Annotated in this window: 52 protein-coding genes (1 of these 52 running past the window's edge); 41 read left to right on the forward strand and 11 right to left on the reverse strand. The window is 59.9% G+C overall.

Features of this window, described 5'->3' with window-relative positions:
- Window positions 1-83 precede the first annotated feature (83 nt).
- Complete coding sequence (locus tag AC1U7K_RS00790; RefSeq protein ID WP_480248912.1) at window positions 84-590, forward strand: bifunctional nuclease family protein; 507 nt, start codon at window positions 84-86, stop codon at window positions 588-590.
- Between the two features lie 46 nt (window positions 591-636).
- Here the strand turns inward: AC1U7K_RS00790 and AC1U7K_RS00795 are convergent, their stop codons facing one another.
- The gene (locus AC1U7K_RS00795) at window positions 637-933 is read right to left on the reverse strand and encodes a hypothetical protein (RefSeq protein ID WP_480248913.1); all 297 of its coding nucleotides are present in this window, start codon (window positions 931-933) and stop codon (window positions 637-639) included.
- Window positions 934-951: 18 nt separating this feature from the next.
- On the opposite strand from AC1U7K_RS00795, the gene AC1U7K_RS00800 reads away from it, so the two are divergent.
- Window positions 952-2,487 (forward strand): aKG-HExxH-type peptide beta-hydroxylase, encoded by a 1,536-nt coding sequence (locus tag AC1U7K_RS00800; RefSeq protein WP_480248914.1) that lies wholly within the window; start codon window positions 952-954, stop codon window positions 2,485-2,487.
- Between the two features lie 27 nt (window positions 2,488-2,514).
- On the opposite strand, the gene AC1U7K_RS00805 is transcribed toward AC1U7K_RS00800, so the two are convergent.
- From AC1U7K_RS00805 to AC1U7K_RS00835, 7 genes are all read right to left on the reverse strand, one after another.
- Window positions 2,515-3,096 (reverse strand): mechanosensitive ion channel family protein, encoded by a 582-nt coding sequence (locus AC1U7K_RS00805; RefSeq protein WP_480248915.1) that lies wholly within the window; start codon window positions 3,094-3,096, stop codon window positions 2,515-2,517.
- 27 nt (window positions 3,097-3,123) lie between these two features.
- Window positions 3,124-3,729 carry an ElaB/YgaM/YqjD family protein gene (locus AC1U7K_RS00810; protein WP_480248916.1) on the reverse strand — a complete coding sequence of 202 codons (606 nt, stop codon included), beginning with the start codon at window positions 3,727-3,729 and terminating at the stop codon, window positions 3,124-3,126.
- Window positions 3,693-4,112, reverse strand: coding sequence for a phage holin family protein (locus AC1U7K_RS00815; RefSeq protein ID WP_480248917.1), 420 nt, complete (start codon window positions 4,110-4,112; stop codon window positions 3,693-3,695). The genes AC1U7K_RS00810 and AC1U7K_RS00815 overlap by 37 nt, the downstream gene beginning before the upstream one ends.
- 3 nt (window positions 4,113-4,115) lie before the next feature.
- Window positions 4,116-4,430, reverse strand: coding sequence for a hypothetical protein (locus AC1U7K_RS00820; RefSeq protein WP_480248918.1), 315 nt, complete (start codon window positions 4,428-4,430; stop codon window positions 4,116-4,118).
- 30 nt (window positions 4,431-4,460) lie between these two features.
- Window positions 4,461-4,745 carry a hypothetical protein gene (locus tag AC1U7K_RS00825; protein WP_480248919.1) on the reverse strand — a complete coding sequence of 95 codons (285 nt, stop codon included), beginning with the start codon at window positions 4,743-4,745 and terminating at the stop codon, window positions 4,461-4,463.
- Window positions 4,746-4,833: 88 nt separating this feature from the next.
- On the reverse strand, window positions 4,834-5,526 hold the full coding sequence (locus tag AC1U7K_RS00830) for a hemerythrin domain-containing protein (RefSeq protein ID WP_480248920.1): 693 nt from the start codon (window positions 5,524-5,526) through the stop codon (window positions 4,834-4,836).
- Between the two features lie 289 nt (window positions 5,527-5,815).
- A complete protein-coding gene (locus AC1U7K_RS00835) occupies window positions 5,816-6,133 on the reverse strand; it encodes a hypothetical protein (protein WP_480248921.1) in 318 nt (105 codons plus the stop codon).
- Window positions 6,134-6,525: 392 nt separating this feature from the next.
- On the opposite strand from AC1U7K_RS00835, the gene AC1U7K_RS00840 reads away from it, so the two are divergent.
- The 6 genes from AC1U7K_RS00840 (at window position 6,526) to AC1U7K_RS00865 (ending at window position 10,978) form a co-directional block, all read left to right on the forward strand.
- A complete protein-coding gene (locus tag AC1U7K_RS00840) occupies window positions 6,526-6,792 on the forward strand; it encodes a hypothetical protein (RefSeq protein WP_480248922.1) in 267 nt (88 codons plus the stop codon).
- 208 nt (window positions 6,793-7,000) lie between these two features.
- The gene (locus tag AC1U7K_RS00845) at window positions 7,001-7,954 is read left to right on the forward strand and encodes a DUF748 domain-containing protein (protein ID WP_480248923.1); all 954 of its coding nucleotides are present in this window, start codon (window positions 7,001-7,003) and stop codon (window positions 7,952-7,954) included.
- Window positions 7,951-8,574, forward strand: a complete 624-nt coding sequence (locus AC1U7K_RS00850; protein WP_480248924.1) for a hypothetical protein — start codon at window positions 7,951-7,953, stop codon at window positions 8,572-8,574. Before AC1U7K_RS00845 ends, AC1U7K_RS00850 begins: the two co-directional genes overlap by 4 nt.
- Window positions 8,575-8,602: 28 nt before the next feature.
- Entirely contained in the window at window positions 8,603-9,520 is a 918-nt protein-coding gene (locus AC1U7K_RS00855) for a YihY/virulence factor BrkB family protein (protein ID WP_480248925.1), read from the forward strand.
- Window positions 9,521-9,637: 117 nt separating this feature from the next.
- Window positions 9,638-9,907 carry a hypothetical protein gene (locus AC1U7K_RS00860; protein ID WP_480248926.1) on the forward strand — a complete coding sequence of 90 codons (270 nt, stop codon included), beginning with the start codon at window positions 9,638-9,640 and terminating at the stop codon, window positions 9,905-9,907.
- 141 nt (window positions 9,908-10,048) lie between these two features.
- Window positions 10,049-10,978, forward strand: a complete 930-nt coding sequence (locus tag AC1U7K_RS00865) for a hypothetical protein (protein ID WP_480248927.1) — start codon at window positions 10,049-10,051, stop codon at window positions 10,976-10,978.
- Between the two features lie 251 nt (window positions 10,979-11,229).
- On the opposite strand, the gene AC1U7K_RS00870 is transcribed toward AC1U7K_RS00865, so the two are convergent.
- Together AC1U7K_RS00870 and AC1U7K_RS00875 are read right to left on the reverse strand one after the other, a co-directional pair.
- Window positions 11,230-12,288 (reverse strand): PKD domain-containing protein, encoded by a 1,059-nt coding sequence (locus tag AC1U7K_RS00870; protein ID WP_480248928.1) that lies wholly within the window; start codon window positions 12,286-12,288, stop codon window positions 11,230-11,232.
- A gap of 1 nt (window position 12,289) precedes the next feature.
- The gene (locus tag AC1U7K_RS00875) at window positions 12,290-14,107 is read right to left on the reverse strand and encodes an APC family permease (protein ID WP_480248929.1); all 1,818 of its coding nucleotides are present in this window, start codon (window positions 14,105-14,107) and stop codon (window positions 12,290-12,292) included.
- Window positions 14,108-14,463: 356 nt separating this feature from the next.
- On the opposite strand from AC1U7K_RS00875, the gene AC1U7K_RS00880 reads away from it, so the two are divergent.
- The 28 genes from AC1U7K_RS00880 (at window position 14,464) to AC1U7K_RS01015 (ending at window position 52,241) form a co-directional block, all read left to right on the forward strand.
- A complete protein-coding gene (locus AC1U7K_RS00880; RefSeq protein ID WP_480248930.1) occupies window positions 14,464-19,308 on the forward strand; it encodes a multicopper oxidase domain-containing protein in 4,845 nt (1,614 codons plus the stop codon).
- Between the two features lie 105 nt (window positions 19,309-19,413).
- On the forward strand, window positions 19,414-20,322 hold the full coding sequence (locus AC1U7K_RS00885; RefSeq protein ID WP_480248931.1) for a peptidase associated/transthyretin-like domain-containing protein: 909 nt from the start codon (window positions 19,414-19,416) through the stop codon (window positions 20,320-20,322).
- Between the two features lie 20 nt (window positions 20,323-20,342).
- Window positions 20,343-21,281, forward strand: a complete 939-nt coding sequence (locus tag AC1U7K_RS00890) for a carboxypeptidase-like regulatory domain-containing protein (protein WP_480248932.1) — start codon at window positions 20,343-20,345, stop codon at window positions 21,279-21,281.
- Window positions 21,281-22,687 (forward strand): HEAT repeat domain-containing protein, encoded by a 1,407-nt coding sequence (locus AC1U7K_RS00895; RefSeq protein ID WP_480248933.1) that lies wholly within the window; start codon window positions 21,281-21,283, stop codon window positions 22,685-22,687. The genes AC1U7K_RS00890 and AC1U7K_RS00895 overlap by 1 nt, the downstream gene beginning before the upstream one ends.
- Before the next feature lie 235 nt (window positions 22,688-22,922).
- A complete protein-coding gene (locus AC1U7K_RS00900; protein ID WP_480248934.1) occupies window positions 22,923-23,708 on the forward strand; it encodes a carboxypeptidase-like regulatory domain-containing protein in 786 nt (261 codons plus the stop codon).
- Between the two features lie 209 nt (window positions 23,709-23,917).
- Window positions 23,918-24,925: a methyltransferase gene (locus AC1U7K_RS00905; RefSeq protein WP_480248935.1), complete on the forward strand. Its 1,008-nt coding sequence runs from the start codon at window positions 23,918-23,920 to the stop codon at window positions 24,923-24,925.
- Entirely contained in the window at window positions 24,918-25,634 is a 717-nt protein-coding gene (locus tag AC1U7K_RS00910) for a DUF420 domain-containing protein (protein ID WP_480248936.1), read from the forward strand. Before AC1U7K_RS00905 ends, AC1U7K_RS00910 begins: the two co-directional genes overlap by 8 nt.
- 16 nt (window positions 25,635-25,650) lie before the next feature.
- Window positions 25,651-26,151 (forward strand): PCP reductase family protein, encoded by a 501-nt coding sequence (locus tag AC1U7K_RS00915; RefSeq protein WP_480248937.1) that lies wholly within the window; start codon window positions 25,651-25,653, stop codon window positions 26,149-26,151.
- A 96-nt stretch (window positions 26,152-26,247) separates the two neighbouring features.
- Entirely contained in the window at window positions 26,248-27,342 is a 1,095-nt protein-coding gene (locus tag AC1U7K_RS00920; protein ID WP_480248938.1) for a hypothetical protein, read from the forward strand.
- Window positions 27,339-29,219, forward strand: a complete 1,881-nt coding sequence (locus AC1U7K_RS00925; protein ID WP_480248939.1) for a cytochrome ubiquinol oxidase subunit I — start codon at window positions 27,339-27,341, stop codon at window positions 29,217-29,219. The genes AC1U7K_RS00920 and AC1U7K_RS00925 overlap by 4 nt, the downstream gene beginning before the upstream one ends.
- Window positions 29,216-29,884 carry a DUF3047 domain-containing protein gene (locus AC1U7K_RS00930; protein WP_480248940.1) on the forward strand — a complete coding sequence of 223 codons (669 nt, stop codon included), beginning with the start codon at window positions 29,216-29,218 and terminating at the stop codon, window positions 29,882-29,884. The genes AC1U7K_RS00925 and AC1U7K_RS00930 overlap by 4 nt, the downstream gene beginning before the upstream one ends.
- 14 nt (window positions 29,885-29,898) lie before the next feature.
- A complete protein-coding gene (locus tag AC1U7K_RS00935) occupies window positions 29,899-30,276 on the forward strand; it encodes a hypothetical protein (RefSeq protein WP_480248941.1) in 378 nt (125 codons plus the stop codon).
- A 15-nt stretch (window positions 30,277-30,291) separates the two neighbouring features.
- Window positions 30,292-31,212 carry a formylglycine-generating enzyme family protein gene (locus AC1U7K_RS00940; protein ID WP_480248942.1) on the forward strand — a complete coding sequence of 307 codons (921 nt, stop codon included), beginning with the start codon at window positions 30,292-30,294 and terminating at the stop codon, window positions 31,210-31,212.
- Between the two features lie 30 nt (window positions 31,213-31,242).
- Window positions 31,243-32,148, forward strand: coding sequence for a formylglycine-generating enzyme family protein (locus AC1U7K_RS00945; protein WP_480248943.1), 906 nt, complete (start codon window positions 31,243-31,245; stop codon window positions 32,146-32,148).
- 385 nt (window positions 32,149-32,533) lie between these two features.
- Window positions 32,534-32,656: a hypothetical protein gene (locus tag AC1U7K_RS00950; protein WP_480248944.1), complete on the forward strand. Its 123-nt coding sequence runs from the start codon at window positions 32,534-32,536 to the stop codon at window positions 32,654-32,656.
- Between the two features lie 57 nt (window positions 32,657-32,713).
- Window positions 32,714-34,651 (forward strand): cytochrome ubiquinol oxidase subunit I, encoded by a 1,938-nt coding sequence (locus tag AC1U7K_RS00955; RefSeq protein WP_480248945.1) that lies wholly within the window; start codon window positions 32,714-32,716, stop codon window positions 34,649-34,651.
- A 69-nt stretch (window positions 34,652-34,720) separates the two neighbouring features.
- Window positions 34,721-36,031, forward strand: coding sequence for a c-type cytochrome (locus AC1U7K_RS00960; protein ID WP_480248946.1), 1,311 nt, complete (start codon window positions 34,721-34,723; stop codon window positions 36,029-36,031).
- 40 nt (window positions 36,032-36,071) lie between these two features.
- Complete coding sequence (locus tag AC1U7K_RS00965; protein ID WP_480248947.1) at window positions 36,072-37,025, forward strand: c-type cytochrome; 954 nt, start codon at window positions 36,072-36,074, stop codon at window positions 37,023-37,025.
- Window positions 37,026-37,211: 186 nt separating this feature from the next.
- Window positions 37,212-38,825: a c-type cytochrome gene (locus AC1U7K_RS00970; protein ID WP_480248948.1), complete on the forward strand. Its 1,614-nt coding sequence runs from the start codon at window positions 37,212-37,214 to the stop codon at window positions 38,823-38,825.
- A gap of 67 nt (window positions 38,826-38,892) precedes the next feature.
- The gene (gene mobA, locus AC1U7K_RS00975) at window positions 38,893-39,534 is read left to right on the forward strand and encodes a molybdenum cofactor guanylyltransferase (protein WP_480248949.1); all 642 of its coding nucleotides are present in this window, start codon (window positions 38,893-38,895) and stop codon (window positions 39,532-39,534) included.
- Window positions 39,534-40,553, forward strand: coding sequence for a glycosyltransferase family 9 protein (locus tag AC1U7K_RS00980; RefSeq protein ID WP_480248950.1), 1,020 nt, complete (start codon window positions 39,534-39,536; stop codon window positions 40,551-40,553). The genes mobA and AC1U7K_RS00980 overlap by 1 nt, the downstream gene beginning before the upstream one ends.
- A gap of 78 nt (window positions 40,554-40,631) precedes the next feature.
- Window positions 40,632-42,392 carry an arginine--tRNA ligase gene (gene argS / locus AC1U7K_RS00985; RefSeq protein ID WP_480248951.1) on the forward strand — a complete coding sequence of 587 codons (1,761 nt, stop codon included), beginning with the start codon at window positions 40,632-40,634 and terminating at the stop codon, window positions 42,390-42,392.
- Between the two features lie 47 nt (window positions 42,393-42,439).
- Window positions 42,440-43,621 carry a tRNA guanosine(34) transglycosylase Tgt gene (gene tgt / locus AC1U7K_RS00990; RefSeq protein WP_480248952.1) on the forward strand — a complete coding sequence of 394 codons (1,182 nt, stop codon included), beginning with the start codon at window positions 42,440-42,442 and terminating at the stop codon, window positions 43,619-43,621.
- Complete coding sequence (gene yajC, locus AC1U7K_RS00995) at window positions 43,618-43,947, forward strand: preprotein translocase subunit YajC (protein ID WP_480248953.1); 330 nt, start codon at window positions 43,618-43,620, stop codon at window positions 43,945-43,947. The genes tgt and yajC overlap by 4 nt, the downstream gene beginning before the upstream one ends.
- 361 nt (window positions 43,948-44,308) lie before the next feature.
- Entirely contained in the window at window positions 44,309-45,949 is a 1,641-nt protein-coding gene (gene secD / locus AC1U7K_RS01000) for a protein translocase subunit SecD (protein WP_480248954.1), read from the forward strand.
- Window positions 45,950-45,961: 12 nt separating this feature from the next.
- Window positions 45,962-46,879, forward strand: coding sequence for a protein translocase subunit SecF (secF, locus tag AC1U7K_RS01005; RefSeq protein WP_480248955.1), 918 nt, complete (start codon window positions 45,962-45,964; stop codon window positions 46,877-46,879).
- Window positions 46,880-47,619: 740 nt separating this feature from the next.
- Window positions 47,620-50,799, forward strand: a complete 3,180-nt coding sequence (locus tag AC1U7K_RS01010; RefSeq protein WP_480248956.1) for a PAS domain S-box protein — start codon at window positions 47,620-47,622, stop codon at window positions 50,797-50,799.
- Window positions 50,796-52,241: a sigma-54-dependent transcriptional regulator gene (locus AC1U7K_RS01015; RefSeq protein WP_480248957.1), complete on the forward strand. Its 1,446-nt coding sequence runs from the start codon at window positions 50,796-50,798 to the stop codon at window positions 52,239-52,241. The genes AC1U7K_RS01010 and AC1U7K_RS01015 overlap by 4 nt, the downstream gene beginning before the upstream one ends.
- Here the strand turns inward: AC1U7K_RS01015 and AC1U7K_RS01020 are convergent, their stop codons facing one another.
- Entirely contained in the window at window positions 52,242-53,324 is a 1,083-nt protein-coding gene (locus AC1U7K_RS01020) for a WD40 repeat domain-containing protein (RefSeq protein WP_480248958.1), read from the reverse strand.
- 155 nt (window positions 53,325-53,479) lie between these two features.
- Here AC1U7K_RS01020 and AC1U7K_RS01025 point away from each other — a divergent pair, with 155 nt between their 5' ends.
- The 5 genes from AC1U7K_RS01025 to AC1U7K_RS01045 form a co-directional block, all read left to right on the forward strand.
- Window positions 53,480-54,499 carry a hypothetical protein gene (locus AC1U7K_RS01025; protein ID WP_480248959.1) on the forward strand — a complete coding sequence of 340 codons (1,020 nt, stop codon included), beginning with the start codon at window positions 53,480-53,482 and terminating at the stop codon, window positions 54,497-54,499.
- Between the two features lie 5 nt (window positions 54,500-54,504).
- Complete coding sequence (locus AC1U7K_RS01030) at window positions 54,505-55,104, forward strand: 4Fe-4S dicluster domain-containing protein (RefSeq protein WP_480248960.1); 600 nt, start codon at window positions 54,505-54,507, stop codon at window positions 55,102-55,104.
- A 195-nt stretch (window positions 55,105-55,299) separates the two neighbouring features.
- A complete protein-coding gene (locus AC1U7K_RS01035) occupies window positions 55,300-56,259 on the forward strand; it encodes a TorD/DmsD family molecular chaperone (RefSeq protein WP_480248961.1) in 960 nt (319 codons plus the stop codon).
- Window positions 56,260-56,344: 85 nt separating this feature from the next.
- Window positions 56,345-57,289: an ethylbenzene dehydrogenase-related protein gene (locus tag AC1U7K_RS01040; protein WP_480248962.1), complete on the forward strand. Its 945-nt coding sequence runs from the start codon at window positions 56,345-56,347 to the stop codon at window positions 57,287-57,289.
- Window positions 57,290-57,502: 213 nt separating this feature from the next.
- Window positions 57,503-57,671, forward strand: partial view of a B12-binding domain-containing radical SAM protein gene (locus AC1U7K_RS01045; RefSeq protein ID WP_480248963.1) — the start only. Its footprint extends 1,613 nt past the window's final position; 169 of the gene's 1,782 nt are visible here — the first part of the coding sequence; it begins with the start codon at window positions 57,503-57,505; the stop codon falls past the right edge of the window.

Genomic DNA, 57,671 nt, shown 5'->3' on the forward strand with positions numbered 1-57,671 from the left:
ACACCACCAATGCACAACTTATTCCACGTACTTCAGAGACAGGACACTAGTGTCCGAGAGAGTGGCGGCTAAAGGAGGGAACCATGGATGCAGTGCGGTCCTTGAGTGTCCTGAGCGTGGTGGCGAGCCTCTGCCTGCTGCTGTCCGGCTCGCCGGTTCAAAGCGAGAGCCAGCCCAGCGGGCAGATCGAAATCAAGCACCTCGAGGTCAGACTGTCGGATCATGGTCCGGTCGTCTTGCTTCGGCATGAGAACAAAGTCATCCCCATTTTCGTGGACGCCACGGTCGCGGGGTCGATTCAAGCCGCGCTGACGGGTCAAAAGCTGAGCCGGCCCCTCTCGCACGATCTCATGCGCACGATCTTGGATTCATTTGGCGGCAAGGTGACCCAGACGGTGATCACGCTCAAGGACGGTATCTACCGCGGGGCTCTGACCGTCGTGATGAACGACACGACCAAGGTCTTCGACAGCCGATCATCGGATGCCATTGCGCTGGCCATTCACTTCAAGGCGCCTATCGTGGTCGCCCGCGATCTCTTCGATTCGGCCGGGAAGGTGATGGAAGAATCGAAGACGCTGACGCTGTGAGGACGTAAGACGGAATTCCTGTTCTGACGGCGGTCGACCATGACGATTAACGGCCGCTCATCCGCTCCTGAAGTAGGCGCAGCCGTTTCTCGCCGGATGCTTTGATAAACGCGAAATTCTCGCTCAGGTGTTGTTCCGCTGTGATGGTGCCGTTCTGCCGGCGCTCCAGTTGCCGAAGTCCGAACGCCGCCATTTCGGCTTCCGCATCCTTGTTGATTTGCTTCCAATGCTGCTCGCACCGATGGCGCTGATCGGCCGGATAATCGTCACAGGGTTTGTCGGCACGCGCCGTTGACGGCCATGCGAGGAATGCGAGCCACGCGATGAAGAAGACCGCCGCCATGTCTGACCCTCCTGCCGCATGCTAGCACAGTTTCCTCTCTTCGATCGGGTCTTCTTGGATTCGCTGCTGGCTGAATTTCGCGCCACGATGCGCGCGCTCCTGCTCGATCTGTGCCGGGACTTGGCGGCTCTGGCGCGAACGGCTTTGCTCGCCCGTCGATTTCCAATCAGCTATTTCCGGTCGCTCGCCCGGGCGCTGAAGCCCGAGGAGTTTTCCCACTGGAGAGTCGTCGGCTTGATCGAAGGATTGAACGATCTCGTGTACTTCCTCGATGCGGCCGAACAGTTGCGAGCCGATCGCGATGCGCAGGGCTTCGCGGAGTCGTTTTTTGCCGCGTGCGTCGAGCAGTTTTACGAAAACAGCTATCTCGACGAGCTGTTTCCGGCAGGAGCGCCCGACCATCGAGGCCTGAAGCGTAGACTCGGAGCGCTCTGCGAGCGCTTGAACGATCAGGTGATCGGCGAAGCGTTGTTCCTCGTGCCGGGCTTGGCCTCTCAGTCGAGCGAGGAGGGAGGACGGCGGAAGTGGAACGTGCGGATGTCGCTCGGTCCTGATTTCGAATGCGGCGATCCGGCCATGGCGATTCCGTGGGGCCTGGACGGCCGCTGGCTGACTGCGCGTTTGGCGACCCGTCGCGCGTTGACCGGGGCCAGGTACGGCACGATCGAGCTGTCAAAGAACGAGGTGCACCTGTCGGTCGGTGGTCTTCGAGTGCCCGTATGCCGCGAGCATCGGTACGACGACCGATATTGGCACATCAGGACGGCGGCTATCATTGTGGCCGGCCGGCAGGCGGCTGTCACGCTCGGGCCGACGGTCGTCTACGACCGCCACCGCGTCCCGGCTCGCGTCGTTCCGTCCCCCCCTGCGCTTTCCCGGCGCATGCGACGCGCACTTGAGGTCATCGAGCGGGCCTGGCCGGAAGGCGCGTCGAACTTCTTCGCTCTCACCACCCATCTCGTGCCCATCAAGGCACGCGGCGTCGTAAGCTACAGCTACCGCCATCGCCCCGGGTTGTCGTTCATCAATTGCTTCGACCGGAACCGTCTCGATCTGATCGATGATCTGATCCACGAGAACAGCCATCACCATCTCAATCTGCTCCTGCGAAAAGCCGTGCTGCTACGCGGCGATCACAACCAGGAAATCTTCTACTCGCCCTGGCGCCGCAGTTTGCGCCCGCTCCGTGGTATCTTGCACGCCACGTTTACCTTCACCATGGGCGCGATCCTTTTTGAGCGCCTGTCGTCGCACGCCGATCGTCTCACCGATCTGCTATCGCCCGCTGAGATCCTCCGAGCCCGCGCACGGTGTCGGGAAGAAATCGCGTCGGTTCAGTACTCGCTGGAAGACCTCGACCGCGTGGCGGCGAGAAAGTGGCTCACGAGGTCCGGTGTCCGGTTGGTGGATGAGCTGAAGGGGCACATCGAGAAAACGGAGAAGCGGACTGCGCCGTATGAGGCGGAGGTGAGTTGTTCGCGTTATGGCGCTGCGCTGCGTCGGCACCGGGACGAGTTGGCGCGAGCGGCCAAGCTGTATCGGTGGCGTTCTTAGCGCGAATCCATCGGGGTGCCGCCGTCGTTATCGGCCTTCATATCCCGATGCTCGTGAAAAGGCCACCTCGTCGGCCGTCTTCTCTTCTTTCGCGGCGCCGCGTTTCTTTTCGATCAAGCCGATCGTGTTGGTGAACAGCACCGAATTGGGGATCAGGTACTTCTGTCCCTCTTTCTCGAGGCTGGTGTAGCGAAGGTCGACTTCCGTGACCACGCCTTCGAGCCCCGACACCGTGATGTAATCATTCACATTGAACGGGCGGTACAGGAGGATCAACACGCCCGCGATGAAATTGGAGAGGACGTCCTTGAGCGCGAAGCCGAGGGCGAAGCCGGTGAGACCCAAGCCGGCGACGAGCGCTGAGACATTGATGCCCATTGTGCCGAGCGCGGTGACGGCGCCGAAAACCAACGTGCCGATGGAGGCGGTGCGTCCGGCCAGCTTGAGCACGACACAGGTGTTGAAGTCGGCTTTCTCACACAAACGCGAGATCAATTTACGGATGAGGATGCTGGCCGCCCAGAAGAGGAGGAGGATGACCACGCCGGTGCCGACCTGCGGGGCGACCTCGACGATCTTCCGAACGAGATGGTCGACGAAATGTTCCACGGTCTCGGCTGCCTCCGGCCGGAGACGCTAACCCAGATGCGAGTCGGCTCCGTAGCGCTGCCGATTCCGATCCGTGCCCCCCACGCGCCGCTCCGACGGCGGGAGCCCGAGGGATGCGCCAATCGCGGGGATGAGCTGTTGAAATAGCTCCCGGATGAAGGTGCGGCCGACGTCGATCAACGCCTCCTTGGCATGCTCCACTTCCGCGGACAGCTCGCGGCCGACGCTGTCCCAAATATTGGTCATGCCGGATTGACTCGAAGCGGCCGGCATCGCGCCCGGTGATTCGGCCCCGGGCGGATAATACGGATAGACACCGCTGCCGCTACGGCGCGGTCCGACCGCTCTCGCTTCCAACAGGCCCAACACGTACCCGACGGCGATGGCGCCTCCAATCATCAACCATGGATGCTGGTGCACCTGATACGTGGGGTCGAAGCTCTGCTTGGTCTTGCCGAGCCATTCGTCGGCGGCATCGCGTGCGCGATCCACCAACTCCTCCGCCGACAGTTTGGCGCCCTGAACCGTCTCCTCGATCCGCCGTTCGATCAGTTCCAGCTTGTCGCTGATCGCGTTGCGGGTCTGGACGATGTCGCTCACATCCGCGGCGATGTCACCTCTTCTTTGATCCATGCGACGTTCTCCTTCATCGTTTCAAAGGTCCGTATCGGGAGGACGTGAATTGCGCCGGCTCGCTCTTTCGCGCGGAACAGCAGCGCGACCCCGCCGCCGACGAGGAGCCCTCCGACAATCCCATAGCAGGCCCACAACGGGAGGTCAGTCAGCGCTTGCAGCAAATGGACGAGCATCAGAATCAGGAGGAGGCCTCCCACCGCAGCGAGTGCGATCCCGATCCCCATGGATGCGGCGGCCGATTTTGCCTTGCCGAGTTCCTCCTGGACTTCATTCTTCGCCAGGCGCAGTTCCTGGAGCGTGAGAATCTTGATGTCCTGAACCAAGCCGGAGAGCAATGAGGCGAATGTTGGCGGGCGTCGATCTGGTCCGTCGCCGATCATGGCTTACCTCATGCGAACGCGCGAGAGGACATAGCCGATGCCGACGCCGAGCAACAGCGCCTGCACCGGATACCTCCGGATCAAGGTTTCTAAATCATCCAGGACCCCGGTCAGTCCCTCCTGGCGGAGATAGGCTCCCGATTGTTCCAGCGTGTCGGCGAACTTCCCCGCGACGGCACCGAGCCGGCCTTCCTGCGGCAAGTGCTCGCGCACCCGGACCGCCGCCGCTTCGACGGCTTCACCGGCACTCTTCGTCGCACGGTCCGCTCTCCCGGCGGCGTCTCCGACGTTCAACGTTGCAGACGGTTCTCTCTGCATCCGCTCTTGCTCCATACGTTTTCCCCCCTGTTACCGTGGCGGCGACTTGTCGTCCTGTCCCGTCTGCTTCGCACAGGGTGACTCCTGAGAAGCGACGGCCGCACTCGGCATGAACAATTCCAACTTGACGCGTTCTTTGCCGAGGGCTCGTCCGTGATCGTCAACGTCCGGAGAATGAGCAAGTGCGACAATGCCGGCCAACAGGACCAGTGCCGCAAGCGGCCTTCCCGACAGTGCCGACCATGCGAGCCGACCACGCGCGGACGGCCGCTTCCTTCGTTCCGATTCACGGGCCTCGCTACGCGTCTGGTCCACGGAACTACCCTTTGTTCGAAGCGTTCACAATTCGCTCGCACACAATCCGCTCACCTACCGCTCGAGCACGACCCATTCCCGGCGGTCCTCAATGCATCATGCCGCTCGTGAGACTCTCCATGAGCTCCTCTTTGCGCTTCTGCATCTCGGTGCCCAATTCTTCGAGCGCCTCGCCCAGGGCTTCTTCGGCGGCCGGAAACATCTCGCCTTCCTCTTCGCCCACGTGATGCTGAACGTCCTGCATCATCTCGTGGAATTTGCTTTCGAACGCCTCACCATCGGGCGCCATGTCGCGGAGTTCCTTGATTGCTTCTTTCACGCCTTTGTGTTCCCGGCGCGCTTCGGCGACAAGATCTTTCCCGTGCTTATCGGCCTTCGCCTCGAAGGCGGGATAAAATATCTCTTCTTCGATCGCGGCGTGGACCTCAAGTTCACGCATGATCTTGTCGGCCAGATTCAATTTGTCCTCCCCACCGGCGGTTTCGAAATCGTCGAAGAGACTGTGTACACGTTCATGATCCGCCTTCAGGAGCTCGATAGCATGTTCGCCCCCGGTGCGTTCAACATGACCGTCATGGCTGCCGCTCATGCTTTCACGCACTGGCGACGATGGAACCGTCTGCTGGCTCGCGTGCTCCGACGCCGTCTCCTGTTTCTGCGAGGCGCGCTTGATTCGAGAACGCTGACCACCCTTGCGGCCGATCGCTGCCATGTGCGCGCGGTCCTTGCTGACGGTTTGTCCGCCTTTTCGTCCGGCTCGTTGTTTCTTGGGATCAGGCATAGGTCCTCCTCATCGGAATGACAAACGACAGGTCATTCGATTCGCGTCCTGCCTCGTCGGACTGCAAGCCATGGACCCGCAGCGACCAGGTTCACTGGCGAGCACGGCCGAGTGGATCGCGTGAAATATCAAGGTCATCACGGCTGGGTGTTCGGCCCTCGCTGCCCGGTTCGTCCTATGACTGACTGGGATGCCGAGGACCCGTTTTGCCGTCGCTCACTCCCAATACCTTGAAACTTCGCAGGGAACGAGCGACGAACACCTTGTCCGCCTTGGGCACATGGCGTCCTTAGCGCGGCCCGCTCCCAGACCCCATTTTCCCCGATCCGCTTCCTGAGCTCGTTCCTGTTCCGGCCCCGAGATGCTGCGATCGCACACACTCCTGTTTCGCCGCCGCTTCCTCGCTGCCTCCGCCGGTGCCGGCTTTGATCTCATCGCAATCCTGCGGCTGTTGGATCTTTCCCTGGCTCTTCTCAGCCGAACGTTGTTGGGCGGGCGTCTTCCCTTCCCCGCGTGCCTGTCCGGACTCGGCCGCGACGAGCTGGACCTGCAGCAGGGAGCCGGCCAGCACGACACCGCACATCGACAGAAGTGATCTCATACGCATCACGATTTCCTCCATCATCCGGAGTGACTCTGGGTCCGATCGTATCGGTCGGCACGTGAGCACCACCATCAGCCTCGGTCGTGTCACTGCGTCAACGTTCTCCCCTGCCCAGCGACAGTCCCAGGCGTACGGAAGGGATCGTCTGTCGGACGGACTGTCCCTGAATAGAACAAGGTGTTCGAATGGTGAACGCCGACGACCGCATCATGAGTGCCGGAAAATGGGTTGTTCGCGTCTTGCCGGCGGCGAAGCGAAATGCCGCTTCCTCGCTGAAAAGCCGCGGCACTCGGCAATCTCTGGCCCTTCGTCTGAGATGTGTCATCGATCGGCGGCGCGGCACTTGCAATTGGCATCGGGAAAGCTTCACTTCGCCAATCACGAGGAGGTGCGAGATGGCGGCACAGACGGAAAGCGTGAGCGAACGGATGCAAGTCGTCGTGGGCACAAGCCGCCGCTCACTGATGCAGGAGCGGTGCTCTCGTTGTGGCGGATTGATGGTCGCGGAGCGATGCATCGATCTGCTCGACGACACCGGTCAGCTCGAGTTCACAGCCGACCGCTGCATTCAATGCGGCGAGGTCGTCGATCCGGTTATTTTGAGCAATCGCATGGCCAATCAGGTGCGCGCCGAGGCGTCGCGATTGGCGAAGGTCGCCTAAGCGAGATCGCGAAGAGCGCGTCTGCGCCGTGGAGCGCCTGAAGGCGTCTCGTCGCGGTGCAGACGCCGGCAAAGCGGTTTTGCTCCGCCGTGGTAGTGCAGTAGTATGGTTCGCTTTGCCGGCATGCGCTCATCGCACACACCGGCGTGCGCCGCTCCGTCACCCGCTCCTTCCGCCCGTCCCGGCTCCTGACCGCTGGTTCTCCGCTATGTGGAAACGAGTTGCCGCATGGTCCGTCGCACTCGTCGCTGGACTTGTCCTCTTGCTCCTGCTGACGTTCACGTTCATTGATGAGCCGCTCCGCCGCTATCTCGAAGGACAGTGGAACCAGCGAGTCGAGGGCTACACGTTTCACATCGGTAATCTGAATCTTCGTCTGGTGACACTCGGCGTGGAGCTCGAAGATGTGACTTTCCGGCAGAAAGAGCATCCCGACCCACCGATCGCCCGCATCCCGAAATGGGTCGCGGGAATTCATTGGCGCAATCTGCTCTCCGGCAACCTCGTCAGTGACCATCGCGTGGAACGCCCGGTTGTTCAGTGGACCCGGGCGCAAGCGAAAGAAGCCAAGAAGGATCTCCAAGAAAACAAGGCCGAGGTGAGACGGCGATGGCAGGAGGTCGTCGAATCCATCTATCCGATGACGATCAACGAATTCACGGTCACGGAAGCCGAGATCACATACCTGGACGATCGGGCCGCGACGCCGATTCGGCTGAAGCCGGTCGATCTCCATGTGACAAACGTCAAAAACGTGAAAGCGAAGCCGGACGACTATCCATCCGATGTGCATCTCGAGGCGCAGCTGGACGAAGGAGGTCGTATTCGCATCGACGGCAGCGCCAACCTGTTCGCGACTCCGTATCCCGCCGTGAACGCGGAGGTGGCCTTGCACGGTCTACCGCTCGGTCAGTTCGCGAGCGTCCTCAGCCGGTACCACGTGCAACTTCGCCAAGGGGTGGCGTCGGCAGAGGGTTTGCTCGAGTATTCACCGTGGATGACCAGGGTCGATCTGCGATCACTCGCCCTCAAAGATGCGAAGTTGGACTACGTCGACGAGGGGGACAGCGAGCCGGCACGGCGCAAAGGCAAGAAAGCCCTTGATGTCGCTCAGGACACGATGAATCGGCCCGGTCTCGTCCTGAAGATCCGGCAGGGATGATCGAGAACAGCGAGTTCGGGTTCGTCAACCAAGAGGCGAATCCGGATTATCGAGTCTACGTGACCGGGGCGGACGTGTATATCGAGAACTTCAGCAATCGGCTGGAGGAGGGGACGGCTGTCGTCCGGCTCCGCGGCATGCTGATGGGCAGCGGGGCCGCGACGGTGAGGGGGACGTTTCGGCCGGAAAGGAAGTCACCCGACTTCGATCTCGACGTCCAAATCATGAGGACGGAGTTGAGGTCGATGAACGACGTTTTCCGAGCCTATGGCGACTTTGATGTGGCCGAGGGGGAGTTTTCGTTCTTTAGCGAGCTGAGGGTGAAAGACGGAAAGGTGGACGGCTACGTGAAGCCGCTCTTCAAGGACGTCGATGTGTACAACCGTCGACAGGACGAGGGCAAAGCCCTCTTCAAGCAAGCGTACGAAGGCGTGGTGGACGGCATCACCGCTCTGCTCTCAAATCAACCGCGGGATGAAATGGCGACGAAAACCGATATCGGCGGGCCCGTCCGTACTCCCCGCGCCGATACGTGGAAAGTCCTCGCCAATCTGATCCGCAACGCCTTTTCCCAGGCGATCCTCCCTGGCCTCGAGCGCCAGGAGCACGGGCTGTCGTGACATGGCGACTGATTCTTCAGCGGCGTCGATGACCAGTGCGTCCCCCGTCCGAAATCCGTGGAAGCTCGGCGGACTGGGGGTCAAGGAACTCGCGCGGCGCGTGTGGTTGGAAAGCCAAGAGGACGAGCTGCTGGGCCGCGCGGCGCAGCTCGCCTACTATTTCCTGCTCGCGCTCTTTCCGGCGCTGCTGTTTCTTACCGCCCTGCTCGGGCTCTTTCCTGTTGAACGCGTGATGCCCGAACTGATGGCTTACCTCCGAACCGTCCTGCCGCATGAAGCCTTGACGCTCGTGGAAAAATATCTGCAGCAAGTCGTCGAGGGCAGCGGGGGCGATATCCTGTCGCTTGGGCTGCTCGGCGCGTTGTGGGCCTCGTCGAGCGGCATGACGGCGATCATGGAGGCGTTGAACGCCGTCTACGACGCCCCCGAGACGCGGCCGTTCTGGCGGGTCCGCCTCGTCGCCATCGCGCTCACGGTCGGTTTGGCCGGGCTCATCATTGTGTCGATTACCTTGGTCCTCTACGGCGAGCACATCGGTCGGTGGGTGGCGGATATCGTCGGCCTGGGCTGGCTGTTTACATCCCTGTGGCTGATCTTGCAGTGGCCGGTCGTGATCGTCCTCATGCTGATCGCAATGGCGATCATCTATTACGTCTCGCCCAACGTCGAACAGGACTGGCGGTGGGTCACGCCGGGGTCCGTCGCCGCGGTCTTGCTGTGGCTGCTCGTGTCGCTCGGCTTCAAACTGTATGTCGAGAATTTCGGCAACTACAACAAGGCCTACGGCTCGATCGCGGGCGTCATCGTGCTCATGCTTTGGTTCTATTTGGGGGGCATGGTGTTGCTACTCGGAGGTGAAATCAACGCCGAAATCGAGCGCGCGGCCGCCGCACAGGCCGACAAATATCAGCAGCCCCGGCCACTTCGAAAGGTCGGGTCACAGTAGAAGCCTGTAGGCTTCCGTTGCACAACCGAAAGGGTCGTGGACCGATATGGTCTTTGGTGAAACCGGTTTAAAGATTATCCGCTAGTCGAGTGAAAAGAGAACAAGAAGGAGCACGCTATGATAACCCCGACAGTCGATGTCCCCGTCGGTCCGATTGATCAGCCATCCGCGATTCACAGCCAGCCGTCTGTTGATGAATGGGTGATTGCAGTTCTGCGCCAGCACGGCACGCAGACCTTGGATCAACTGGGACGCCTCTTGCCGGAGGCGAACTGGGCGCAATTGTTCTTGGCCATCGACCGTCTCAGCCATACCGGCACTATCACCCTGTGGTCGCCGGGATTTGGCGATTACCTGATCAGTGTGAACGACAGCGCCATGTCCTGATTCGCCCGGCTCCATCCTTATAGGGAAACTAGATAAGGATGGAGCCGTCTTGACCGCCCTCCTCGATCCTCGATCTACCGCCCCGTACAATCCCTATGCTACCATCCGCGGTTCGTGCTTTGGATTGTCCGTGACCGGTAGATGCTGCTCGTCCTGTTGGTTGTCACGCTCGTCGCCGCCGTCGCTCCCTCAATGGCCGAATCGCCGGCTCCCAGCGTTCATTGGGGCGCCATCTCCTATCCGGACCAAGGTCGGCTGCTCGATACGGGGCTGACCTTGAACCGGTTCACGGAATTCAATTCCGACCGACAGCGCTTCAACGCCATTCGGGAATCGTCCGGCTTCAACTTCGCGACCATTAGCTGGAGCGAACACTATGAGCGATGGAAGGACTGGAGTACGAACGTCACGGTGGGAGCGGGACCCACACGAGATCAGCCGACCAACGCGCTCCAGAACCAAGGCGTCCATCGGTGGCTCGGCTTCAAGCCGGTTCCCGTCGACGCGACGCGCGAGGCGAACGACTTCATGATCGATGGGTCCGCAACGCGCTGGGCGACGCTGCTACGAAATCAGCGAACGGGGTTCGCCGGAGGCGGCTTCTCTCTAGGATCGTTGTATCAGGAAGCGTATGCGAGGATCGGGATTCGGAGATTCCCGATCGCGGACCTCTTCGGCCTGTCCGAGACGTCGCCGGAAGCGTGGGCACCCATTGCGCGTTCGGTTCGCTTCTCGGCCATGGGCCGCTACAGCCGGATCTGGCCGGGTGCCGCGTACCATGAGGTCAAGCCGATGTCCTATCTGGCGCAGGTCTCAATGAGCGTCGGCGATTACACCGGAGACCCGTTTCATCCGTTGTGGGAGTTCGAATTTGCCTTCACGGTCGATTCGGGCCTCTTCGTCAATACCGCAGGGAACTCGATCGAGGAACGATTCGGGTCCGCGTTGTTGCGGGTGGCATTCGTCACATTCGAAGCGTGGAACGACAGCATCAACGGGCGGGACAATGGCCCGACCTACGGTGGCCGTTTCACCATCGACGTGTTTCAGATCTCGAAGTACCTAAGATAAAATCAGAGCAGGATGTGCAAAGGCGTCGAGCCCGCCAAGACCGCTCTTTCGCAGGCTGTATACTCGATTTCGGCAATTTACGTCGCGCCCCGCGACACCTCTTTCGGCGCCCGTCGGCACTGCCGGTGGGTGACTCTGGCGCGCTACAGCGCATTACTTGGCAAACGGTATGGACCTGTCGCGTTGCCCGTTGGTAGGTCTGGCGCGCCATTGCTCTTGCATTGGAACTCGGATGAATCGCGCGCCAAGAACTATGGTTCCACGACGACATCGACGTAGGCCGGCAGACTTTCCGCGCCCTTCCGGTCGCTCACCCGCAGTTTGAACCGATACAGCCGCTTGTCGGATACCATCGGCGCGACGAAGGAGGCGACCGGCATGTTGGGATCCAGAAGCGCCACCTTGCTCCCCCGTACCTGACTCCAGGCATAGAAGAGCGCTTCGCCCTCGGGATCGCGGCTCTTCAGGCCGCTCAATTGAACCCGGGTGCCCGCCTTGACGACGCGATTCGGCCCCGCGTCGGCGATTGGGAGTTCGTTCGGTTCGTCGTTGACCTCGACAATCACGTCCAAGTCGGCCTGCTTGCCCCGATTCTCCACGGTGATCGTCGTGCGTCCGTTGCCGACGATCTGGAGCAAGCCTTGCGGGTGGACCTTGATGACTTTCTCATTTGAGGACCGATAGCTCGTCCCGGTTCCCGGGGTGCGGATGTTGCGCACCACACCATCGGAAAAGATGCCGACGACCGGCAGGTCGAAAATCTTCCCCAGCGAATCGACGTGGCCGTAATCGGCGCTCTGTCCGGCACGCCCGAGACGCAGCGGCTTATCGGTTTCGAATTCGATCGCCGTGAGCTCGGCCGGCGGTTCGACCGTCACGACGATCTCGTCGAACACCGTCCGGCCGCCCAGACGGCCGCGCGAGATCTCGGCGACCGCGAGCAATCGCATCGGCCCGATGCCGTCTTTCGGCACCGGCAAGCTTCCCCCGTAGGGCGGATCACTGGAGGCGGTTGAGACCAACGACGCGGCGGCCACGATCGACCCCATCGCGGTCGGGTCCTCTTGCTCGACCAGCGTATCGTCCAATTCGCCGTACCAATAATAACGGACCTGCACGACGCCGGTATCGTGGCCGAGATCCACCTTGACCGGCGTCGGCTCACCGGCTTTGACCGTTGCCCCTGCAGTGGGAGTGAGGATCGTGAAGGCCTGCGCCGATCCTGCGCCGGCTGCCCACACGGCCGCCGTCACCATCATGAAAGAGAGAGCTAGGAGGGCGGGCAGACCGGTCGGCTGCGTGCGGGCCATGTCAGCGCTCCAGGTGGAAGGGCACATCGGTCAGGATGACCCGTTCTTTGAAGAGCAGGGCGGCCTTCAGCATCAGCGCCCGCTGGTTGTGCAGAATGTTCTGCCACCAGCGGGCAGGAAGAATTTCCGGAATCACGACCGTCACCCACCCTTCGGGATCCTTGTGCAGCAACTCCTCGATATAGTCGAGCAGCGCCCCGAGCACCGAGCGATATGGAGAGGGCAGGACCACGAGGTGTACGCCGCATCCCCACTGCGCCCACTTGATCTCGGTGAGCGCGGTGTCCTCCTTATCGACGTCAACCAGCACCGCTCGAATATCGCTCGCGTGGCTTCGGGCATAGTCGAGCGCGCGCAGCACGGCCCGGTTGACGCCGCTGATCGGGATGATGACCGTGTTGCGTTTCGGTTGCGGCGGCCGGTGGTCGCGGCTCAAGGCGATCTGTTGTTCAACGGCCACATAGTGCGCGTGCACCGAACGGAACCAGGTGATGATCAGCGGCAGCAGGCCGATCACGATCCAGGCGCCATGCGCGAATTTCGTTCCCGCGATGATCAAGGTTGCGATGCCGGTCGTGACGGCGCCCAGTCCGTTGATCATGAGGCGTTTGCGCCAATGCCGTCCACCCTTGACGAGCCAGTGCTTCACCATCCCGGCTTGCGACAATGTAAAGGAGAGAAAGACACCGACCGCGTACAGCGGAATCAACGCGTGCGTCTCGCCGCGGAACGCGACGATCAGCAGGCACGCGAACAGGCCCAGTAAGATGATGCCGTTGGAGAAGACCAGCCGGTCGCCGCGATTCTTCATTTGGGCCGGCATGTAGCCGTCGCGTGCGAGAATCGACGCCAAGCGGGGAAATCCGTTGAAACTGCTGTTCGCCGCCAAAATCAAAATGGCCATCGTCGACGCTTGGACCAGGTAGTAGAGCGGGCCGCCGCCGAACGCGATCCGCGCGATTTGGGAGACGACGGTCTCATCGTCTTTCGGCAGAACCCCATAGTGATACGCCAGCGTCGAGATTCCCAAGAAGAGCGTCCCGAGGACGCCCGCCATCATGAGCATCGTCGTGGCGGCATTTTTCGATTCCGGTCGCCGGAACGCCGAGACGCCGTTGGAAATCACTTCGACGCCGGTCAACGCGGTACACCCGGATGAGAAGGCCCGAAGCAGAAGGAAGACCGTCAAAGCCTCCGCTTCGCCTCGGGCGGCCGCAGCCATCGGTGTGGCGTCCGTCTTTCCCAATAGCATTTGCACGAAGCCGACGACAATCATGAGGAGGACCGAGCCGATGAACAGGTAGGTGGGGATCGCAAAGATTTTTCCCGACTCCCGGACGCCGCGCAGGTTCACGAGCGTGACGATCACGATCGCCAGCAGGCCGAGGGCTTCACGATGTGCAAAGAGGCCTGGAAAGGCGGACGTCAGGGCCGCGATGCCGGCGGCGACACTGACCGCGACGGTCAGGACATAATCGATGACGAGAGCGGCTGCCGCGGTCAGCCCCGCCATTTCTCCGAGGTTCGACCGCGCGACGACGTAGGCGCCGCCCCCGGCCGGGTACTCAAAAATGATCTCGCGATAGGACATCGTCAGGATCGCCAGGAGCCCGACGATCATCAGGCTGACGGGAATGGACCAGGCAACGGCGGCCGTGCCGGCCAGGACGAGCACGAGCAAGATTTCTTCAGTGGCGTAGGCGACTGAGGAGAGGGCATCGGAGGAGAAGACGGCCAGGGCCAGGCGCTTGGAGAGTCGTTCGTGCGCCGCCTGCGTGGTCTTGAGGGCCGGCCCCACTAACCAGCGCTTAAGCACCATGGCGCATTATCGCACAAGAGCGGTGACGACTGTAAAGGCTCGAACGCCTCGGAGCGGCTCTGCTGACGGCAGGTCGCGGCTCACGGAGGGCGGTGAAGTGGTGGCTCCTGCTTCGCGGGAAGTGGCACGACTAATTTTCGTCGACGCCGCTCACCGCTATTCGTCTGACAAGCCGACGATCACTGCAAAAATTACGCATTGACAGAGCCTGGCAAGTTGAGTATCGTTAAGCCCCTCTAGGTGTCGATCTCCCAGCAAACGGAACGGATACTCGGTTCAGTGCGAGAGTGAGCAGCCTGCCGGTGTAGCGTCAACTTCATCAGTCCTCTCTATCCATAATGTAAGGAGGCCGGTCCATGTATCATCATCTAATGCATCGTTGTCTCGGTCGAATGCTCGGCCTGGCAGCGACGGGAGCGCTCTTGTGGCTTCCGATCACCGTGTCGGCTCAATCGGCCGGCACCCACGCACAGCACGCTTCGACCCAGCCGACCCCCGCTTGGGCCGAAAAGCTCAAAGGCCAGACGGTCGTCGAGGATACGATCGAAGGGCGACCGGAGCGTGCGGCGATGGTCGAGCAGCAGCACGAGCGGATCATGCATCAAATCATGAACGATCCGCAGGCTCAGCAGGTGAGCACCGGCATGTACAACTCCATGTCGATGCTCCACCAGTACGGAGCCGGCGGACAGGACCTGTTGCTCATGTCCGACCCGCGCACGGAACCCGTGTCGGCCGGTGGTCGCTGTCCCGCTCACGCCCCGGTCCGTCAGTACGACATCTCGGCCATCAACGTCGAGATCACGCTGAACCAATGGCTCGATTATTATCCCGGCTACATGTATGCGCTGACCGAGGACCTCGATAAGATTCGCGAGGAAGAGGCCAAGAACAAGGCCGCCCGGGAAAAGGAAGGCTTCGATCCGGGTGCGGTGCTGCCCGGCGTGCAGGCCCAGTGGATTCAGCCCCTGGTCATCCGCGGCAATCAGGGCGATTGCATCAAGATCAAGCTGGAAAACAAGCTCGAGGGCGGCGAAGACGTGAGTCTCCATATCCACGGCTCCAATATGGTGGTCAGCGCCACCGGCAAGCCGGCGACGACGACCAATCCCGACTCGATTGTCGCGCAGAACAAGACGGTCGAAATGGAGTGGTACATCCATCCCAACACGCAAGAGGGTGGGCGGCAATTCCATAGCTACAGCAACGATCGTGAGCTGACCGTGATGGGCTTGTTCGGGACGTTCGTGGTCGAGCCGAAGGGGTCGGAATATTTTGAGCCTCTCGGGAGCGGGGAGCCGACGCCGCAACGAAGCGGCTGGCAAACCATCATTAAGAATGGAACCGGCCCGGACTTCCGCGAGTTCGTGCTGATCTATCACGAAGTCGGCGATGAGGCGTTCCGCCCGGTGAACAAGAAGGGCGAGTTCCTGCCGCAGCGCGATCCGTTGACCGATGCGTATCGCCCGGGTGGCCGCGCGATCAACTATCGGAGCGAGCCGTTCGGTATCAATAATATGCACGTGCAGCACGAGTACTTCGGGTTCGAGGATGAGTCGATGGGGTATAGCTCCTATACCTTCGGCGATCCGTCCCCCACGATCCCGCGGTCGTACATCGGCGACCCGGCGAAATTCCGGCTCGTGCACGGTGGCTCCGAGGTGTTCCACTCGCACCATCCGCACGGCGGCTCGATTCGATGGCCGCGCAGCCCGCGTGCCATTGACGAGATGCCCCTGTGGCACGCGGCGAAGAACGGCCCCGTGAAATATCCGGTGATCCGCGCGAAGACCGACCGGGTGGACGTCGAAGTGATCGGCCCGTCCGAAGCACTGGATCTGGAGACGGAGTGCGGGTCGGGTCTGTGCCAGCAGGTGGCGGCGGACTTCCTCTTCCACTGTCACGTGGCGCACCACTATGTGGCCGGCATGTGGGGGTACTGGCGCGTGTACAACACCATTCAACAGGGTGATCTGCACAATGACTCGATGCCGGACCTCCGCGAGCTGCCCGACCGCAAGGGTCGCATCAAGGCGCCGGTGACCTCGGATCAATTGGTCGGTCGGACGGTCGATTGGTTTGGGAAAATGTTCAAGATCGTCGACAAGGGAAAGTCCGTCTGGAAGGGCAACCCGGCGGTCGTGAACATCAAGGATTGGGTCGAGATGCAGTTGCCGCCGCAGGGTAAGCCCGGTCACAAGGACGACGAGCGCGGGCAGACGATTTCCTATGATGCCACCGTGCTCGATTGGGTGTGGAACGGCAACCGTGCGATGTCGGAGAAGGAAAGCACGATTGACAATCCGAAATACAAATCCAAAACCCCGGGGCAGCGTCGGGCGATCATGTTCGAGCCCGCCACCGGGAAAGTGTCCTGGCCGCATCTGACGCCGCATTTCGGCAAGCGCGTCATGTTCTCGCCGGGGCACGTCGGCGCGCCTTGGTTGGAGCCGATCCATGTCGATGAGAACGGCGAACGCACCGCGGAAAATGCCATCCCGGGGGAGAACGGCCGGTGGAGCTTGTGTCCGGAGAACGCCGGGCGCAAGTACTACAACATCCACTTCATCAAGCTCCCGATCACGATGGCGAAGAAGCAAGGCAACGAGCCGCCCGTGGTCGATCCCACCGGGTTGATCTATGTCTTGCATGAAGAAGAAGCCGCGATTCGGGCCAACGACGATTTGAAATATCCGTTGGTCTATCGTGCGAACATCTACGATTGCGTCGATTGGATGTTGACGAGCGAGTGGGAGGACGACGACTACACGAACTTCCAATCCTCGAAGATCAACATCCACCCGCACTTCCTGCAGTTCGACAACTCGGCGTCGGACGGCGTCATCACCGGCTTCTCCTATGAGCAGTCGGTCCGGCCGTTCACGATGCTGGAAAAGAAGAACAAGAAGGGCCTGCCGGCGCCGATGAACACGGTGGTCACCGCCGCGGCGAAGAAGGGCGCGCGGACGATCCAGGTGAAGAACGCGGCGCAGTATCATCCGAACACCGAGATATTGATCGGTGCGGATAACGTGAAGGGCAACGAGGTGCAGCGGATCAAGGAGATCAAGGGCAACACGATCACCTTGCAGAAGCCGCTGCGATTCGATCACCCGACGAACGACATCGTGACGGTCGAATTCGTCCGTCAGCGGTTGTGGGCGGACTCGGACGTCGGGACGGTCTTCTGGCACGACCACGCGTTCGGCGCCACGACGTGGCCGCACGGCGGGTTCGGCACGCTGATCGTCGAGCCGGTCGGCTCGACGTATCACGATCCCAAGACCGGCAAGGAAATCCGGAGCGGCCCCATCGCCGATATCCGGACCTCCGAGCCGGTGGGCTATGGGGTGAACGGCAGCTTCCGCGAGTTGATGGTGCAGGTACACGACACGGTGCCGCACACAGTCAACATTGTGACGGCGGGCAATCCGCCCGGTCAGCCGGTGGAAGTCGCGTTGGAGGCCGGCAAGACCGTGTCGTTCATGATGCCGGAGAAGCTGTACATGTCGCCGATGCCGTTCCTGAACGGCGGCACGCATACGACGGGCAGCGGGTTGAACTTCCGGGCCGAGCCGATCGCGCAGCGGTTGGCCGGCAACCCGGACGCCTCGCAGCTCTTCAACAGTGCGATCCACGGCGATCCCGACACCCCGCTGCTGCGGGCCTATGTCGGCGATACGATGGTCTTCCGGCTGCTGCATACGCTCATGAACGAGACGATGACGTGGACGCTGTCCGGTCACACGTTCCTCTCGGAGCGCTATGCGGGCGATGCGAACCGGAAGTACTCGATGCACATCGGTATCGCGGAGCGCTACGATCTGGTGGTCCCGCAGGCCGGCGGTCCGAGGCTGCAGGCCGGCGACTACATCCACTTCAATGGCCGGTCCTCGAAGTTCTCGGAAGGCGGCTGGGGCATCGTGCGCGTCTACGACAAGGAGCAGCCGGACCTGCAGAAGCTCCCGGCCGGCTACTCGGGACGGAACGAAATTCCGGAAGCGCGGCCGATCTGTCCGGCCGACGCCCCCGTGAGGACGTTCAACGTCGTCGCGATGGATTATCCCTCGATGAAATTCAACCCGAAGGCGCCCGAGTCGATCGAGGTGGACTTCGAGCGGAAGATCCAGATCACGAATCCCGACGCGAAGATTTACGCGCTCGAGGAGGATGTGACGCGCGTCGCCGAAGGGATGCAGCCGATGCCGCTGACCCTGCGTGCGAATGTGGGCGATTGCATCAAGGTGAACCTGAAGAACAAGATGAAGGGCAGCAAAGCCTCGTTCTCGGCGATCGGCCTTGCGTTCGACCCGAAGGATTCCCTGGGCGCGAACGTGGGTCGGAATCCGGGCGACCAAACGGTCGCACCGGGTGAAAGCCGGACCTACACCTATTACGCGGACCCGTTCCTAGGTGAAGCGTCATCCTTGGTGTGGGACTGGGGCAACGTGATGGTGAATCCGCGGAACGGGTTGTTCGGCGCGGTGATCATCGGGCCGAAGGGCTCGAAGTATCGCGACCCGAAGACCGGTGCCGACATCTCGACGAAGAACAGCTGGGTCGCTGACGTGATCGTCGATCGGTCGATTCCGGGCAACGAGATGCGGGCCAACTATCGGGATGCGGCCCTCTTCTTCCAAGACGAGGACAACATCATCGGCACGAGTTTCATGCCGTACGTGCAGAACGTGGCCGGCCTGACCGGGGTGAACTATCGGTCGGAGCCGTACAAGTACCGCGAGGAAGCCGGCTGCTCGTTGGGTAAGATGTTCCAGCCGTGCACGGCCGACAAGCCGGAAGATCCGGTGACGCCGATCATCGAGGCGCATGCCGGAGACCCGGTCCGTATCCACGTGTTCGGTGCGAACAACGAGCAGAACCAGATGTTCAGCGTCGAGAAGCACGAATGGCCGATCGAGCCGTTCATGCGCGGAGCTGACCAGATCAGCGTCGTCGAGTTCTCCGGCTCGGAGGCCATCGACGCCTTCCTTCCGTCCGCGGGCGGCGTATACCGCTTGGCCGGCGATTATGTGTACAGCAACCAGCGGTTGCCGTACTCACAGTCAGGCCAGTGGGGCTACCTGCGCGTGTTGCCGGCTGGCGATCAGCGCTTGCTCCCATTGAGCGGTGCGGTCGCGGGCTCGAAGAAAGCGGATGCCGGCGAGCCGGAGATCAACGCGATTCCCGTCGCGTCGAAGTAACGGCTTGCGTGGGCTGAACGAGGGGGAGCCGTGCGGCTCCCCCTTTTTTTTCCATCGGGCGGTGAGTATGATAAGCGAATGTGAATGACGTCGTCGGAGGACTACATGCGCGTGTTTGGCTTACTCGTCTGCCTATCATTTCTGCTCGTGGCATCGATTGCCGGAGCATATGAAGAAATTGCGGTGACCGATGGCGGCACGATTACCGGGAAAGTGACCATTGCGGGCGGCAAGCCCACTCCCAAGGCCTTCAACCTTGTGACGTTTCCCGATCCCGTCTACTGTGGGCGCATTTCGACCGGAACCGGCTGGCGGTTGCTGGAGGAATTCAATATCAGTGACGACGGCGGCCTCAAAGATGTCGTCGTGTGGTTGGCCGATGTGCCGAAGGGCAAGCCATTCAAGTTCCAGCCGCCGGTCATCGAGGCTCGTGACTGCCGGTTCCTGCCGTTTGTGACGACGGTGCGAAATCACAGCGATGTCGTGGTGGTCAATATGGATCCCGTGATGCACGACATTCAGGCGTACGAGACGTCTCATCTCGGACCGCGCGTGCTGTTCAATACCCCATTGCCGATGAACCCGCATCACAAGCGGGAAGTCGGAGCACACACACACGAGCATCTGGCCGGTGAACCGATGACCGAGCCGGTGAATTTGACCAAGGGCCGCCGGATCTTCGTCATGCAGTGCGGCTTCCATGCGTACATGGTGAGCTGGGGACTCGCGGTCGAAAATCCCTATTACGCGATCACAGGGCCCGACGGCTCATTTACGATCGATGATGTGCCGCCCGGAGAGTATGTTCTTGTCGCGTGGCATCCCGAGACCGGTCCGATGGTCGAACAAAAGGTGACGGTGCCGGCCAAGGGGAGTGTCACCGCGTCCTTCGATCTGAAGGCACCGACCGGCCGGCGCAGCGCGCACGAGATGGTCGACAATCCGCATTTCGGCATCGAGGCGCTCGGTCGCCCGCTCGAAATCATCCCGACCCTCAAACGCCAAATCCCATAACGCAGCACGAGGAGCAGATCGTGACAAAATCATTGCGCTGGCAAATTGCGGTGAGTCTTGCCACGTCGCTGTGGCTGTCTGTGTTCGGGCTTCGCGCATCGGCCTATGAGGTCCTCGACGTCAAAGATGGCGGGACGATCACGGGTGTGGTGACGTTGAAGGGTCAGATTCCGGCCCCCAAGGCCTTCAACCTCGTCACGTTCCCCGATCCCGAATATTGCGGGCGGATCTCCAACGGGCATGGCTGGCGGTTGCTGCACGATTTTCGCGTCGATGAGCAGAGCGGACTCTATGGCCTGCAAGATGTGGTCGTGTTCTTAGAGGGTGTGCAGGCGGGAAAGTCGTTCGATCTGTCCGTTCCGCGTGTCGAGGCGCGTGATTGTCAGTTCAACCCCTTCGTCACGGTCGTCCGCGACCAGCATGCCGTAGAAGTCGTGAACATGGACCCGGTCATGCATGACATCCAGGCGTACGAAACCTCGCGCGAGCTCGGAACCCGCGTCCTCTTCAACTCGCCGCTGCCGATGAACTCGGAGCACAAACGCGGAGACCTGCATGCGAGCCATACGCACAAGCCGGGCCAGTCGATGCTCGAAAAAATCCATCTGAGCAAGGGCCGTCGGTTTTTCGTCATGCAGTGCGGCTTTCACGCTTATATGGAGAGTTGGGCGGTGGCGGTCACCAACCCATATTATGAGATCACGGATAAAGCGGGAGCGTTTGCGATCGACGATGTGCCGCCCGGGACCTATCGTCTCGTCGCGTGGCATCCGTATGTCGGCTCCATCGAGGAGCGTATCGTGACCATTGAGCCGAAAGGGTTGACGCGCGTCAATCTATCCTTGCCCGCTCCGGTCGGCCGCCGAACGGCTTATGAGATTATGGAGCCGGCCCGCTTTGGGCCGGCGGCGCTCGGTCGGCCGGTCACGATCGAGCCGCTCGTCGAGCGTCAAGAGTAGTGACGCCGATCAGTTCTCGACTCAGTCACTACCACACCGTCAGGCGTGTCGTTCGTGTGTCCTGTCGAGCCGCAGGACAGCTCTCGCTGTCCGTCGCGTTGGCATTCCTCTTTGTTCACCTTCCCGCATTTGCCGGTCCCCTTGATGACGCGAAGCGCGCGTTCGAACACAAGGACTATGAGCGCGCGCTGTCGCTTGTCGAGCCATTGATTCGTGATCCGAAGATCGCCGCCGCCGCTCGACAGTTAAAAATCAAGGCCCTGCTCAAGTTGCAAAAGCCGGTGGACGCGTTGACCGAATACGACCGCCTCACCGAGCAGGCGGGGCGCGATGATCGTGGCCTGCTGCGGGAGCTTGCCGTCGCCTTCATCATTCCCATGCTGAAAGATATGCGCGAGCAGATACGGGGCGCGGGCTACACCGCCCTGAAAGAGCTGGACTCCGACGAGACGATTCCCTATTTCGAGGACGGCCTGAGCGATGGATCCGGGCTGGTGCGAGCGCTTGCCGTTGAAGGTCTTGGACGGCTCGCGACCGGTCGGCGATCTGCGCGGATTCAGCAGGCGCTGGAAGATCAAGCCGGGATGGTCCGCGTGGCGGCCCTCAAAGCGCTTGCACGGTCCGATGATCCGGCTGCTCAAGCCAAGATTCGAAAGGCGCTGACCGATGATCAACCGATCGTCCGGATTGCGGCCGCCGGCGCGCTCCGCAAGTTCGATCGCAACGCCGCGTGGGAGCGGGTGCGGCAGGCGACTGCCGCGGCGAATCCCGATGAACGAGCCGCCGCCTTGCGCGCGCTCGGCGAGAGCCGTGATCCTCGCGCCTTGCCGATTCTGCAAGAGGCCGCCTCCCATCCGCAACCCTCGATTCGCGGCGCCGCCGCAGCGGCTCTCGGCGATCTTGCGCTGAAGGAAGCGACTGCGACGCTGGTCGCGTTACTCGCCGATCCACTGCCGGCCGTCCGCGCGGCGGCCATCGTCGCACTCGGAGAATTGGGCGAGCGAAGCGCGGCGCCCATGGTGGAGAAGAACTTGGAAGATTCCAATCTGCCGGTCCGCGCCGCGTCCATTGCCACGCTGTTGGATCTCGGCGTGCCCTACGAACGTGTATCGGGCGTCGTGGACCATTTGGCGCAGCACACCGATCCGGGCGTGCGGTCGGCTGTCGCGAAAGCGCTGTCGAAGGCGAAGGGAGGTCCGGCGATCGACGTGCTCGCGATGCTACTCGACGATCCGCTCCCTCGGCCACGCATTGCGGCGGCCCGATCGCTCGGGCATATCGGCGGCAACGAGACCATTTCCTTGTTGAAGAAGGCGCTGCATGACCGTGACGAGGCGGTTCGCGCGACGGCGGGCGGCGCGTTGGGGAGAATCTTGAAGGTCGGGGCAAATCAGCGGGTAGGATAAGCAGTGATTACTGCTTGACAGGATTGCGCAAAGTGGAGTATACACTCCTCCCTCGTACTCTCCAAACCCGCTAGGACGGCCCGCCACGACGGTCGAACCAATGGGTGTCAGCCGACCACCGACAGCGCCTGTGATGCCGGCGAGGTGAGTATCCGAGTACGGAGAGCGCGGCCGTCGGCCGACATTGATACGGTGTATGCTGTATTATCGTTTTCTATCACAAGGAGGCAGTGTCATGAAGAAGAGTAGGGTGATTTCAGGTCTGGTCATGGGCGCTTTTTTGTTGGCGCCGTTGTCGGCGTTCGCCGGCGGCACCGTGACCGGTAAAGTAACCTATAGCGGCAAGCCAGAGCAGAAAGAGTTCCTCTTCTCGAAATTCCCCAACCCGAAGTTCTGCCCGAAGAATCCGCACAAGGAATTGATCGACGGGGATAAGCGCTTCCTCAAGACGATCGAAGTGAAGGATGGCGGATTGAAGAACGCAGTCGTCGCGGTTCAGGATGTCGAGGACAAGGCGTTCATCGATGGGTACGCAGGCACGGATGTCGTCGCCGAGTTCTGCGAGTTCCTGCCGTTCAGCGGCGTTGTCGTGGCGCAGAAGAACTTCCGCGTCGAGAACCATGACTCGGACCCGGATGATCCCAAGTCCGTCAAGGGCGTGCTGCACAACCCGCACAGCTTCTTCGTCAAGGGCGCCAGCTCCTCCACCGATTTCAACATCGGGTTGGCCGAGAAGGGCTCGAAGCTCGAGAAGCCGGTGAAGTTCAAGGGCGGACAAGAGAAGACCGGGTCCACATATCGTTTGCAGTGCGATCAGCATGAGTTCATGCAGTCGTTCTTCCTGCCGGTGTGGAATCCCTATCACGCGGTGACGAAGGACGATGGCACGTTCGAGATCAAGGATATGCCGGCCGGCAAGCACAAGATTCTCGCCTGGCATCCGTTCGCCGGGAAGGTCGAGGCCGAGGTCGACGTGCCGGAAGGCGGAACCGTGCAAGCCAAGTTCGAAGTCAAGAAGTAGTTCATCAACGCAGCTTCGTCGCCAAGAAACGGCGGTCGGGTCTTCCGGCCGCCGTTTTCTTTTTCGCCGCTCGGCCGCCAGCCCGTGCGAGCCAACGGAGTGGATTGCGATTCGTGTCGCGCGGGGATCACCAGCTTGCCTTTAGCGCGAGGAACTCGGTAAGATGCCAATCTTCCAAGGAAAGTCTGTCCAATGCCCCGAGGATGGTTGTGCCGCGGGATTTATCGCTCGCCGAAATTTTTCAGCTCGGCTACTACTGGGAAACGAAGATCCTCCTTACCGCTGCCAAGCTGGATCTCTTCTCCCTTCTAGACGGAAAAGATCTGACGGCTCGGGATGTGGCGGACCGCCTCAAGGCTGATGCCGAACGTCTGGAATACTTACTGAATGCGCTGGTCGCTATGGGGCTGTTGTGCAAGCAAGCGGACCGGTTTGCGAATACGGCGGTGGCCGCGAAACATCTGGTTCGGTCGTCACCGGACTATGTCGGCCACCTGCTCGTGTTGCACGACGCGGAATGGGAACACTGGGGAAAGCTCGAAGAGATGATTCGGAGCGGTCGTTCGCCCGCCAGGGGCCACGTCTTTGACACTGACCCGGAACTTGGCGCAAACGTCCTCTCGGTCCTGGACCGTATTGGCCGACACAGCGGGCCTGAGTTGGCGAGACGATTGAAGTTGGAGGAGGTCGGGAGTTTATTGGATCTCGGTGGTGGAGCGGCGACGAATGCGATTGCGTTTTGCCGGACGTATCCCGGCCTTCGCGCCACGGTGTTTGATTTGCCTGCCACCCTGAAGACCGCTGAGCGTGTCGTGAAGGAGGCGGGGCTCGAGGGGCGCATTAGCTTACGGGCCGGTGATTTCAATCGCGATGAATGGGGCGGGCCGTACGACGCGGTGCTCATGTCCGACATCTTGCATTATCAAGGCGAAGCGGCCAATCGTGCCTTGGTCAAGAAGGCCTTTCGGCATCTCACAGCGACGGGCCGGCTGATCATCAAGGATCGGTTCCTCGATGAATCAGGCACCCGTCCGGCGTGGGCGACAGCCTTTGCCGTCCATATCCTGCTCAACACCGAACACGGTCGCTGCTTCAAGGTGTCGCAGGCGATCGAGTGGTTCCACGCGGCGGGATTTCAGACCGTGACGGAGATCGAACGCACAGCGGTGGTACAAGGGGTAAAAGCCTCACCCGACTCGGGATCCAGCCATGACTGAGTGGCTGAAGCAGCCGGGATTCTTCGGCACACATGCGACCATCGGCGCGGACCTCAGTCAACTAATGGCCGCGCTGTTTACTGGCCTATTCGTGGTCGGTTGGGTGCAGGCCAAACGCAACCAGGGAGGCGCGCACCACTGGCTGATGCTGGGCGGGATGATCGCGATGGTGGCCTTTTTTACGACCTATTACTTGTTCCGGCAGCTGGGTGTGCTGGCCTTTGAAGGAAAGGAAGGATTTGGGGGCTCCCAAGAGCTGTACGATCATGTTTTCATTCCACTCCTCACCTTCCACATCATTCTCGTGATCATCGGCCTCGTGATGGCGATTTACATGATCGTCCTCGGCTTCCGGGCCCAGGTCGTTGCCGCCGGAAAACGGATTCTGCGGAACGAGATTCTGCAGACGTCGTCGCGCCGGATGGGAATCGTCTTCGGCGCGATCACCACGCTCGTGCTCCTGCTGTTTGCGTCGCGCGCGATGGCATCGGGATTTTCCATGCGGAAACTGACCGTCTACCTCGGACTGCTGATTCTCATTGCGATCGTCCTGGGAGTCGAAGTGCTGATCCAGCGGATCTGGCCCAATGGCGAACGCCGGCATCGCGTGCTCGGAACGTTCACGATGATCGTGTACTGCGTGCTCTTCGTCACAGGCAGCATCACGTATCTCATGTTGTACATCTTATATCCCGGCAAAATCGGGTGAGGCAGGTGGGATTGAGATGCTGGTGTGTGCCTGCGGCAACTGGATGCATGCGGAAGGGGTCGAAGAGGCGGCGACGTCGGCCGAGGCCGAGGAGTGGCTCGTTCGCCTCGAATGCCGCCGCTGCGATCATCCCGTCGGCGCCGTGGGGCGACCGGAGGATGTTCGCGCTCTCGTCGATCGATTGATGTGGTCCGATGAAGCGAGACACCGCTTCGACAGGCTTCCGCCGTACGTGCAAGTGCTTCTCCAGACAGAGGTGGAAGACTTTGCACGCCGAGAAGGCCACCGGGTGATCACCGAGCTCGTCTTTTCCCAAGCGCGAACCGGCGGGGCGGTCCCCTGGGCGCCGGAGGCCGAGGCACGGCTGGCGCGTGTGCCGGCGGCCGTCCGCGCGATGGCGCGACAGGAACTCGAGCGCACGGCGCTCGAGCGCGGTCACACGGAAGTCACCGTGGCGGTCATGGAGGAAGTGAAGGCGCGGTATTTTGGCATGTTTCAAAAAAGCGATGAGTGTTGAGTGATGGGCGGAAAATAGGATGAAAACCGAGAGTCGGATCCTTCGTATTCTTCTACTCAGCACTCAGCACTCATCACTCAGCACTGGTCTCTCACGATGTTGCACCGATTAGCGCTTCGCGTGCTCCCGAGTCTGGCACTGGCTGTGACCGAGCCCGAGGTTCGGAAACGCAAACGCATCGTCATATTCGTTCCCGGACTCGTCGCGTTCGCTGTCTATCGAGTGGCGAAACACGTGCTGCCGCTCTCGGATGCGCTGACGCTGCTCGCCGTCAGCGGCACGATTTCCACACTGACCGCGATTACCGCGTATCGAGTTGGGCGGGCGAGGCGATGGGCCGAGATTCGACGGGAAGATGGGTTGTACCGCCTTGGGTGGCTCGCGGGGTGGATCGGCTTTGTATATGGTATGCAGCTCTCACTTCTCGTCTTGGCGTTGCTGAAGATTCTCGCGGGCTATGACTTTCTCCTGCATCCCGATGGACCCGCAATGATGGCGATCATCATCGCCTGCACCTCCGTTGCGCGCGATGCGTTCGAGATCGGCCACGTCCGCCGGCTGGAAACAACGGGCACCGCCATTCTCACGTTTCCGGACGGGGTCCACCTCCGTCATTTGATGCGAGAGTTTCCGCGACCTCTGTTTCAGTGGATGGGCCTCGTGGCGGTGCTTTCACTGTCCGTGTCTTGCCTGGCTTGGAGTACGTCGCTCGGCCAAACCGAATTGGCCCAATTCGCGATCGCGTCACTTGTCGGAGGTACGCTTGCGTTGACGGCGTATCTTGCCGGCCAGCAGCGGGCGACCGGCTTGCGGGTTCGTCTCGGTAATGCGTGGTCGGAACTTTTCCGCTTCTGGTGGTGGCCGGGTCTCGCGTTTGCCGCGACCTATTATTTGGCCATGGCCGGATGTGCCGTCTTCGTCTTGAAACGCGATCCGCACGACCTGGTCCTTCAAGCCGGGATGGTCACAGCCGTGGCCCTTCTGATGGCATTGTACGGCTACTACCTCGGTGTCAGGCGGCACTACGAAGACCGGATCAAGCAAGTGATCCCGGCTTCCCTGTTGCGGTGCCCCTTTGTCATGGGCATTCTCAACACGAAGGGTGCGCCGTCGGACGCGGCTGGCGATGACCGCGTCCCGGCCGGCGTGTCGGAACCAATCTTTTCGCAATCCGTGAAGCAAGGATCATGATGCCGATCGTCCTGCCTCGACTGACGGTCACACGTCTTCTTGCACTGCTCCTGGTCGTGCTGTGTGCAGCCTCTGCTGCCGCCCCCCTGGCAGTCGCGGCCGGCGCCTCCTCGTCGCGGGACGTTTATTACTCAACCGAGGGACGCCCGCTGGGGCCCTCCGCGCCTTCGTCGGATACGATAATCTACCCGCGCCTGGGATCGTTCGACAGTCGTCTCGTCGTCTGGTTCGTCACTCAGCAACACACGTACTTCGGCGGCTTCGTCCTCGCGCTCCCGATCTTCTGCGTGATCATGGAAGTCGTCGGCCTCATGGTGCGCGATCGGGGATGGGCGGCGCGGTATGACGCCATGGCACGTGACTTTCTCAAAGTGGCCTTGCTCGCCCTGTCGCTCACCGCTGTCGTCGGCAGCATCATGCTGACTCTCTTCCTCACGCTCTACCCGAGCTTCATGTCCTATATGGGCGGGACATTCAAATCGATGATGCCGGTCTACGCGCTGGTGTTCCTCGGCGAGTCGCTGCTGCTGATTATCTATTACTATAGTTGGGATCGGATGGCGGACCCCGGCCGAAAGTGGCTGCACGCGACGATCGGTGTGATTGCGAATGTGATGGGGGCGGTCTTGCTGTTCCTGGCGAATGCGTGGATCGCCTTCATGATGTCGCCGGCTGGTGTCAACGAGCAGGGCCAATATCTGGGCAACGTCTGGCATCTGCTGCACTCGGCGCTGTGGAACCCGCTCAACGTGCACCGGTTCCTCGCGGATATCATGTCCGGTGGTTCCGTTGTCATCGCCTATGCCGCCTATCGGTTCTTGAAGAGCACGTCCGACGACGAACGCGCGTACTACGATTGGGTTGGGTATGTGTTCCTGTTCGTCACGGTGTGCGCCCTGCTCCCGATGCCGATTGCCGGATACTGGCTGATGCGCTCCGTCTACGCCTTCCGCCAGAGCATGGGCGTGACGATGATGGGCGGACTGCTGACCTGGCTGTTCGTTGTCCAGGCTTTGCTCATCGGTGTGCTCTTTCTCGGCATCAATTACTACATTTGGCAGAGCATGGGCCGAATTCGAGGCGGGGAGCGCTATCAGAACTCTCTCAAGTATCTCGTCTACGGCCTCATGGCGTGCTTGATGGTGTGGCTGACGCCGCACACGATGCTGATGTCCCCGAGTGAGGTAAAGGCGATGGGCGGCGCGCAGCATCCGGTGATTGGGAATTATGGCGTCATGTCGGCCAAAAACGGCGCGATCAATGTGATGATCTGCCTTACCGCCCTCAGCTACATCCTTTACCGCCGCGCGAATCGGACGATCACGGTCCCGTGGGCGCGGACTGGGAACCTCATCCTTGGCGTGCTGTTCGGCGTCGGAATCCTTCACATCATCTGGCTCTCGGTGTATGGCTTTTACCTCCCCGCGAAGATTCGTGTGGCGTTGTCGTCGCCGCAGGCGGCGACGACCTTCTCCGTCCTCTTCCTCGGCTTGTTGCTCAATCGGGCGATGTTGCGCGACGCCATCGTTCACGGACCCATTGAATGGGGAAAGATCTCTGTGCGCGGGATGGTGGCCCTGTTTGGGCTCGCGGCATCGTTCACGTGGGTGATGGGCTTGATGGGGTACATTCGTTCGTCTGGCCGGCTCTCCTGGCATGTGAGTGAGATCATGCCCGACGTCTCGCCGTGGGCCTTCACGCCGTCGCTTGGCTTCGCGGCCAAGATGGTGACGTTGAACATGGTGGTCTTTTGGCTCACGGTGTTGTTCTTGTTTTGGCTCAGCCGTCGGGATGAGCAGTGGGCGATGGCCGAGGGGCAATCCGACGAGCGTGGGCCGTTGCTGACGACGGCAAGCGGAGAGGCACAGCCGTCGTGAGAGAGGGCAGCGTGGCGGGCGTCGCCAGGTTGAAACGAGCACCATGGATCGGGATCGCCGTCGTCGCTGTCTTGGTCGTGTTCCTTTCGTCACAGGCCGCGTGGGCGAACGCCGTGCTCGAGGATTTTCAACATCGGGAGGGCGATGGATTTCCGACCGACTGGCGCAACGAAAGCGGTCGGAGTGAAGCGCGGGCCCGTGAAAGCTATAAGGTGCAGTCGGATCAACGGGGATCTTTCCTCGCCGTGCGCAATGCCGATCAGCGGATCAAGAAAAAGAAGATCGATTGGGATCCCAAAGCCAATCCGATCCTCACCTGGCGGTGGCGTTTGCAGAAGGCGCCCGACGGCGTTGATCCGATCGCCGTCGTCTACGTCACGCTCGACACGGATCTCATGTTCATCCCGGTCTTTACCAAATACGTCTGGAGCGGCACGCGGCCGGACGGTGCGGTGACGGAGGGCGGCATGTTCAGCGGGACCGAAATCGTTGTGCAAAGCGGCGCGAAGCCGGTCGGCGAATGGGTCGAAGAGCGCGTGAATGTGTATGACGATTTCAAACGGATTCACAATCATGAGCCGGCAGCCAAGGCATGGGGCGTTTCGCTGTTTGCCGGGCCCGGTGTGGAGATCGATATCGGACCGCTCACGGTGTCGGCACCGTGAGCGGATAGTGACGCATGGGGAACGCCGCGGTGCGGGCTGTGCCCGTTGTCGGTAAGATCGTCGATGTCGTCCTCGGGACGCTCGTGATGGGGACCGTCGGCAGCTTACTCGGTCTCCTCATGGGACATGAGGCGATGCCGATTGCAATCGGGATCGGGGTCGTCCTGGGTGCGGTGATCGGTCTCTTTCGAGGCCGCGGCTTTCTTGTGAGTATCCTCATCGGCACTATTGCCGGCGGCGCGCTCGCATGGGCCGTCGCCGGTTTCGACAAGATGCTATTCGGGGCCGGGGCGGGTGCCGCGATGGGCGGCTTTCTCGGCGTGCACTCCTCGATGCTGATGGACCTCTGGGCCGAGCGGAAACGGGCGCGGGAATCAGATTCTGCCTCCTGACGGAAAGACTCAGCCATGGAAAATAAAGGTGTGTTGGTCGGTTCGATTATTTTTGTCTTTGCTTCTTTCATCCTGATGATCGTCGGGTTGGTGTACGAATCGTACAAGGCAAAGCAGATGCGGGAATTGGCGAGTTCGATCAAGACCGAGAGTCGATCGACCTCCGTTGTCACACCGCGTGATTATTCGATGTACAAAACCATTGTCGGCGATGACGGACGCGAGATGGTGCAGATCCCGGAAGGGACCTTTACGATGGGGAGCAATGACGGCGATCCCGATGAAGCGCCGGAACATCCGGTCTTTCTCTCTGCGTTCTACATGGACAAGCGGGAAGTGACGCAGGGCGAATACGAGCGCTTTGTCAAAGCCACGAAGCGCGGCAAGCCGTTCATCCCCGTCTTCGAAGACGACCAGTCGAAGATTTTGAAACCCGACCTGCCGGCGATCGGGATGTCGTGGAGCGATGCCGATGCGTACTGCCGTTGGGCGGGCAAGCGCTTGCCGTCGGAAGCCGAATGGGAAAAAGCCGGCCGCGGGGAAAGCAAACGGCGATATCCATGGGGCGATCAATTCGAGACCGGACATGCCAACGTCGACGGCGAAGAAGACGGATTTAAGTATCTCGCGCCCCCCGGCTCCTTCGAATCGGGCCGCAGTCCGTATGGTCTCTACGATATGACGGGCAACGTCGCCGAGTGGGTGGCCGATAGCTACAGCGAGGACTATTATCGGAAGACTCCATTCCGCAACCCACCGGGCCCGGATGAGGGGCAGCACAAGGTCATCCGCGGCGGATCATGGAGAGAAACGCAGCAGAACGCGCGGCTCTCGAAACGGTTTCAGGCCAAGATGTGGCGGACCGACAGCACGATTGGGATACGTTGCGCCAAGGATGTCGATGAGACCGCGGAGCGCGCCGCCAAGACTCCGTGACGTCCAGTCCCCCCGGCCGCGTCGTGCCCTATGTTGGAGACAAGATTCAAGATTGCGCTGTGGCTGACGGTGCTGTTCCTCACCAGTCTGCCCGTGATGGGAATCTTGCGGGGCACCAAGCTGACGCCGTTCGAGGAGGCTCCCGTGCCGGCCGACGCACCGCAGGACCACGCAGCGTCCGTCTCTACAGAAACGCCGGTGGCGGAAGAGATGCTCGTCATCCCGGCCGGTCCGTTTCTGCGGGGCACGAACAGCGGCGGTTTCGATGAACAGCCGGAACGCAGCATCTATTTAGATACCTTCTCCATCGATCGGTATGAAATCACGAACGCCCAATACCTCGCGTTCGTCACTGCCACCAACCATCGGTACCCCGGTCCTCCGTCGCGGTACGCCAAAAACATGGAACGGATGCGGAGCGTCAATCAACCCGTCGTCTATGTGTCGTGGGAGGACGCCGACACTTTCTGCCGGTGGAAGGGCAAGCGCCTTCCGACGGAAGCGCAGTGGGAAAAGGCGATGAGAGGGACCGACGGCCGCTTATGGCCGTGGGGAAACGACCCTGATCCGCGAGGAGCGAATTGGGCCCGCGTTGAGGATGGGTATGAGGTCACAGCGCCTGTCGGAAGATTCCCACGCGATGTCAGTCCTTTTCGGGTGGCTGATGGAGCGGGGAACGTGATGGAATGGGTGTCTGACTGGTATGCGGAGGACGCCTATCAGCAGCCCGTCGACCGCAACCCGGTTGGTCCTGATTTCGGCACCTTCAAGGTCCTGCGTGGAGGCGGGTATACAACGACCGGGATCGATATCCGGATTACGAGCCGGAGCAAAATGGTCCCTGACTTCCGTGATGAGACAATCGGCTTTCGGTGCGCGGTTTCAGGCAGTGTCGGCGGGGCAGAAAAAGGTGCGTCGGAAGCGGGGAAATCATAGAAAATCGAAGTAGTAAAGGATCAGGAACACGGCCAAAATTATATTGACAACCATTCCGGCCAAAACTATAATGTCGAACACTTTTGAATTTTTCTTCATTTTTCTGCCCTTTTGAGAGACAAAACGAAGCGTGAAGAACGATTAACACAGGCCCTCGAAACGTGTCAAGGATTGGGCCGGATCGATCGCGCTAAGGAAGGAGCTCGAATGGAAGCAACGGCTCAGAGCGATATCAGAACCAAGGTCGGCAAGATGATCTTCTATGTGACGTGTGCGGTGAGCCTGTGGTTCTTCTACTGGTTCGCCGGTATTCAGTGTCCTTGCTGATCGGTGTTTCGTTATTCATCCATACTGTCCTCATTGTTGAACGAGGAGTAAAGGACCTATGGGCAAGACTATACTCTACGTAGTTATCTCATTGGCCATCTCGCTGGTCTATTTCACCTTGGTCGATCATTTTTTGATGGAGATGCAGGGCCTCGATTATTGGTATCTTTTCAGGAAGTGATCACTTGTCTCGATGGCCTGAGCTCGCCATTTAATTCGGACGGTGAAGGAGGTTGTTATGGGTAGTGTAACCCGAAAGAAGACGCTGTCAATTATGGCGTTGAGCGCGATGATCGGTCTTCTTTTGTTGCCGATCTTGGTCTCGATTCCGGCGCTCGCAGGCGGGGGAGGGGAAACCGCTGGCGGTCCTCCACCGGACGTCGCTAAGAAAGAGGGCGCGGGCGAGGGCGAGAAGAAGGTCGAGAAGGCTCGCGACGTCTATTACAAGACCGAAGGGATCGTCGTCGGCGCGCCGGCGCCCAAGACGACCGACAGCCCGAAGGATTATCCGCGGTATAACTTCGAGAGCCGCGTCCTGCTCTGGTTTGCCAACCAGCAGCACCTCTACTACGGCAGCTTCGTCCTTGCCGTGCCGATCTTCTGCATGGTCGTCGAGTTCATCGGGATGGTCACGAAAGATAAGGCGATGGCCAAGAAGTACGATCAATTGGCCTACGACTTCATCAAGATCAGCCTCACCGCGTACTCACTGACCGCCATCCTGGGCGGGATCCTCATCTTTACGTTCCTGACGCTCTATCCGTCATTCTTTGGATATCTCTCCAGCATTTTCCGCCCTGTCATGCACATCTATGCGCTCATGTTCGTAGCGGAGAGCGGCACGCTCTACATCTACTACTACGGCTGGGACAAGATGAAGGAAGGCTTGCTGAAGTGGATCCACCTCAGCATGTCCGTCATTCTGAACGTGATCGGGACGGTGCTCATGTTCCTTGCAAACTCCTGGATCGGCTTCATGATGTCGCCGGCCGGGGTCGATGAGCAGGGGCGGTATCTCGGCAACATCTGGCACGTTCTTCACACCGCACTCTGGAACCCGCTCAACTTGCACCGGATCCTCGGGAACATGGCGTTCGGCGGTGGCGTGGTGGCGGCCTATGCGGCGTATCGATTCCTATCGGCGAAGAACGATGAAGAGCGCGCTCATTACGACTGGATGGGCTACATCGCGATGTCGATCGGTGTCGCGTTTTTGATCCCCTTGCCGTTCGCCGGCTACTGGCTGATGCGCGAAGTGTATGCGTATCGCCAGCAGATGGGAATTACGCTGATGGGCGGACTGCTGGCGTGGTTGTTCATTATTCAAGCCACGATGATCGGGATTCTATTCCTCAGCACCAACTACTATCTGTGGCAAGCGCTTGGCCGTATGACGGGGGCCGAGCGGTTCCAGCGGTACATCAAGTATTTTGTCTTCATCCTCGTCTGCGGCTTCTTGATCTTCATTACGCCGCATACAATGGTGATGACGCCGGCGGAATTGAAGGCGATGGGAGGGCAGCAGCATCCCGTGCTTGGTAACTATGGCGTCATGTCCGCCAAGAACGGCGGCATCAACGTCATTATCACCACGACCGTTCTCAGCTTCATTTGGTATCAGCGCGGGAACAAGATTCCGGCGGTATCCTGGTCGAAGTTCGGGAACATCTTCATGGGCTGCTTCTTCTTCCTGGCCTATGTGAACATCATTTGGCTTGCGATCTACGGTTACTACATTCCGGCCAACGTCCGCGTCGGCCTATCGGTGCCGCAGGTCGCCACGACGCTGTCGTGCCTCTTCTTCATGACGGCGCTCAATCTGGCCATGCTGAAGGGCGCGAAGGAGCTGGGGCCGATCCAGTGGGGACGCATCTCGGTGCGGTCGCAATACGCGCTCATCATGCTCGCCACGGCCTTTACCTGGATGATGGGGTTGATGGGCTACATCCGTTCATCGGTCCGACTGTTCTGGCACGTGAACGAGATCATGCGTGACAACTCGCCGTGGGCCTATACGCATACGGTCGGCTTTGCCGCGAACATGATCTCCTTCAACGTGCTGTTCTTCTGGATCAGCATCATGTTCGTCTTCTGGCTCGGCACGCTCGGCGCCAAGAAGGTAGCCGTCGGTGCGAAAGTTCCCGTACCTGGTGGAGCGCCGGAGCCGGCTCACTAGTTTCTTCTTTCCCGACTTAACGAGTCCGCACCGGACTAAGGCGTCCGGTGCGGCTCAGGAGGTTTCGACGTGGCGGAACTATTAGCAGCGGCATTCGATCTGGGGTGGCCTGCCTTGGCCATCCTTGTCGGCTTCATGATTTACTTCCAAGTCAGCACGCCGGATCCCGTCTTGAGACGTCAGCGTGTTTTTAAGACTTTCATCGGCATTCTCGCGGCGATCATGCTTTTCATCGCAATCGCCAATTATAAGATCAACTTCTTTGGGAACTCCCGTCTGCTGCCCGTTTCTCTCGCGATGGTGACCGCGCTTGCCTTTATGATGGGGCTGTACTTCGCCAATGTCAGCGCGCTGTTTAAGATCGGTGGTTTCATGTTTCTGGTTGCCGCCGCGCTCTCCGGTTATGGAAACTGGCTGCCGCAGGTCGAAGGAGGGTTCCCACCTCCTGAGGTGAAGTTGGACTTCGGTTCAATGACACCGCAGCAGTTGGCCGATGAAGGCGAAAAAATTATCTTTGGTGGCATCGGTCAGAGTAAGGTGCAAGGGGCGATCGGCAAGGGGCAATGCCCGCTCTGTCATGGCTTCAATGAAGGATTCTTGAGCGAGCGCGCTCCCAATCTCTTTGGTATTCCTGACCGTGCGAAGACGCGCCTCGAGGACCCTCGGTACCATAAGGGTAAGCCGCAGGACCGCGACACCGAGCAGAAGGAGTCGTTTCCGGGTGCGGGGACCGCTGAAACAGGGCAGGAATATATCGCTGAATCGCACTCCTGTCCGAGCTGCTACGTGGTTGCGGGCTTCGGTGTAAAGGGGACCAACGATAAGCAAAGCCCAATGCCTGCGATTCATAAGCCGCCGATCTCCTTGTCCCTCGGCGAACTGGCGGCCGTCGACACATGGATGTACGTGCGCGAAGGGAAGGACGCCCCTCCCTACGAGGAGATTATCAAGGCGTACGAGAAATTCATTCCCGAAGCGGACCGTCCAAAGCAGACGGAAGACAAGAAGGAGGGCGGAGCGGGTGGAGCATTGCTTGCCGATGGCTCCGAACCCGTTGATCAAATCTTCCAGAAGGCGCAATGTGTGGCTTGCCATACGATTCCGGGAATCGCTGGCGCCGTGGGGACCATCGGGCCGAAGCTCGTCGAAAAGACAAATGCGCCAACGCGGATCAAAGATCCCTCCTACAAGGGCGGAGCTAAATCCGTGCGTGAATACATCACCGAGTCGGTGATCAATCCGAGCGCGTATGTCGTGAAAGGGTTCCCGGATAACACCATGCCGAAAGTATTCGGGCAAAAGCTCAGCGCCGGCGCCTTGAATAAGATCGTTGACTACCTCTCCCAATTAGAAGAGGGCAAGGAGCCGCCGAAGATTTAAGCGTCATTTCGTTTGCCGTTATAAGAAGGAGATTTGCGTTATGACATCGCTGAAGTTAGTCGAAGGCTTCATGCCGATGCAGATGCTCTTCGAATTGGCCCTCTGTGTGGCCATTTTCACGGGTATGAGCTACCTGCTGAGCCGGAGCGGTTTGGCCATTCCACGGTTCTGGCAGGGCATCCTCTTTTGGGTCTTCATTTTGATGTATTTGAAGTATCGGATTTACCCGCCGATTCCCTTCAGCGTGCGGGCCATGTACGGCACGGTTTCGCTGATTGCGATTTTTATGTGGGTGTCGAGCAACGAAACCGATTGGAAGAAGTTCAAGCAGCCGATTCTCAACGTGATGGATGCGATCACACCGCTGCACAAGGTGCTGCGGACCGTCTATCTGATCGCCCTCCCCATCATCTTGTGGGGCTTTTCGTACAATTCCTTCCTCCCGAACCTGGAAGAGCCGATTGAGTTGCGTACCGTGCATCCCGCGCCGCCGGCAAGCACGAAAGTCCATGGGAAGACCTTTGTGCTTCAAACCTCTCAGAATCCGTATCGTGTCAATCCAGAAGGCAAGTACGACCAGGAATACACGAACGGCCGCATCGTCGAGCAGAGCATGGGACGGCTGATGAAGCCCGATGCCAATCCGTGGGATCCAAAGGCGGAAGGCTATCTGAAGTACGTCCGTGAAGGTGGAGAAATCTTTTTCCAGAACTGTCACTTCTGTCATGGTGACAATCTGAATGGTCGGGGCCTCCACGCCTTTGCGTTCAATCCAATTCCGGCCAATTTCACGGACCCGGGCACCATCGCGCAGCTCCAGGAAACGTTCATCTTCTGGCGCGTAGCCAAGGGCGGAATCGGCTTGCCGAGGGAAGGGTTCCCCTGGGCGTCTGTCATGCCGCCGTGGGAGCAGCACCTGACAACCGACGAAATCTGGAAAGTCATTCTTTTTGAATACTGGCACACCGGCTATTATCCAAGGACGTGGGACTAATCCCATTATCGGTGAAAGGGTACATTTATGAGCCGTTTGTGGTTGACACGTAGATTGGTGATGCTCTCAGCGGCTACGCTGAGTGCCGCACTCATTTATGGGACCCCTCTTCCATTTGCATTCGCACAAGAGGGAGTACCCGAAGGCTTCAAGAAGTCCGAGCTCGCCCCTCCGCCCTCGGCGGAAATGATTGAAGCTGGCAAGCGGGTCTACTTCACGAAGTGTGTCTGGTGCCACGGTGTGGATGGTGCTGGCGATGGCCCGGCAGCCGACCGGTTGTGGCCGCGGCCGAGAAACTTCAATCAGGGCACCTTCAAGATCCGGCATACGGCAAGCGGTGAGCTGCCGTTGTTCGATTCCCACAAACCGATCCCAGGTCAAAACGACCTGTTCGAGACCGTCACCCATGGTCTCCCCGGTTCGGCCATGCCCCCGTGGGACGGTATCCTGACGGAGGAGCAGCGGCTCCAGGTGTTGTCTTTCGTCACCACGCAACTCGTCAAGGACCGGAAGTTTGACGATAAGGCAACGGAAACAATCACGGTTCTTCAGTTGAATGAGATCAAGCCCGTGCCCCAGAGCAAGGAAAGCATCGAGAAGGGCAAGCAACTGGTCGTCGATAAGAAATGCATTGAATGTCATGGAATCGACGGGCGCGGCGATGGCAATGCGTTCAATCTGAAGGATGACTGGGGGTTTGCGATCCAACCCGCTGACTGGCACAAGTGCTGGAACTTCCGCGGCAGCCGTCGTGATCCCTACAACGTGAAGAATATCTTCCGGACCTTCTCGACGGGCGTCAACGGAACGCCGATGCCCTCGTTTGCCGACAGCACCACCCTTGAAGAGCGGTGGCATATTGCGAATTTCGTGAATTCGCTGTGCGAGCGGGACATCAACGGCAATCCGCTGGAAATCGACCCGTTGACGGACAAGCCGAAGATCAACTTCGTGATTCGGTCAGGGCCGGTCGAGGGCGACATCTCGGATGACCCCGAGAATGAGATGTGGCAGAAGCGGGAACGGAAGTATGTCGCACTCGGCGGGCAGATCACGCATAAGCCAAGAAACTTCGTGAACCGCTTGGATGACGTATGGGTGCGGTCGCTCTATAACGAGAAGGAAATCGTCTTTCTGTTCCAATGGGACGACCGGACCAAAAGCGTGGCAACAGAGAAACTTCCCTTTGCCCCAACTGAAGTCAATCTCGACGCGTATGGCATAAAGGAACAGGAGCCGAAGACGGGCGAAGAAGGTTCAATCGCCGCGCATCAGAACAAGTACACGGTCTACAACGATGCGCTCGCGTTCGAATTCCCCGTGAAGTGGCAGGAGCTTCCGCCACCGGAGAAACCGCGGTACCTGTTCGGTGACGACAAGTACCCGGTCGATATCGTCAAGTGGGACGCAGACGGGTCGATCCGTGCCTTCACCGGCACGGGTTGGGATAAGGATTTTGAGGAGCGGGACAGCTACGCCGAAAAGCTCAAGGTTCTGAAGGCGGAGTGGAAAGACGGGCGTTGGACGCTCATGATCAGCCGGCCGCGTAAGGCCGACTACGAAGAAGACACCTATTTCGAGGTCGGAAAGTATATCCCGACCGTCTTCTTCCTGTGGGATGGGCACAACGGAGACATCGGGCGTAAGATGGCAGTCTCGGCGTTCTACTACACAATTCTCGAGCCGCCCATTCCAAAAGAGACGTACATCTATCCGACCCTGATCGCGGTCGGGATCGTGATTCTGGAAGGATGGGTGCTGACTCGCCGAGCCAATAAGAGGAAGGCGAAAGCAGCGTAGCCGGCCCGATTGCGCGAACGAAAAGGGGGAGTGGGTTGGCCCACTCCCCCTTTTCTATTTGGAGACCATGGTGCCGAGCCAGCGAAAAATTGCAGGCGTCACCGGCGTTCTCCTGGCCGGAGGGCAAAGCAAGCGGATGGGGCAAGACAAGAGATTCCTGGAGCTGGACGGCGAATCTCTCGTCGCACGAGCCGTTCGGCTCTACCGGACCTTGTTCGACGATATCGTCATTGTTGTGGCGAAGGACCCGGAGCGGTTTCTCACGCTGGGCACGCGCGTCGTGACGGACGTTGTTCCCGACTGTGGCAGTCTCGGCGGCCTGTACACGGGTCTCGCGTCTGCCCACTACCCGAGAATATTTGCGGCCGCCTGTGACATGCCGTTTCTGAACCCGGTGGTGGTCCGAGCCCTCACGGAATTCGAGATCGAGAGCGACGTCGTCATGGTTCGTTTGGTCACCGGCCTTCAACCGACACATGGGGTCTATAGGTCTACCTGCTTGCCGCATATGAAAGCGATGATCGATGCACGGGACTTGACCATTCAGAATCTGCTGACGCGGTCAGGACTCCATGTCACCATCGTTCCGGAAGAGCGTATCCGTCCCCTGGACTCGCAGTTATTATCGTTTCTCAACGTGAACACCCCTTCAGATCTTGAGTTTGCTCGCAAGCTCATCGCGGAGCGGGCGGGAGGATCAGTAACCTGATGAGACGGCGAGATGCGGTCTTTATCGTCCATCCCGGTGCGTTAGGTGATGTGCTGCTTGCGCTCCCGGCGATTCGCTTTCTCCGTCGGTCGTGGGCGCATCACCGGCTCGGCCTGTTGGCGGGAAACGCAGTCGGAACGCTCCTGAAGGAGTGCGGGGAGATCGATCAACTATTCACGCTGGAAGGTTCGGCCCTGACCAGTCTGGTAGGTTCTAGCCCGTCGCCCTCCGCTGTGTCTGCCTGGCTCATGGACACGGAAGTCGCTGTCTGTTGGACGGCCAGCGCCGATCAGCGTCTCGAAACCGTCTTTGCGCGGTATGGCGTACTCCAGTCTGTCATTCAGTCGCCGCATAGCGACCAACTCACCTCTGTCCATCAAGCGGACCGTTTCCTAGAAACGCTGGGCCATGTGCGTCAGCCGTTGCTGCCCGAGAGATGGGCTGAGAACCATCCATTAGCGGTCCCGGAGTCGCGACGGGCACCGGCGGCAGCCCGGCTTAGAGAGGCCGGCATTGACCCCGCCAAAGGATTCGTGGCGATCCACCCGGGGAGCGGGAGCCGGCATAAGAATACGTCCTCGGCGTTGCTCGCCGAATTTGTGCGATGGTGTGCCGACCATGGCCTTCGAGCCGCCATTCTTAGCGGACCAGCCGATCTCGCGTGGGCGCATCAACTCAACGAACAGTGCCACTCTCCGATCCCCATCTTTCATGGGCTGGATTTGCGAGATACGGCGGCACTGCTCTGCTTTGCGTCGCTGTACGTCGGCCATGATTCCGGGCTCACGCACATGGCGGCGGCTCTCCACGTTCCGACACTTGCGGTGTTCGGTCCGACCGATCCTCGGCGCTGGGCGCCGCGTGGCGACTACGTGACCGTGTTGACCGGTGGAGCGTGCGCGTGCCCCGAGTGGAGTGCGGTTCAGCAGTGCGAGGAGAAACCGTGCCTGTCGATAAAGGTCGAGGAGATGATCCATGGAACTACGCGGCTTCTCAGTCGTTCACCCGTCTCGCGATGAGCCGTTGTCTTGTGCTGCGGGGGCAGTTGTGCTACAGTCCGCTGCTGTTTTTTTGACGGCTGCATAACGAGTTAGGGGATGATCGTGGCCGCCGATCTGGTCAGGAAAAAGGTGCTCCGGGCGCTCCAAGACGCGCTCGACGAAGCGAAGCAGCACGGTCAGCTCAAGCTGGAGACGCAACCGAACTTGTCGCTTGATCTGCCTAAACGGCCGGAGTGGGGGGATCTCGCCTCGACCGTCGCGATGGCGTTGGCGGCGAGCGAGAAGCGCTCACCGCAGGACGTCGCCGCGATCCTTCTCGAACATCTGCAGCGGCGCGCTGCCATATTCGACCGGATCGAAATCGCGAAACCCGGCTTTCTTAATATGACGGTCAAACGCGATGTCTGGCTCGAAGTGCTCAGCGAAATTCACGAGCAGGCTGAACGCTACGGGCGATGCGACCTCGGCCAAGGCCGGCGCGTGCTGATCGAATACGTGAGCGCCAATCCGACCGGGCCACTGCATGTTGGGCACGGTCGAGGGGCCGCCGTCGGGCATGCGCTTTCCAACATCCTTCGCGCAGCCGGGTACGACGTCGTGACGGAATATTATGTCAACGACGCGGGACGGCAAATGATGCTCCTCGGCGCCTCCGTCTATGCGAAGTACCTCGAACGCTGCGGTCGCACCGCGGCATTTCCGGAGGACGGGTATCGAGGTGGGTATATCGATGACATCGCGGAGGACATCGAGAAGCGCTTTGGAAAGGCACTTGTCGAACTCCCACCTGACCAAGCTGAGGCCCGATGCCGTGACGTTGCCGCGCAGGACATGCTCAATCGGATCCGCGAGGACCTCGCCCGCTTCGGCGTGACATTTGATTCATGGTTCAGCGAAGCGTCGCTCGTCACGTCCGGGGCCGTAGGTCGCGTGCTCGATGACCTTCGGTCGCGCGGCCTGCTGTTTGAAGAGGGCGGCGCGCTCTGGTTCCGATCGTCCGCCTTCGGGGACGACAAAGATCGCGTCGTACGAAAAAAGGAAGGCGACTGGACCTATCTCGCGTCGGATATCGCCTACCATCGGGATAAATTGATGCGCGGGTACGATGTGTTGATCGATGTCTGGGGCGCCGACCATCACGGCTATATCGGCCGCATGGAAGCCGCCGTCCAAGCGTACGGCCATCCGAAGGAGCGGCTACGCGTCGTGCTCGTCCAGATGGTCAATTTGCTGCGCGGCGGAAAGAAAGTCGAGATGTCAAAACGGGCCGGTGAATTCGTCACGATGCGGGAAGTGATGGATGAGGTCGGACCGGATGCCGCTAAATTTTTCTTTCTGATGCGGCGATCCGACAGCCATCTCGATTTCGACCTGGAGCTGGCCGCCCGACAATCCGCGGAGAACCCGGTGTACTACGTCCAGTACGCGCACGCTCGCCTCTGCAGCCTCTTTCGGGTTGCGGAAGAACGGGGCATTCGCGTGCCGTCCCCTCAAGACGCCGATTTAAGCGCGTTGAGCGACCCGGATGAATTTGCCTTGATCCGAAAGCTGTCCGCCTATCCGGTGGTCATCTCCGGCAGTGCCGAGACGCTCGAGCCGCACCGCATGACCTTCTATCTCCAGGAACTCGCGGCTCTTCTGCACACCTTCTACTATAAGCATCGAATTATGCCGGCAGCCGGTGAGGGAGACAGCCGCGACGAGCAGTTTGTGCCGGAAGTAGAGCGGCGCGCGAACAGACGAGAGGCGCCTGACCCCCATGTCACCATTGCGCGACTGGTGCTCATGAAACAGGTGCAGCAAGTGATTAAGAACGGATTGGATATCCTCGGCGTCTCGGCGCCCGAACGCATGTAACGCCCGGCGCAGCAGCCCATCGCAGACCCTCAGTTGATTAGCGACTCATGATCAGCTTCTCGGCTCATCGGACGGATCTCGGCGGCCTTGCGCGCACCGGCACCTTGGCCACAGCCCACGGTACGATCGAGACTCCCGCCTTCATGCCCGTCGGCTCCTTGGGCGCAGTCAAAGGCATCGAGCCACAGGACCTTCAGAGCATGGGCTACGGTCTGATCCTGAACAACGCGTACCATCTTTACCTGAGGCCGGGGCATGAGACCGTCGCCGCGATCGGGGGCTTGCATCGATTCACGGGGTGGCCCGGTGCGATCCTCACCGACAGCGGCGGCTTTCAAGTCTTCAGCTTGTCGAAGTTGTGTAAGATCACCGACGACGGCGTGACGTTCCAATCGCATCTGGACGGCTCTCTCCATCACATCACACCGGAACGGGCGATCGAGATCCAGGAAGCCCTCGGCGCGGACATCATCATGGCGTTCGATGAGTGTCTGGCCCTTCCTGCGCCAACGGAACGCATCATCGAGGCGGTCGAGCGGACCAACCGCTGGGCGGCCAGATGTCTCGCGGCCAAAGGCCGACGTGATCAAGCGCTCTTCGGGATCGTGCAGGGTGGGCATGATGCCGACCTGCGGCGTGCGGCGGCGAGAGCGATCGTTCAGATGGGGTTCGATGGCTACGCGATCGGCGGGTTGTCAGTGGGAGAAGCCAAGTCGGTGATGTACGCCATGCTCGACGCCACCGTCCCCGAGCTTCCGGTCGATCGGCCCCGTTATTTGATGGGCGTCGGGATGCCGGAAGACTTGGTTGAAGGCGTCGCGCGGGGCGTCGATCTCTTTGACTGCGTCGTGCCCACGCGCCACGGCCGAACCGGCTGGCTGTTCACGTCCACGGGTCGCCTCGTCATCAAACAGTCGCAGTACGCGAGGGATGAGCGCCCGATCGATCCCGCCTGCGAGTGTCCGGTCTGTCGCGGGTATTCACGGGCTTACCTCCATCATCTGTTTCTCGTGAAGGAAATGCTCGGGATTCGTCTCAATACACTCCATAATCTGTATTACTTCTCCCAGCTAATGCGGGGACTCCGAGCGACGATCGCAGCCGGGACACTGAACGAGTTTCGACGGGAATTTTACGAGCGCCGGACATTAGGCGAACCGGACACTGCCGAATCGCATGAAGCGGCGAGCGTCGGGCCGGACAGTCGATTCGAGGAGGGGCGAGGATGAGGATGATGACCATCGCGTCGATCGCATGGGCGCAGGGGACGACGAGCGGCTCCGGCGGCAGTGCGCTTCTCTCGTTCGTGCCGTTCATTCTGATCTTCGTCATCTTCTACTTTCTCCTGATCCTCCCCCAACAAAAACGGCAAAAGAAGCTAAAGGAAATGCTGGACACGCTGAAGAAGGGCGACAAGGTCATTACGTCCGGCGGAATCTGGGGGACGGTCACGAATCTCGGCAAGGAAACGGTCACGCTGCAGATCTCGGATAACACCAAGATCAAGGTGCAGCGGGAGCACATCGCACGGGTCCGGAGTGAGGAAGAAGAGTAGGTGCGATGACTGCCCTCGTACTTGAGCAGTGAGAGAGCAGCCGAAATGGGGGCAGCGGCTTCGCTTGAAAGACAGCGCGGCGTGGAACGCTCGGACGCTCCGGGCGGCCCGCCGCGCAAATACGGCCGGCTCACCATCTCGCCGGCGTGCACAACCGTGGCGCTCTTTATTCATCGCGCCGTGCGCCTTGCGGCGTCCGAGCTGCGCTGAACGCCGCTTTGAACAGTCAGCGGCTTGCTCGCCGCGCTTCGCTGAGCGGTTCGCCACCCCGCTCTGATGGCGCTGCACGGCTGCCCCCGTTCCGGCTGCAGGATGAGAGTTTTGAGATTGCTTCTAGTTCAGAGGAAAGGTTAACGCGCGGATGAAGAAAGTCGGTGGTCGGTTTGCCTTGTTGGGGTTGGTCGTCGTGCTGTCCCTCGTCTTTTTCCTGCCGTCGGTCCCTGCGATCTATCAGGAACTCCCGTCCTGGTTGAAAGCGGTCATGCCGAACAAAGGGATTACGCTGGGGCTGGATCTTCAAGGCGGTATTCACCTCGTGTTGGAAGTCGATGAGGAACGGGCGGTCGAAATCGCCGTGGATCGGTCGGTCACGGCCATCCAGGACGAGCTGACCGATAAGAAGATTCCCGTGGAATCGGTCAAGCGCACGTCCCCGACTCAGGTCACGCTCTCATTTCAAAACGCTGAATTGAAGGAGCAGATCACGAAGGTGATGGAGGATTTTCCGTCCTTCGTCGCGGCCAATACGGCGGCAAGCGCCGGGCTGGTGTACGAGCTCAAGGATGCGGAGATCAAGCGCATCAAGGACTCCGCGATCAACCAGGCGCTCGAAACCATCCGGAACCGCATCGATCAATTCGGGGTCGCCGAGCCGCTCATCCAGCGCCAGGGTCTCAAGCAAATCGTGGTGCAGCTCCCCGGCATCAAAGAGCCGAAGCGCGCCAAGGATCTGATCAAGGAAACGGCGCTGTTGGAATTCAAGATGCTCGATGAATCCAGCAACGTGGCGATGGAGTTGCCCCAGCGGATTCCCAAGGGCAAGGAAGAGGAGGTGCTGAAGCAGTTCGAGGGGAAGATTCCGGAAGGCGACCAGATCCTGTTCGAGAAAATCGTCGACAAGGATACCGGCCGCGAATACCGGACGCCCTATCTCGTCAAAAAACGCGTCATGCTGGCCGGCGACGTCTTGAGCGATGCGCGGGTCGCGATCGGGCAGTTCAATGAGCCCTACGTCTCGGTGACCTTCGACGCGAAGGGGGCGCGGGAGTTCGATCGGATCACCGCTGAGAACGTCAAGAAACGAATGGCGATCGTGCTGGACAACACCGTGTATTCCGCTCCGGTGATCAACGAACGGATCAGCGGCGGGCGTGCGCAGATTACGGGGACGTTCACGACACAGGAGGCGAACGATCTTGCGATCGTCCTCCGCGCGGGCGCGTTGCCGGCACCGCTCAAGGTCATCCAGGACCTCACGGTCGGACCCTCGTTGGGCCGCGATTCGATTGAAAAGGGCGTGCGTGCGACGCTGATTGCCGGTGTGCTCGTCGTGGCCTTCATGGTCGTCTACTATCGGCTGTCGGGTGTCATTGCCGACTTCGCGCTTGTCTTGAATTTGATCTGTCTGGTCGGCGCACTCGCGGGCCTCAACGCGACGTTGACGCTGCCGGGTATCGCCGGCATCATCTTGACCATCGGCATGGGCGTGGACTCGAACGTCCTGATCTTCGAGCGTATCCGCGAGGAGCTGCGACAGGGCAAGCCGGTGCGTCTCGCGGTCGACAGCGGCTACGACAAAGCCCTCCTGACGATCATCGACTCGCACGTCACGACGTTGATCACCGGCCTCGTGCTCTTTCTGTTCGGCACCGGGCCGATCAAAGGCTTTGCGGTGACCTTGTGCCTCGGCATCGCCATCAATCTCTTTACCGCGTTAGTTGGCACCAAGGTGATCTTCGACTGGATCAATCAGCGACGGAAGCTGTCGCAGTTGAGTATTTAATGAGGGGCCTGCATGTTCGAGATTCTCGGCAAGACCAACATCGACTTCATGGGCAAGCGGACGATCGCGTTCCTCTTTTCCGGCTTCATGGTGCTGCTGGGCATCGTGGCGCTCGTACAGATTGGCCGGGGGCACGCCAACCTGGGCATCGACTTCGCCGGTGGGACGGCGGTCCAGTTGAAGTTCGAGAAACCGATTCGGATCGACGAAGCCCGGAAAGCGTTGGAGTCGCAAGGCGTGCCGAATGTCGATCTGCAGGAGTTCGTCGACGAGAACAAGATTCTGGTGCGCGTAAAAGCGGGGAGCACCATCGAAGAAAAAGTCGCGGATCGGATCGTGGCGATCTTCAGAAAAGAATTTCCCGACAATGCCTTCGTCATCGAATCATCGACCGAAATCGGACCAACGATCGGAAAGAAACTTCAGACCGACGCGCTGATTGCGATTGCCATTTCGCTGGCCGGCATCATTCTCTATATCGCGGCGCGGTTTGAATTTCGCTTTGGTGTGGCGGCCGCCCTCGCGACGTTCCATGACGTGCTGGCCGTGCTTGGCGCCTTCTACATTCTCGATAAGGAAATCACGCTGCTGGTGGTGACGGCGCTCTTGACGCTTGCCGGCTATTCGCTGACCGATACGGTGGTCGTCTTCGACCGTATTCGAGAAAACCTGAAAATTCGCCGCCGGGATACCATCGAAACCGTCATCAACAACGGGATCAATCAGGTGTTGAGTCGAACGATCGTCACGAGCCTCACCGTCGTGATCGTGCTCATCCCATTGACCCTCGCCGGCGGTGAAGTGCTGCATGACTTCAGCCTCGCCCTGCTCTGGGGTGTGATCTTCGGCACCTATTCCTCCGTCTTCGTGGCGAGTCCCCTCTTGCTGCTCTGGCCGACGAGCGAGGGCCGCTTGCTCAAGCGCGCCTAGAAGCTATCTCAAAATCGCTTGAGCGCTGAGAGAGCAGCCGGAACAGGGTTCGCTTGAAAGACAGACCTCACCGCTCGCTGAGGCCTACCCCCTCCCTTCCAGAATGCACCTAGCGTAACGGCCGGCCACGTGCATATATGGGCACTCCGTGTATCATCGGCCGAGAGCGAAAGGCGACACGGATGGACGCGACGGACCGTAGTGGTTCGCTGAAACGCATGGTGTACGAACGCTAGTTACCTACCCCGTCACATCAGGGCCGAACGGCCGTATTGCGTATTTGTACGCGGTCGCGTAGTGAGTGCGCAATGGCATGGTGGGTTCTGATGTGCGAAGGATGCGGCCGAGCGTGGCGTCTTGAGGAGGAAGAGGCGGCGCGCAACCATGAGCGTGAGTCTGGGCATGCGGTGTATCAACAAAAGAAGGTCCGTCCGAGAAAACCAAGGAGAAGCTCAAAGGCAACTGACCGACGTCCATGACGGATTTCCCCGCGGCGCTTTGTTTTGTTGACGTGGGGAGCTTGAAACCAGACCCGCCCGTCACTGTCATCTTCACATTGCAGGCGGTGCACTGCTAGGCGATGGCTCGAGCGGGTTTCGCCGACGGGCTGGCCCCGGAAACAGGCGCGTCGAGGCCCGCATCCAACTGACCGACACTGCCGGCCGATGTTACCCTTTCTTGACATCATGAAGGAGCGTCCATGACAATAACGACCTAAGCTTCGCCATAATGTTACGAGAATGAAACTGCTTGGCCGATCCCGCAGCCTCCAGCGCAAGGTCATCACCGCCCTTGTCATGGTGGGGCTCCTTCCTCTGACGATCTCCCTGGTGCTCACGTACCTCGAAGAACGCCGGGCGCTTCAGGAAACGACAGGAGCGAACTTCAAGGAAATTGCCGTCGAGGCCGCCCGCCGAATCGAAATGCAGATCACCCGCGGCATTAACGAAGCCCAACAGTTGGCCACGACGCCGTTCCTCAAGACCGCCGTGACGGAAGCCAATCGCAGCTATGCGGGAAAGGACGAGAAAACCGTCCAGTCGATGATCGGCGACTGGCAGCGCCGATGGCGGGGACGGGAGCACAAACACGACTTTCCCCTATTCATCAACCGGATTGTCACCAACTATCTCATTCGCTGGCACGACATCCGGAAATCCGACTACATTGCCATTCTGGTCACCGACAACCGCGGCGCGCTCGTCGTGAGCTCGATTCCGCAGGTGGAGTACTACTACGGCAAGAGTGCCTGGTGGCAGGCCGCGTTCAATGGAGGGCGCGGTGACGTCTACGTCAGCGAGATCTATTTCGACCCTTCGTTTGGCACGCACGCGCTCAACGTCTCCGTGCCGATCGTCGATGACGACCATGGGACGACCATCGGGACCGTCAGCCTCATCCTCCGGCGCGATTCGCTGTTTCACCCAATCGCTGAAGTGGCCGTGGGATCGACCGGCCATGCGATGTTGATGGGCATGGATGGCACCGCGTTGATCTGTCCGGTTCAGGCGCCCGAAGAGCATACGATCACGCCGGCTCTGTTGAAGGAAATGGGGCAAATGCGGGCCGGATGGATCGTGGCCGGCGATGATACCCATGGCGGCCACAACTCGATTGTCGGGTTCGCGCCGGTCAGGTTCGGCATGCACCTCGCCTCAGGCAGTTTGGGCGGCAAACGGTGGATCGCGTTCGTCCGGCAAGATCCGGAGGAGACGTATGCGCCGCTCCGACAATTGGTTTGGCAAGTCGCGGCCTACGGCGTCGTGGTGTTCGCGATTCTGTTAGGCATCGGCATTCTCGTGGCGCGGCGGCTCATCGGGCCGATCAAGTTATTGCACGACGGGGCGCAACGGATCGGCAGCGGGGCGCTCGATCATCGCCTGACGATCAAGACGGGCGATGAAATCGAAGGGCTCGCGCAGGCCTTCAACGGCATGGCGGTGAATCTCAAACAGTCCTTCGGTCAGCTCGAACAGCGGATGGCCGAGATCCGCCGCCTTGAAGAGAAATACCGCGACCTGATTGAAAACTCGCCCGAAATGATTCATCAGGTGAACAAGGACGGACAGTTCGTGCACGTCAACAAAACGGAGCTCGAGAAGCTCGGCTATACGCTGGACGAAATGCTCGGCATGCATCTCTGGGACATCGTGCCACAAGGACGGGAGCCCGAGGTGCTGGCCTACCTGGACGCGTTGATGGTGCAGGGGCGGGGCACGATGGAAACGGTCTTCCTCACGAAACAGGGCAGGCCGATCGATGTGGAGATCCACTCCACGGCGCTCTTCGAGCCTGATGGCGGCGGCCTGTTGTATTCGCGTGCCTTCGTCCGGGACATCACGCAACGAAAGTTGCTCGAGAAGGAAGTGAATCGGTACACCAGTCGGCTCGAGCAAGAGGTCGCCGAGCGGACCCAACAACTCTCGGAATCGCAGAAGCGGTACAAGGCCTTGTTCGATCTCGCGGCCGACTCGATCTTCATGGTCGATGCCGACGGATATGTGATCGCAGTCAATAAGCGTGAAGAGCAGGCATTGGGGTACCTCGAGGCGGAGACGATCGGTCGGCAGTTTCTCGATATCGTCCCCTCGCGGTATCACGCGGTGACGACTTCATTGCTCGAGAAGATCGTGATGGGCGAGCAGCAGGTGCCGTCGCACGAGATCGCGGTGTTGACGAGCGAAGGGGAAGAACGGCCGGTCGAGATAGACGTCATCCGCGTCGTGGACGGCACACGACCGGCCGTCATGGTCCAACTGCACGACATCACCGAACGCAAACGTCTGGAGCAACATCTCCAGCAGTACAATGAGGCGCTCGAAGCGGAAGTTTCCGAGCGGACGCGCGAGATCGAAGCCACGAAGCAGTATCTGGAGAATCTCCTCGAAAATGCGAACGATGTCATTTACACGCTGGACGCCGAGCAGCGGTTTACGTACGTCAACAGCAAGATCGAGGCGTGGGGATATAAGAAGGACGATTTGATCGGTCGGCCGTATTTGGCCTTGCTGTCCAAGCGGCACCGTGGCCGTCGCCTGAAGAGCACGCTCGATATCGGGGCCAAGCAGGTGTATGAGGTCGAAGTTGTCACGAAGGCGGGCGATGTCCGGACCGCGACGGTCAGTGTCTCGCCGCTGACGGACCCGGAGGGTCGCATCCTGGGCGTGCTCGGCATCGCGCGCGACATTTCGGCCACCAAGAAGCTCGAGCAACAGATTCTGAATTCCGAAAAGCTCGCCTCCATCGGCAAACTGGCGGCCGGGGTCGCGCACGAGATCAACAACCCGCTCGGCGGCATCTTGAACTGTCTCTACAATCTACGAAAAGGCGCCTTGTCACCGGAACGGCAGGCCGAGTATCTGTTCTCGATGGAAGACGGGCTTCGCCGCGTGCAGAAGATCGTCAGGCAGTTGCTGGAATTCTCGCAGCAGCACGAACCCGAGTTGTCGTTGACGGATGTGAACGAGGTGATCGAGCGGGTGCTGGTCTTGACCAACCATGCATTCACCGCGAACCGGATTACGTTGGACAAACAACTGACCGCCGGCTTGCCGCCGCTGATGGTCGATCGACACATGCTGGAGCAAGTGCTGATGAATCTCATTTTGAACGCGATCCAAGCGATCCGCGGCGGCGGTGTGATCACGATCCGGACGAAGGCCGCCGGTGAACGATGCGCCATCGAAGTCGAGGATACCGGGATCGGGATCCCGGCGAGCGTCATGCCGAAAATCTTCGACCCGTTCTTCAGTACGAAGGGAACCGGTGAAGGTACGGGGCTGGGCTTGTCCGTCAGCCTCGGCATCGTCGAGCGGCACGGCGGCACGATTCACGTCGACAGTGAAGTAGGGAAGGGTTCGATGTTTACGGTCTGGTTGCCGATCCATCGCGATCGGTTACCGGTTGGAAAGGGGTCATGAAAGCACCGACAGTGTTGATCATCGATGACGAGCCGTTGATCCGGCTGAGCATGACGGATGCACTCAAGGCGGTGGGCTATGAGGTGCGCGCCGCCTCGACAGGACACGAAGGCATGGAGTTATTGACGACGAAGACGTTCGATATCGTCATTTCCGATCTTCGGCTCCCCGGCACCGACGGCCTCGAACTCTTGCAGGTCTGCAAGCAGCGGTCGCCACGGACCGAAGTCATTATGATTACCGCGCACGGCTCGGTTGAAGCGGCGGTCGAAGCGATGAAGCACGGCGCCTACGACTTCATCACGAAGCCGTTTTCCATGGACGAGCTATTGTTGATCGTCGATCGGGTCAGCAAAGTGCTCGCGCTCCGAGAGGAAAATCTGCAGCTTCGTGAGGAGCTGGAGGGCAAGTTCAATTTCGAGGGCATCCTGGGCAAGAGCGCCCGGATGCGCGAGGTCTTGGAGACGGTCCGCATGGTCGCCGCGACCGATTCCACCGTCTTGATTGTCGGGGAAAGCGGGACCGGCAAGGAATTGATCGCCAACGCCATTCATCGCAACAGTCCGCGACGGGACCAAGCGCTGGTCAAGATCAGTTGCGCCGCGCTGCCCGAAACGTTGTTGGAAGCCGAACTGTTCGGCCACGAGAAAGGCGCGTTTACCGGTGCGCTCCGCCAGCGGCGTGGCCGGTTCGAGATGGCCCACAAGGGTACGCTGTTCCTGGATGAGATCGGCGAGATTTCCCCGGTCGTGCAGGTGAAGCTGCTGCGCGTCTTACAGGAGCGGCAATTCGAGCGCGTCGGCGGAAACGAAACGATCGAGGTCGATGTGCGGCTGGTGTGCGCGACGCAGAAGGATCTGAAGAAAGAGGTGCAGCAGGGCCGCTTCCGAGAAGACTTGTATTACCGGCTCAATGTCGTGCCCATTACGTTGCCCCCCCTGCGCGAACGCCGGGATGATTTGATGATCATTGCCGAGCACATGTTGAAGGCGCGATCGGAACGACTGAACAAGCCGATTAAGGGTTTCTCGCAGAGCGCGCAAGAGCTGCTGCTGCGTTATTCGTTTCCGGGGAACATCCGTGAGCTGGAGAACTTGATCGAACGCGCCGTGGCGCTGAGCAAACCCAATGAAGAGGTTCAGGCCTGGACCCTCTGCGGTCAGCCGACGTGTCCGTTCATTGGTGGGCCGGTGCAGCCGATGTGTGGATTTTGCAGCGAGGGGCTGAGCGGCCAGGGGAAGGCCGCTCAGCCCCTCGATTCATTGGCCGATGCGCGCGAACGGTTCGAGCGGGACTATATCCTCGCTGTCCTCGAGCGTGTCGAAGGCAGCCGCACGGCGGCCTCCAAGCTCCTTGGCCTTTCGCGGAAAGCGCTCTGGGAGAAGTGCAAACGCTATAGGATCCCGTCTGAGCGCAATACGCTTGAGGAGGAAGAGGAGTAACTACTCCTCCGGCTCAGGTCCACCTTCCCACAACTTCACCGTGCGATCCCAACCGGCAGTCGCGAGCCGCCGGCCGTCCTGAGAGAAGGTCACGCAGCGCACCGGCCCGTTATGCGCGCGGAGGGTGCGGAAATTTCGGCCGGATTGAATATCCCAGAATTTGACGGTTTGATCGTCGCTCGCGCTGACGAGGACCTTCCCGTCCGGTGAGACGGCGAGCGAGCGGATCCATCCGGCGTGCCCTTTGAGGGTCCGCAACTCGGTCACCTGCGGCATCTCGAAGAATTTGATGGTCGAGTCCCGGCTCCCGGTGATGAGGAGCTTGGCATCCGGGGTGAACGTCAACGCGCCGATCCAATAGTCCATCGGCTTTTGGAAGCCGCCGTCGTCTTCAACGAAAAACCCGCGCGCTTCCGTGGTTTCGTCGTCCTCCGTCTCGCGCCAGTGGCCGTTATGAACGAGCTTCTCTTCGCCGCTCGGCAGGACTTCCCAAATCTTCAGCTTGCCGATGTCGTTACCGCTGGCGAGATGAATGCCGTCGGGTGAAAAGGCGACACAGACCGACCAATGGTGATCGTACTGATCTTTGCCCAGCAGCGTCATCAGTTCGGTCCCGGTCGTCACTTCCCAGATCTTGATGTCCTTATTGTGCGCGCCGCGAGCCAGCATGAGACCGTCGGGCGACAGTGAGAGGCTGGAGACGTTGTGGTCGTATCGCGTGAAGAGCAGTTTGGTCGGCTCGCCGGTCTTCGGATTCCACATACGGATCGTTCGATCGTCGCTCCCGGTGATCACCGTTTGGCCGTCGGGTGTGAACAGAACGACGCGAATGTCTTGTGTGTGCCCCCGCAAGTTGCGCAGCAAACGGCCCGTCTCGATGTCCCAGATGCGGACAAGGCGGTCGACTCCCGCGCTCGCAAGCGTTCGCTGGTCGGGTGAAATAGCCACGCTCCAGACGCCGTGCGTGTGTCCTCGGTATGTCCGCACCTCGCGGGCGGCCGCCTTCCAATACTCAAGACTGTCGGATGGACGCACCTCGTCGACGACTCTGTCTGCTTGCTGCATCGTGATCGGATCGGCCATAGAACTCTCCGTAACTTCCTTCCTGGGCCCCGCCGGGGCTTGTGTGCCAACGCTTGAGGTGATTATAATCAACTGCTCCGCGGCCGACCTCATCTTATGAAATGCTCGTAAACCAAGTCAAGGCAAGCGCATTTGCGCGTTAAGGGATAAAGGCCATGGCCACACGCACGCATACCCTCGATATTCGCTTCCAGCCCGCCTTGCTGCAGGAGGTCATCGATTCGTTTATCGAAAAGACCGAACGGGAAGGTGACCCGAGCTACTACAAGGAATTTCACGAGCACGCCGATCCAATCTATGAGAAGTTTTCGTTGGACGATCGGGAAGCCGAGTTCAAGAAGCTCTATCAATATCTCTTTGGGATTTGGGGATTCTCGGACATTATTCGGGATGCGTTCGAAGAGTTCCCCGAGCTCAAGGAAAGAATCGGGATCGTGCTCGTCAAAGGCGTGCTGAAAGAGGACCAGGAAGGCGTCGACATTCTTCGCAAATGGGGGTCGGTCGAGCAGGAGTTGGCCAGACAGTTCGAGGAAAAAGGCCTCAAAGGCATTGGCATCAAGCTGATTCCCCGTCGGTTCTATGATCCGGCGCTGAGCCGGTACTGTCGGCACGAACTCACCCACATCGCCGACATGCTCAATCCCGACTTCCAGTACGATCCGGATACGAAGGTGGGACAGAACCCGGGTGAGGAGACGCTGATCCTGCACCGGTACCGCGTCCTCTGGTGCATGAACATCGACAGCCGGCTGGCGCGTGCGGGCAAGGATCCGATGCTCAGCCGCGAGGATCGGTTCAAGGAATTTCGGTCCTGGTATCGGAAGATTCCCCCGACGCAATTGAAATCGGTGTTCGAAGGCTTGTGGCAGACCGACTTTTTGACCCATTCGGAATTGGTCGAGATGGCGACCGATACGCTCCGCGTGGTCGAGCGCGCCGTCGAAGTCGAGGGCGGTGAGGTCCCCGAGACGCAAAACAAGATCATGCTCATGCCCGGCTTTCCCTGTCCGCTCTGCCGCTTTCCGACCTATTCCTGGGTCGAGGATCTCGGCAACAAGCTGGAGAAGCACGTGCTCGAATACATCAAGGAAAATCACCCCGGGTGGGACGTCGAATACGGTGCGTGTGATCGGTGTGTCGAGGTGTACAAGCTCCGCGCCGACGGCGTAGTCTAACGACCATGGCCTCGGATCCCAGTTACGGTCGCCGTCATTTTCTGAAAGACTCCATTGTCTCGATTGCCAAGACCGCGCAGGAGTATGTCACGCATCGTGATGCGCCGACCGAGAAACCTGAGCCGGTGCTGCGCGATGATTGGTTGCGGCCGCCAGGAGCCGTTGACGAATCGCTGTTTCTGGAGCGATGCACGGTATGCGGCGACTGCACCGAGGCGTGCCCATACGAGGCGATTCAACCCCACCCGAAAAACGGCACCCCAATTATTTTCCCCGATCGCGCGCCGTGCCGGCTGTGTGATGATCTGCCGTGCATTGAAAGCTGTGCGACGGACGCCTTGCTGCCGCTCGCGGCGATCGGCGACGTCCGAATGGGGACGGCGGTTGTCTCCTCTCGCCTGTGCACCGCCGATCAAGGGTGCAATGCGTGCATTTCGAAATGTCCCGTCGGTGCGCTCTCGATGGATTTCGCCGCGCTGCGTCTGGTCGTCTCGACTGAACGATGCGTCGGATGTGGTGTATGCGAATATACGTGCAAAAGTGTCAATGATCGTCTGGCGATCGTCGTGCGCCCGGCCCGGCACATGGCGAATCGCTCCTTGTGATGAGGGCTGATCAACAGGGCTTTTCTGTCGATAATGACGGCGGTTCGAGTGGCTTGTCTGACAAGGACTTGATGCTTGACATCACTTGGGGCTTTGCCTATGATACGCGAACCGCTGCCCGACAGATCGATGCTTGAAAGCCGATTGATCGTGCTTCTCATCGGATTTTCAGCTCGAACTTGAAGGAGAAGAGGTATGGGTAGGATGGAAAGTCAACGGACGGCAACCACTTCCTCGGTCAGCGCGGCTCCCTCCTCGGTAGCTCTCAAAGATTCCCCGGCAGTTGAACGTGCCTTGAACCGGAGCAAGATTTATTTGCTCATTTCATGGAGCATGCTCTATCCCGAGGATGATGAGTTTTTGGACTATTTGCAGAGCGGCGAGTTCGTCGAGGACGGACGAGCCGCATTGAACGCCCTTTCACAGTCTCTTGACGGCATCGGCGGAGAGCGCGCGAAGAAGAAAATTGCTTCCCTCACCAAGTGGCTCGACGATATTGAAGGATGGGTGTCGTCGGAGTGTACCAATTGGCAACTGGCCGATCTCCAGTCCGAGCACCGCCGAGTCTTCAGCAACGTCATTACCCTCGATTGTCCTCCCTACGAAACGCTCTTCGGCAACGATCACGTCTTTGGTCAGGCCCATACGATGGGCGACATCGCGGGATTCTACAAAGCGTTCGGCGTGGAGTTGTCGCGCGATATCCACGAGCGGATGGACCACCTGAGCGTGGAGTTGGAGTTCATGCACTTCCTGGCTTACAAGGAAAGCTATGCCAGGTGCCACGATGGCTCCGATAAGACGCAAATCGTCGTCGATGCGCAGAAGAAATTCGTCAAGGAGCACATCGGCCGGTGGGTCCCGCTGTTCTCCAAGATGCTGGCCAAGAAAGCGGACTCCGGCCTGTTCCGTTACATGGCCGATTTCACAGCCGATTGGATGGACTTCGACGCGGCGTATCTCGGTGTCACTCCGCAGCCTTATTCGGAAGCAGATTATCGCCCCGCCACCTTCAATGCCCCTGAAGGTCAGACGTACGAGTGCGGAGCGCAGGATCAGGGGAATGAGTTGAATATCCTCTTGAACGAGGTCGGTGCGCAATCCTTTATGGATCATAAGGAGAAGGACGAATCCGGACCGGTTGGGACGGCCTGACCTGCGGAGACGGCGAGTTGAGGGGCTATATTGTCAAGCAGTTTTCTTAATCTTTAATCGGGGAGGGCATAATTTTATGAGAGTGGTGCAGACACGGAATAAAAAATTGGTGTTTGGCATTCTCCTCTCTGCGCTAGTCGTCGGTGTCATGCTGACGATCGGCCAGGTGCCTCTTGCGGTCAGCCAGCCGGTGACCATTCCGGTGAAGGCGATCAAGGGGCCGATCCCGATGGACGGCGCGAATCCGATCTGGGAAGGCGTGCCGGGCGTCGTGGTTCCATTGAGCGGACAGACGATTACCACACCGATGCACCCGAACATCGCCGTGAAATCGGTGTTCGTGAAGGCCGTGACCAACGGGAAGGAACTCGGCTTCCGGCTGGATTGGGCCGATCAGACGAAGAATGATACGACGATTGGGCCGCAGGACTTCCGCGATCAGGCTGCGATTCAATTCCCCGTGAATACGTCCGGAGCACCGCCGTTCCAGTGTATGGGGCAGTCGGGTGGAACGGTGAACATTTGGCGGTGGAATGCTGAGTGGCAGAAGGATATCGGAAAGGACAGCGCGGGCCTCTGGGACGTGGACGACCAGTACCCCGGTATTTTCTGGGACTACTACTTTGAAGAGCCGGCGGGCGGCGTGACATACCCCGATCGGATCGGTCGCAGCCTTGGGCCCTTCAACCCCGGCATCTGGTCCGGCAACATCATGTCTGATCCCACGCTCCGGATCAGCTCCGTTGAGGATCTCAATGCCAACGGCTTCAGCACGCTGACCACACAAGCACACCAAGACGTGATCGGCAACGGTCTGTGGGAGCCGGCCGGATCGATCAAGGGTGGCTGCTGCGTCGGTCCAACCTGGCGCATTGTGGTGAAGCGCGCGCTGGCGACCAACGACCCGAACGATGTGCAGTTCAAGCCGGGTATGTCGGTGCCGGTTGCCTTCGCCGTCTGGGATGGCAGCAACGTCGAGCGCAACGGCATGAAGGGAATTTCAACCTGGTTCACTCTGAAGCTGCCGTGATGCGGCGCTGAGCAGGGTTAGTCGACCACAACGGGCCCCGAGCTTCCTGTCCGTCAGGCAAGCTCGGGGCCTTTTGCTTTCGCTCACTTCGCCGCCCGTTCAGCCGTCCGTTCTCGCCTACTGCGGTTGCATTGGAAAGATTGGAGGGTGTATAAAATACAATCTCTTTGCGGCTGTTGACGCGCTCAGCCGTTTGAACTCCAAGGACTTATCGTGAAAATCTCTCTGTTGTTCCCCCCCAGTTGGCACCCGTCTCAGCCGTACTTGAGCTTGCCGTCAGTGACGGGGTTTTTGAACCAGGCCGGCATCACATCCGTGTCCCAGCGTGACCTGAACATCGAAGCGCTGGATATGATTCTGACCCCTGACTACGGTCGTGACA

The sequence above is a fragment of the Nitrospira sp. Vd2 genome (assembly GCF_979581665.1).

What these genes read in the sequence shown, in the direction of transcription:
- AC1U7K_RS00790 (WP_480248912.1), top strand. Translation starts at nt 84, where the DNA reads ATGGATGCAGTGCGGTCCTTGAGTGTCCTGAGCGTGGTGGCGAGCCTC.
- AC1U7K_RS00795 (WP_480248913.1), bottom strand. Translation starts at nt 933, where the DNA reads ATGGCGGCGGTCTTCTTCATCGCGTGGCTCGCATTCCTCGCATGGCCG.
- AC1U7K_RS00800 (WP_480248914.1), top strand. Translation starts at nt 952, where the DNA reads ATGCTAGCACAGTTTCCTCTCTTCGATCGGGTCTTCTTGGATTCGCTG.
- AC1U7K_RS00810 (WP_480248916.1), bottom strand. Translation starts at nt 3,729, where the DNA reads ATGGATCAAAGAAGAGGTGACATCGCCGCGGATGTGAGCGACATCGTC.
- AC1U7K_RS00815 (WP_480248917.1), bottom strand. Translation starts at nt 4,112, where the DNA reads ATGATCGGCGACGGACCAGATCGACGCCCGCCAACATTCGCCTCATTG.
- AC1U7K_RS00820 (WP_480248918.1), bottom strand. Translation starts at nt 4,430, where the DNA reads ATGCAGAGAGAACCGTCTGCAACGTTGAACGTCGGAGACGCCGCCGGG.
- AC1U7K_RS00830 (WP_480248920.1), bottom strand. Translation starts at nt 5,526, where the DNA reads ATGCCTGATCCCAAGAAACAACGAGCCGGACGAAAAGGCGGACAAACC.
- AC1U7K_RS00835 (WP_480248921.1), bottom strand. Translation starts at nt 6,133, where the DNA reads ATGCGTATGAGATCACTTCTGTCGATGTGCGGTGTCGTGCTGGCCGGC.
- AC1U7K_RS00840 (WP_480248922.1), top strand. Translation starts at nt 6,526, where the DNA reads ATGGCGGCACAGACGGAAAGCGTGAGCGAACGGATGCAAGTCGTCGTG.
- AC1U7K_RS00845 (WP_480248923.1), top strand. Translation starts at nt 7,001, where the DNA reads ATGTGGAAACGAGTTGCCGCATGGTCCGTCGCACTCGTCGCTGGACTT.
- AC1U7K_RS00850 (WP_480248924.1), top strand. Translation starts at nt 7,951, where the DNA reads ATGATCGAGAACAGCGAGTTCGGGTTCGTCAACCAAGAGGCGAATCCG.
- AC1U7K_RS00855 (WP_480248925.1), top strand. Translation starts at nt 8,603, where the DNA reads ATGACCAGTGCGTCCCCCGTCCGAAATCCGTGGAAGCTCGGCGGACTG.
- AC1U7K_RS00860 (WP_480248926.1), top strand. Translation starts at nt 9,638, where the DNA reads ATGATAACCCCGACAGTCGATGTCCCCGTCGGTCCGATTGATCAGCCA.
- AC1U7K_RS00865 (WP_480248927.1), top strand. Translation starts at nt 10,049, where the DNA reads ATGCTGCTCGTCCTGTTGGTTGTCACGCTCGTCGCCGCCGTCGCTCCC.
- AC1U7K_RS00870 (WP_480248928.1), bottom strand. Translation starts at nt 12,288, where the DNA reads ATGGCCCGCACGCAGCCGACCGGTCTGCCCGCCCTCCTAGCTCTCTCT.
- AC1U7K_RS00875 (WP_480248929.1), bottom strand. Translation starts at nt 14,107, where the DNA reads ATGGTGCTTAAGCGCTGGTTAGTGGGGCCGGCCCTCAAGACCACGCAG.
- AC1U7K_RS00880 (WP_480248930.1), top strand. Translation starts at nt 14,464, where the DNA reads ATGTATCATCATCTAATGCATCGTTGTCTCGGTCGAATGCTCGGCCTG.
- AC1U7K_RS00885 (WP_480248931.1), top strand. Translation starts at nt 19,414, where the DNA reads ATGCGCGTGTTTGGCTTACTCGTCTGCCTATCATTTCTGCTCGTGGCA.
- AC1U7K_RS00900 (WP_480248934.1), top strand. Translation starts at nt 22,923, where the DNA reads ATGAAGAAGAGTAGGGTGATTTCAGGTCTGGTCATGGGCGCTTTTTTG.
- AC1U7K_RS00910 (WP_480248936.1), top strand. Translation starts at nt 24,918, where the DNA reads ATGACTGAGTGGCTGAAGCAGCCGGGATTCTTCGGCACACATGCGACC.
- AC1U7K_RS00915 (WP_480248937.1), top strand. Translation starts at nt 25,651, where the DNA reads ATGCTGGTGTGTGCCTGCGGCAACTGGATGCATGCGGAAGGGGTCGAA.
- AC1U7K_RS00920 (WP_480248938.1), top strand. Translation starts at nt 26,248, where the DNA reads ATGTTGCACCGATTAGCGCTTCGCGTGCTCCCGAGTCTGGCACTGGCT.
- AC1U7K_RS00925 (WP_480248939.1), top strand. Translation starts at nt 27,339, where the DNA reads ATGATGCCGATCGTCCTGCCTCGACTGACGGTCACACGTCTTCTTGCA.
- AC1U7K_RS00935 (WP_480248941.1), top strand. Translation starts at nt 29,899, where the DNA reads ATGGGGAACGCCGCGGTGCGGGCTGTGCCCGTTGTCGGTAAGATCGTC.
- AC1U7K_RS00940 (WP_480248942.1), top strand. Translation starts at nt 30,292, where the DNA reads ATGGAAAATAAAGGTGTGTTGGTCGGTTCGATTATTTTTGTCTTTGCT.
- AC1U7K_RS00945 (WP_480248943.1), top strand. Translation starts at nt 31,243, where the DNA reads ATGTTGGAGACAAGATTCAAGATTGCGCTGTGGCTGACGGTGCTGTTC.
- AC1U7K_RS00950 (WP_480248944.1), top strand. Translation starts at nt 32,534, where the DNA reads ATGGGCAAGACTATACTCTACGTAGTTATCTCATTGGCCATCTCGCTG.
- AC1U7K_RS00955 (WP_480248945.1), top strand. Translation starts at nt 32,714, where the DNA reads ATGGGTAGTGTAACCCGAAAGAAGACGCTGTCAATTATGGCGTTGAGC.
- AC1U7K_RS00965 (WP_480248947.1), top strand. Translation starts at nt 36,072, where the DNA reads ATGACATCGCTGAAGTTAGTCGAAGGCTTCATGCCGATGCAGATGCTC.
- AC1U7K_RS00970 (WP_480248948.1), top strand. Translation starts at nt 37,212, where the DNA reads ATGATTGAAGCTGGCAAGCGGGTCTACTTCACGAAGTGTGTCTGGTGC.
- mobA (WP_480248949.1), top strand. Translation starts at nt 38,893, where the DNA reads ATGGTGCCGAGCCAGCGAAAAATTGCAGGCGTCACCGGCGTTCTCCTG.
- AC1U7K_RS00980 (WP_480248950.1), top strand. Translation starts at nt 39,534, where the DNA reads ATGAGACGGCGAGATGCGGTCTTTATCGTCCATCCCGGTGCGTTAGGT.
- argS (WP_480248951.1), top strand. Translation starts at nt 40,632, where the DNA reads ATGATCGTGGCCGCCGATCTGGTCAGGAAAAAGGTGCTCCGGGCGCTC.
- tgt (WP_480248952.1), top strand. Translation starts at nt 42,440, where the DNA reads ATGATCAGCTTCTCGGCTCATCGGACGGATCTCGGCGGCCTTGCGCGC.
- yajC (WP_480248953.1), top strand. Translation starts at nt 43,618, where the DNA reads ATGAGGATGATGACCATCGCGTCGATCGCATGGGCGCAGGGGACGACG.
- secD (WP_480248954.1), top strand. Translation starts at nt 44,309, where the DNA reads ATGAAGAAAGTCGGTGGTCGGTTTGCCTTGTTGGGGTTGGTCGTCGTG.
- secF (WP_480248955.1), top strand. Translation starts at nt 45,962, where the DNA reads ATGTTCGAGATTCTCGGCAAGACCAACATCGACTTCATGGGCAAGCGG.
- AC1U7K_RS01010 (WP_480248956.1), top strand. Translation starts at nt 47,620, where the DNA reads ATGAAACTGCTTGGCCGATCCCGCAGCCTCCAGCGCAAGGTCATCACC.
- AC1U7K_RS01015 (WP_480248957.1), top strand. Translation starts at nt 50,796, where the DNA reads ATGAAAGCACCGACAGTGTTGATCATCGATGACGAGCCGTTGATCCGG.
- AC1U7K_RS01020 (WP_480248958.1), bottom strand. Translation starts at nt 53,324, where the DNA reads ATGGCCGATCCGATCACGATGCAGCAAGCAGACAGAGTCGTCGACGAG.
- AC1U7K_RS01025 (WP_480248959.1), top strand. Translation starts at nt 53,480, where the DNA reads ATGGCCACACGCACGCATACCCTCGATATTCGCTTCCAGCCCGCCTTG.
- AC1U7K_RS01030 (WP_480248960.1), top strand. Translation starts at nt 54,505, where the DNA reads ATGGCCTCGGATCCCAGTTACGGTCGCCGTCATTTTCTGAAAGACTCC.
- AC1U7K_RS01035 (WP_480248961.1), top strand. Translation starts at nt 55,300, where the DNA reads ATGGGTAGGATGGAAAGTCAACGGACGGCAACCACTTCCTCGGTCAGC.